47 protein-coding genes, 1 tRNA gene and 1 pseudogene (2 of these 49 only partly in view) are annotated in these 57,477 nt (G+C 71.1%); 27 read left to right on the top strand and 22 right to left on the bottom strand.

The genetic code is table 11. The features are described 5' to 3' along the window. Positions 1–348, top strand: partial view of a L,D-transpeptidase gene (locus tag FS770_RS05825; RefSeq protein WP_145010576.1) — the 3' portion only. 972 nt of this gene lie to the left of the window's left edge; 348 of the gene's 1,320 nt are visible here — the last part of the coding sequence; its start codon lies off the left edge, out of view; its stop codon occupies positions 346–348. Continuing rightward, positions 345–1,217, top strand: coding sequence for a TIGR01906 family membrane protein (locus FS770_RS05820; protein ID WP_244944776.1), 873 nt, complete (start codon positions 345–347; stop codon positions 1,215–1,217). The genes FS770_RS05825 and FS770_RS05820 overlap by 4 nt, the downstream gene beginning before the upstream one ends. On the opposite strand, the gene FS770_RS05815 is transcribed toward FS770_RS05820, so the two are convergent. Beyond that, entirely contained in the window at positions 1,201–2,835 is a 1,635-nt protein-coding gene (locus tag FS770_RS05815; protein WP_145010573.1) for a dolichyl-phosphate-mannose--protein mannosyltransferase, read from the bottom strand. The genes FS770_RS05820 and FS770_RS05815 overlap by 17 nt on opposite strands. Before the next feature lie 40 nt (positions 2,836–2,875). Here FS770_RS05815 and rsmI point away from each other — a divergent pair, with 40 nt between their 5' ends. Beyond that, positions 2,876–3,760 (top strand): 16S rRNA (cytidine(1402)-2'-O)-methyltransferase, encoded by an 885-nt coding sequence (gene rsmI, locus FS770_RS05810; protein ID WP_244944775.1) that lies wholly within the window; start codon positions 2,876–2,878, stop codon positions 3,758–3,760. A gap of 102 nt (positions 3,761–3,862) precedes the next feature. On the opposite strand, the gene FS770_RS05805 is transcribed toward rsmI, so the two are convergent. The 6 genes and pseudogenes from FS770_RS05805 to FS770_RS05780 all read right to left on the bottom strand — a co-directional run bounded on the left by FS770_RS05805 (position 3,863) and on the right by FS770_RS05780 (position 10,937). Continuing rightward, a complete protein-coding gene (locus FS770_RS05805; RefSeq protein WP_244944774.1) occupies positions 3,863–6,346 on the bottom strand; it encodes a transglutaminase TgpA family protein in 2,484 nt (827 codons plus the stop codon). Beyond that, a complete protein-coding gene (locus FS770_RS05800) occupies positions 6,343–7,908 on the bottom strand; it encodes a DUF58 domain-containing protein (RefSeq protein ID WP_145010570.1) in 1,566 nt (521 codons plus the stop codon). The genes FS770_RS05805 and FS770_RS05800 overlap by 4 nt, the downstream gene beginning before the upstream one ends. Continuing rightward, positions 7,905–8,855: an AAA family ATPase gene (locus FS770_RS05795; protein WP_145010567.1), complete on the bottom strand. Its 951-nt coding sequence runs from the start codon at positions 8,853–8,855 to the stop codon at positions 7,905–7,907. The genes FS770_RS05800 and FS770_RS05795 overlap by 4 nt, the downstream gene beginning before the upstream one ends. Before the next feature lie 128 nt (positions 8,856–8,983). Next, positions 8,984–9,661, bottom strand: a pseudogene (locus tag FS770_RS05790) (integrase core domain-containing protein); the annotation flags it as partial. A gap of 188 nt (positions 9,662–9,849) precedes the next feature. Further along, a complete protein-coding gene (locus FS770_RS05785) occupies positions 9,850–10,293 on the bottom strand; it encodes a nuclear transport factor 2 family protein (protein ID WP_144942364.1) in 444 nt (147 codons plus the stop codon). 32 nt (positions 10,294–10,325) lie between these two features. Continuing rightward, positions 10,326–10,937, bottom strand: a complete 612-nt coding sequence (locus FS770_RS05780) for a DJ-1/PfpI family protein (RefSeq protein ID WP_144942363.1) — start codon at positions 10,935–10,937, stop codon at positions 10,326–10,328. A gap of 82 nt (positions 10,938–11,019) precedes the next feature. Here FS770_RS05780 and FS770_RS05775 point away from each other — a divergent pair, with 82 nt between their 5' ends. Continuing rightward, a complete protein-coding gene (locus FS770_RS05775) occupies positions 11,020–11,952 on the top strand; it encodes a GlxA family transcriptional regulator (RefSeq protein WP_144942362.1) in 933 nt (310 codons plus the stop codon). Positions 11,953–12,007: 55 nt separating this feature from the next. After that, positions 12,008–13,012 carry a TatD family hydrolase gene (locus tag FS770_RS05770; protein ID WP_244944788.1) on the top strand — a complete coding sequence of 335 codons (1,005 nt, stop codon included), beginning with the start codon at positions 12,008–12,010 and terminating at the stop codon, positions 13,010–13,012. A gap of 126 nt (positions 13,013–13,138) precedes the next feature. Here FS770_RS05770 and FS770_RS05765 read toward each other — a convergent pair whose 3' ends face one another. After that, positions 13,139–13,333, bottom strand: a complete 195-nt coding sequence (locus FS770_RS05765) for a hypothetical protein (RefSeq protein WP_145010561.1) — start codon at positions 13,331–13,333, stop codon at positions 13,139–13,141. A 583-nt stretch (positions 13,334–13,916) separates the two neighbouring features. On the opposite strand from FS770_RS05765, the gene rsmA reads away from it, so the two are divergent. The 3 genes from rsmA to FS770_RS05750 all read left to right on the top strand — a co-directional run bounded on the left by rsmA (position 13,917) and on the right by FS770_RS05750 (position 17,582). Continuing rightward, positions 13,917–14,891, top strand: coding sequence for a 16S rRNA (adenine(1518)-N(6)/adenine(1519)-N(6))-dimethyltransferase RsmA (rsmA, locus tag FS770_RS05760; RefSeq protein ID WP_244944773.1), 975 nt, complete (start codon positions 13,917–13,919; stop codon positions 14,889–14,891). Next, positions 14,888–15,961, top strand: a complete 1,074-nt coding sequence (locus FS770_RS05755; RefSeq protein ID WP_145010558.1) for a 4-(cytidine 5'-diphospho)-2-C-methyl-D-erythritol kinase — start codon at positions 14,888–14,890, stop codon at positions 15,959–15,961. The genes rsmA and FS770_RS05755 overlap by 4 nt, the downstream gene beginning before the upstream one ends. A gap of 124 nt (positions 15,962–16,085) precedes the next feature. Continuing rightward, positions 16,086–17,582 (top strand): RNB domain-containing ribonuclease, encoded by a 1,497-nt coding sequence (locus FS770_RS05750; protein ID WP_145010555.1) that lies wholly within the window; start codon positions 16,086–16,088, stop codon positions 17,580–17,582. Here the strand turns inward: FS770_RS05750 and FS770_RS05745 are convergent. Next, positions 17,572–18,891 carry an APC family permease gene (locus tag FS770_RS05745; protein WP_244944772.1) on the bottom strand — a complete coding sequence of 440 codons (1,320 nt, stop codon included), beginning with the start codon at positions 18,889–18,891 and terminating at the stop codon, positions 17,572–17,574. The genes FS770_RS05750 and FS770_RS05745 overlap by 11 nt on opposite strands. Positions 18,892–19,122: 231 nt before the next feature. On the opposite strand from FS770_RS05745, the gene FS770_RS05740 reads away from it, so the two are divergent. The 5 genes from FS770_RS05740 (at position 19,123) to FS770_RS13725 (ending at position 22,935) form a co-directional block, all read left to right on the top strand. Then, entirely contained in the window at positions 19,123–19,794 is a 672-nt protein-coding gene (locus FS770_RS05740) for a TetR family transcriptional regulator C-terminal domain-containing protein (protein WP_126874784.1), read from the top strand. Positions 19,795–19,818: 24 nt separating this feature from the next. Further along, entirely contained in the window at positions 19,819–21,261 is a 1,443-nt protein-coding gene (locus FS770_RS05735; RefSeq protein WP_244944771.1) for a flavin monoamine oxidase family protein, read from the top strand. A gap of 96 nt (positions 21,262–21,357) precedes the next feature. Continuing rightward, the gene (locus FS770_RS05730) at positions 21,358–21,663 is read left to right on the top strand and encodes an antibiotic biosynthesis monooxygenase family protein (RefSeq protein ID WP_145010549.1); all 306 of its coding nucleotides are present in this window, start codon (positions 21,358–21,360) and stop codon (positions 21,661–21,663) included. A gap of 144 nt (positions 21,664–21,807) precedes the next feature. Continuing rightward, entirely contained in the window at positions 21,808–22,446 is a 639-nt protein-coding gene (locus tag FS770_RS05725) for an HD domain-containing protein (protein ID WP_145010546.1), read from the top strand. 147 nt (positions 22,447–22,593) lie between these two features. Continuing rightward, positions 22,594–22,935: a hypothetical protein gene (locus tag FS770_RS13725; RefSeq protein WP_055084317.1), complete on the top strand. Its 342-nt coding sequence runs from the start codon at positions 22,594–22,596 to the stop codon at positions 22,933–22,935. 85 nt (positions 22,936–23,020) lie between these two features. On the opposite strand, the gene FS770_RS05715 is transcribed toward FS770_RS13725, so the two are convergent. Then, the gene (locus FS770_RS05715) at positions 23,021–24,907 is read right to left on the bottom strand and encodes an ABC-F family ATP-binding cassette domain-containing protein (RefSeq protein ID WP_145010543.1); all 1,887 of its coding nucleotides are present in this window, start codon (positions 24,905–24,907) and stop codon (positions 23,021–23,023) included. Between the two features lie 151 nt (positions 24,908–25,058). Here FS770_RS05715 and FS770_RS05710 point away from each other — a divergent pair, with 151 nt between their 5' ends. The 4 genes from FS770_RS05710 (at position 25,059) to FS770_RS05695 (ending at position 28,513) form a co-directional block, all read left to right on the top strand. After that, positions 25,059–25,805, top strand: a complete 747-nt coding sequence (locus tag FS770_RS05710) for an apurinic/apyrimidinic endonuclease family protein (RefSeq protein ID WP_144942454.1) — start codon at positions 25,059–25,061, stop codon at positions 25,803–25,805. Positions 25,806–25,859: 54 nt separating this feature from the next. Beyond that, a tRNA-Gln gene (locus FS770_RS05705) sits at positions 25,860–25,931 on the top strand. Positions 25,932–25,996: 65 nt separating this feature from the next. Beyond that, the gene (glmU, locus tag FS770_RS05700) at positions 25,997–27,472 is read left to right on the top strand and encodes a bifunctional UDP-N-acetylglucosamine diphosphorylase/glucosamine-1-phosphate N-acetyltransferase GlmU (protein WP_145010541.1); all 1,476 of its coding nucleotides are present in this window, start codon (positions 25,997–25,999) and stop codon (positions 27,470–27,472) included. A gap of 60 nt (positions 27,473–27,532) precedes the next feature. Beyond that, the gene (locus FS770_RS05695; protein ID WP_144942352.1) at positions 27,533–28,513 is read left to right on the top strand and encodes a ribose-phosphate diphosphokinase; all 981 of its coding nucleotides are present in this window, start codon (positions 27,533–27,535) and stop codon (positions 28,511–28,513) included. A 95-nt stretch (positions 28,514–28,608) separates the two neighbouring features. Here the strand turns inward: FS770_RS05695 and FS770_RS05690 are convergent, their stop codons facing one another. Next, on the bottom strand, positions 28,609–30,303 hold the full coding sequence (locus FS770_RS05690; RefSeq protein ID WP_145010538.1) for a GH25 family lysozyme: 1,695 nt from the start codon (positions 30,301–30,303) through the stop codon (positions 28,609–28,611). A 338-nt stretch (positions 30,304–30,641) separates the two neighbouring features. Beyond that, the gene (locus FS770_RS05685) at positions 30,642–32,123 is read right to left on the bottom strand and encodes a sugar transferase (protein ID WP_144942350.1); all 1,482 of its coding nucleotides are present in this window, start codon (positions 32,121–32,123) and stop codon (positions 30,642–30,644) included. 645 nt (positions 32,124–32,768) lie between these two features. On the opposite strand from FS770_RS05685, the gene FS770_RS05680 reads away from it, so the two are divergent. Both FS770_RS05680 and pth read left to right on the top strand, forming a co-directional pair. Continuing rightward, the gene (locus FS770_RS05680) at positions 32,769–33,398 is read left to right on the top strand and encodes a 50S ribosomal protein L25/general stress protein Ctc (protein WP_144942349.1); all 630 of its coding nucleotides are present in this window, start codon (positions 32,769–32,771) and stop codon (positions 33,396–33,398) included. A 126-nt stretch (positions 33,399–33,524) separates the two neighbouring features. After that, entirely contained in the window at positions 33,525–34,112 is a 588-nt protein-coding gene (gene pth, locus FS770_RS05675; protein WP_144942348.1) for an aminoacyl-tRNA hydrolase, read from the top strand. A 261-nt stretch (positions 34,113–34,373) separates the two neighbouring features. Here pth and nhaA read toward each other — a convergent pair whose 3' ends face one another. Both nhaA and FS770_RS05665 read right to left on the bottom strand, forming a co-directional pair. Continuing rightward, on the bottom strand, positions 34,374–35,669 hold the full coding sequence (nhaA, locus tag FS770_RS05670; protein ID WP_144942347.1) for a Na+/H+ antiporter NhaA: 1,296 nt from the start codon (positions 35,667–35,669) through the stop codon (positions 34,374–34,376). A 112-nt stretch (positions 35,670–35,781) separates the two neighbouring features. Beyond that, a complete protein-coding gene (locus FS770_RS05665) occupies positions 35,782–36,282 on the bottom strand; it encodes a DUF2505 domain-containing protein (protein ID WP_094393597.1) in 501 nt (166 codons plus the stop codon). 369 nt (positions 36,283–36,651) lie between these two features. Here FS770_RS05665 and FS770_RS05660 point away from each other — a divergent pair, with 369 nt between their 5' ends. The 3 genes from FS770_RS05660 (at position 36,652) to FS770_RS05650 (ending at position 41,665) form a co-directional block, all read left to right on the top strand. Further along, the gene (locus FS770_RS05660; RefSeq protein ID WP_083482427.1) at positions 36,652–38,055 is read left to right on the top strand and encodes a glycosyltransferase; all 1,404 of its coding nucleotides are present in this window, start codon (positions 36,652–36,654) and stop codon (positions 38,053–38,055) included. A gap of 66 nt (positions 38,056–38,121) precedes the next feature. After that, the gene (locus FS770_RS05655; protein ID WP_244944770.1) at positions 38,122–40,107 is read left to right on the top strand and encodes an alpha/beta hydrolase family protein; all 1,986 of its coding nucleotides are present in this window, start codon (positions 38,122–38,124) and stop codon (positions 40,105–40,107) included. A 7-nt stretch (positions 40,108–40,114) separates the two neighbouring features. After that, the gene (locus tag FS770_RS05650; protein WP_144942346.1) at positions 40,115–41,665 is read left to right on the top strand and encodes a lipopolysaccharide biosynthesis protein; all 1,551 of its coding nucleotides are present in this window, start codon (positions 40,115–40,117) and stop codon (positions 41,663–41,665) included. Here FS770_RS05650 and FS770_RS05645 read toward each other — a convergent pair. The 4 genes from FS770_RS05645 to FS770_RS05630 form a co-directional block, all read right to left on the bottom strand. Continuing rightward, positions 41,638–42,723, bottom strand: a complete 1,086-nt coding sequence (locus FS770_RS05645) for a glycosyltransferase (RefSeq protein WP_055084345.1) — start codon at positions 42,721–42,723, stop codon at positions 41,638–41,640. The genes FS770_RS05650 and FS770_RS05645 overlap by 28 nt on opposite strands. 72 nt (positions 42,724–42,795) lie before the next feature. Beyond that, positions 42,796–44,202: a hypothetical protein gene (locus FS770_RS05640; RefSeq protein WP_244944769.1), complete on the bottom strand. Its 1,407-nt coding sequence runs from the start codon at positions 44,200–44,202 to the stop codon at positions 42,796–42,798. Beyond that, complete coding sequence (locus FS770_RS05635) at positions 44,199–45,404, bottom strand: glycosyltransferase family protein (RefSeq protein WP_144942345.1); 1,206 nt, start codon at positions 45,402–45,404, stop codon at positions 44,199–44,201. Before FS770_RS05635 ends, FS770_RS05640 begins: the two co-directional genes overlap by 4 nt. Continuing rightward, entirely contained in the window at positions 45,394–46,089 is a 696-nt protein-coding gene (locus FS770_RS05630) for a YveK family protein (RefSeq protein WP_144942344.1), read from the bottom strand. Before FS770_RS05630 ends, FS770_RS05635 begins: the two co-directional genes overlap by 11 nt. A 323-nt stretch (positions 46,090–46,412) precedes the next feature. On the opposite strand from FS770_RS05630, the gene FS770_RS05625 reads away from it, so the two are divergent. Beyond that, positions 46,413–47,450: a glycosyltransferase family 2 protein gene (locus FS770_RS05625; RefSeq protein ID WP_145010535.1), complete on the top strand. Its 1,038-nt coding sequence runs from the start codon at positions 46,413–46,415 to the stop codon at positions 47,448–47,450. Positions 47,451–47,480: 30 nt separating this feature from the next. Then, positions 47,481–48,413, top strand: a complete 933-nt coding sequence (locus FS770_RS05620; RefSeq protein WP_362860617.1) for a sirohydrochlorin chelatase — start codon at positions 47,481–47,483, stop codon at positions 48,411–48,413. Here the strand turns inward: FS770_RS05620 and FS770_RS05615 are convergent. Beyond that, the gene (locus tag FS770_RS05615) at positions 48,386–49,222 is read right to left on the bottom strand and encodes a uroporphyrinogen-III synthase (protein ID WP_144942341.1); all 837 of its coding nucleotides are present in this window, start codon (positions 49,220–49,222) and stop codon (positions 48,386–48,388) included. The genes FS770_RS05620 and FS770_RS05615 overlap by 28 nt on opposite strands. Before the next feature lie 249 nt (positions 49,223–49,471). On the opposite strand from FS770_RS05615, the gene mfd reads away from it, so the two are divergent. Continuing rightward, entirely contained in the window at positions 49,472–53,233 is a 3,762-nt protein-coding gene (gene mfd / locus FS770_RS05610) for a transcription-repair coupling factor (RefSeq protein WP_144942340.1), read from the top strand. A gap of 93 nt (positions 53,234–53,326) precedes the next feature. After that, positions 53,327–53,662: a dTDP-4-dehydrorhamnose 3,5-epimerase family protein gene (locus FS770_RS14275; RefSeq protein WP_144942339.1), complete on the top strand. Its 336-nt coding sequence runs from the start codon at positions 53,327–53,329 to the stop codon at positions 53,660–53,662. 316 nt (positions 53,663–53,978) lie between these two features. Here the strand turns inward: FS770_RS14275 and FS770_RS05600 are convergent, their stop codons facing one another. Both FS770_RS05600 and FS770_RS05595 read right to left on the bottom strand, forming a co-directional pair. After that, positions 53,979–54,434, bottom strand: a complete 456-nt coding sequence (locus FS770_RS05600; RefSeq protein ID WP_144942338.1) for a hypothetical protein — start codon at positions 54,432–54,434, stop codon at positions 53,979–53,981. 154 nt (positions 54,435–54,588) lie between these two features. After that, the gene (locus tag FS770_RS05595) at positions 54,589–55,404 is read right to left on the bottom strand and encodes a purine-nucleoside phosphorylase (RefSeq protein WP_144942337.1); all 816 of its coding nucleotides are present in this window, start codon (positions 55,402–55,404) and stop codon (positions 54,589–54,591) included. A gap of 74 nt (positions 55,405–55,478) precedes the next feature. On the opposite strand from FS770_RS05595, the gene FS770_RS05590 reads away from it, so the two are divergent. Continuing rightward, on the top strand, positions 55,479–56,903 hold the full coding sequence (locus tag FS770_RS05590; RefSeq protein ID WP_164497807.1) for an NAD(P)H-quinone dehydrogenase: 1,425 nt from the start codon (positions 55,479–55,481) through the stop codon (positions 56,901–56,903). A 154-nt stretch (positions 56,904–57,057) separates the two neighbouring features. Here the strand turns inward: FS770_RS05590 and FS770_RS05585 are convergent, their stop codons facing one another. Then, positions 57,058–57,477 carry the 3' portion of an MFS transporter gene (locus FS770_RS05585; RefSeq protein ID WP_144942336.1) on the bottom strand. It continues 984 nt past the right edge of the window, so only the last 420 of its 1,404 coding nucleotides appear in the window; its start codon lies beyond the right edge, outside the window — the gene reads right to left on this strand; it ends in the stop codon at positions 57,058–57,060.

Genomic DNA, 57,477 nt, shown 5'->3' with positions numbered 1-57,477 from the left:
GCCGCCTCGTACAAGTTCAACGCCGGCTCCCTGAACCTCAAGCCGGGGGACTCCCACTACTACCCGCCGTTCGACGCGTCCAACGTGTCCCGGCTGACGTGGAGCGGCGAGTTCGTGCACCAGGCTTTGCCCTCCGCGTACTCCGTTCTGGGCGTGGCCAACGTGTCCCACGGCTGCGTGGGCATGCCCCCGGAGGGCGCGAGCTACATCTACAACACGTTCCGCCCGGGCGACATGGTGGAAGTGGTCAACACGAACTACCCGCAGGCGGACCCGGACGACGGGCTCGGGGACTGGAACATTCCGTTCCAGAACTACCCGAACGAGAAGTGGCACGGCAACTGGTGAGCACTTCCGCGCCCGTGCCCGCGTCCTCCGAGCCGGCCGCTTCGGCCGAAGATCCCGGCGGCTGCCTGGCAGCCTCGAACCCGGGCTCCGCGGGGGACTCCCGCGGGGCCCGGGACCCCGGCGCCGAACCGGCGCGCTCGCTGCCCCGCCGCACCGTAGTGCAGCGGTTGCTCCAGGCAGTCCTGGCGCTGTCCCTGCCCGTGCTGCTGCTGGGGCTGGGGGCGCGTCTCGTGGCGACCCCGGTCTTCCTGCAGCTCGAGTACCACCGGCCCGGCTTCCCCGCGGACCACTGGGGGATGAGCACCGAGGAACGGATGACGTTCGGCTCCTACGGGATGGACTACATCATGAACCTGGCCCCGCCGGAGTACCTGGGCGGCCTGGTGAGCCCGGAGGGCGGCCTGGCGTTCACCCCGGCCGAGGTCTCCCACATGAGCGACGTGCAGCACGTGATGCACTGGGGGCTGATGAGCGCCTTGGTGCTGCTCGTGGTGAGCGTGCTCGTCGGCTGGTGGCTGCACCGCCGCGCACCGGGGGCGGCCTCCGCGGCATGGTTCGCGGGCGCGTGGCTCACGGTGGCGCTGCTCGTGGTGGCATGCGTGGCGGCCGTGTTGGGCTGGCAGAACTTCTTCGCCGCGTTCCACTCGCTGTTCTTCAGCTCGGGCACGTGGACGTTCAGCATCTCTGACACGCTGATCCGGCTCTACCCCACGCAGTTCTGGATCGACGCCGCCATCGCGGTTGCGCTGATCACGCTCGTGGGTGCGTTCGCAGTCATGCTCGTCACTACCCGACGACGACGCCGCGCGGCCACCCCGCGGACGGCCCCCTGGGCGGGCGGCCGGGGCCGGCTCAGATCCAGGACCTGAACCACATCCGCCACCGCCAGTGCTCGTACGGGATGGTCTGGGCGGTCCACACGGGCCAGAAGAACACGGCAAGTGCCACCACGAGCACCAGGAACACGAACGTCACGGTGCACCAGCGCCGGGCCCAGCGGGCAGACACCACCCGCTCATCCGTCGCGGCCTCTGGCGTGCCCGCCGTCGCCCCGCCCCGGGGCACCGCAAGACGCCCGGTGAGCACCCCTATGGCGCCGGTGATCAACAGCACCAGCGCGGGGAAGTAGGACAGCGCGTAGAAGAAGAACATGGTCCGCTCCGGGTACAGGAACCACGGCAGGTACCCCGCCGCGTAGATTCCCACCAGGGCCCCGAAGCGCCAGTCGCGGCGCACTGCCCACAGCCAGATCCCGAACGCCAGCGCCAGAACGCCCACCCACCAGATCGCGGGATTGCCCAGGTTGAGGATCGCCTGGCTGCACGAGTCCACGGTGCACCCGTCCGTGCCCGCGGAGGGTGACTCGTAGTAGTAGGACGTGGGCCGCTGCATGAACAGCCAGCTTGCGGGACCGGCCATGTAGGTGTGGTGGGAGTCCAGCCCCGTGTGGAACGAGTACGCGGCCACGTGGTACTCCCACAGGGAGCGCAGCGCCGAGGGCAGCCACTGGGGGCCCTGCCCGGGGTTCAGCTCTGCCCAGTTGCGGTCGTAGCCGGTGCTCGTGAGCAGCCACCGTGACCACGTGAGCACGTAGGTCACCAGCCCCACGCCGATCATCGTGAGGAACCCCCACGGACCGTCCTTGAGCAGCGTCCCGGTGAACCACCGGCGGACGCCCGCCACCCGGCGAGCGTTCATGTCCCACAGCACCGCCAGCACCCCGAGCGCCGCAATGCTGAACAGCGCGTTCCACTTCACTGCGGCGGCCGCACCGCACGCGACACCCGCCGCGACCCGCCACCACCGCACTCCCAGCCACGGTCCCAGGGCGGAGCGGTTGAACCGGGCGACGAGGCGGCGTCGTCCATCGTCCCGGTCCAGCAGCACGAAGACGAACGCGAGCAGCAGGAAGAACATCAGGAAGATGTCCAGCAGCGCGAGCCGCGACTCCACCAGGTGCAGCCCGTCCAGGGAGGTCAGCAGCCCGGCCACGGTGGCGAGGCTCACCGAGCGGAACAGCAGCCAGCCCGCGAACCAGATCAGCGCAATCGAGGCCGTGCCGAACAGCGCCGCGGAGAAGCGCCAGCCGAACGGGTCGTCCCCGCCGAAGAGCCACAGTCCGACCGCGATCAGCCACTTTCCCAGCGGCGGGTGCACCACGAAGGAGGGGTGGTCCTCGACGTCCGGGATGCTGCCGGAGACGAAGCCGGCGTCCGCGCCGGAGGGCCACTGCTGCTCCGTGCCGTGCAGCAGCAGCGAGTACGAGTCCTTGAGATAGTACGTCTCGTCGAAGACCACGGCGTGCGGCGAGGACAGGCTTGTGAAGCGCAGCACCCCGCCCAGCAGGGTCACGAGCGCGAGCGGGACCCACCAGTACCGGGGCAGGCGGGTGACGGCCGGGAGAAGGAGCTCGTCCAGCGGGCGTGCGGGGGACCCGGCGCTCGGCCGGGCGGCGGGGGAGGCAGCGGTCGAAGGCACGGACCCCATGGTAGGGCGCCGGACTGGACGGGGTTCGTACAGTGGTCCTGTGACTTCGCAAGCATCTGCCCCAGCCCAGGACTCCGCCCACGGTGCGCTGGTCATCGTGGGCACCCCCATCGGCAACCTCTCCGACGCCTCCCCTCGGCTGCGGGAGATCCTGCAGAGCGCGGACGTGCTCGCCGTGGAGGACACACGCACGCTGCACCGCCTGGCCTCCGGTCTGGGCGTGGGTGTGGCCGGGCGCGTGGTCACCCACCACGAGCACAACGAGTCCGCGCGCAGCGCCGAGCTGCTGGACGAGGTGCGCGCGGGGAAGACGGTGGCCGTGCTCTCCGACGCCGGGATGCCCACCGTCTCCGACCCCGGCTTCCCGCTCGTCCGCGCGGCGGCCGAGGCGGAGCTGCCGGTGACCGTGCTGCCCGGGCCCTCGGCCGTCCTCGCGGCGCTCGCGGTCTCCGGGCTGCCCACGGACCGGTTCACGTTCGAGGGGTTCCTGGCGCGCAAGAAGGGTGAGCGGGCCGCGCAGCTCACCGCCCTGGCCGCCGAACCCCGGACCATGGTGTTCTACGAGTCCCCGCACCGCCTGGCCGAGATGCTCGCCGCACTGCGGGACGCCATGGGCGGGGAGCGCCGCGCCGCGGTGTGCAGGGAGCTGACCAAGCTGCACGAGGAGGTGCTGCGCGACGACCTCGACGGTCTCGTCGCGTGGGCCGAGGGCAACCAGATCCGCGGAGAGATCGTGGTGGTCCTCCACGGGGCGGCCCCGGCGCAGGCGCCGGAGCCAGAGCAGCTGACCGCGGTGGTCGAGGAGCTCGTGGCCACCTCGGACATCAAGCTCAAGGCCGCCGCGCGGCAGGTCGCCACCGAGTACGGGGTCAGCACCCGCAGGCTCTACGACGCCGTGATCGCCGCCCGAGCCGAGCAGGGCTGAGCACGACGCCGCCCTCTCCCCGTGGTGCTGCGGGGAGCGGGCGGCGTCGTCGCACCGGGCTCAGTGGGTTCAGTGAGTCCGGTGGGCTCGTGCGCTTGGGTCTCAGCGGCGGGAGCCCCCGCGCAGCGAGGCCGGCCACCACGCGGCCCTCATACGCTTTCCCCGCGTGGCCCGGCGGCGGAACTCATTGCGGATCCGGGTCAGGTCCTCCGGGGTGGTCCGCGGCGTCCAGTCCGCGTGCGGTACCCCGTAGCCCGAGGTCTCAACGTCCTCGACCAGCCGCTCAACGGCCGACGCCGCCGCCGGGATCCCCGCGGAGAGTCTCCGTGCGGCCACGCGTGGCGTGTCCGAGGGCCGGGCGGTCACGCCGTGGTCCGCGGCGAGGGCCAGGAACTCGTCCCAGGCGGCGTTGGCGCGGCGCTGGGGCGGGAGGTTCTTGTCCTGCAGCGCGGCGATCCGCGCACGCCGGCGGCGTCGCCGCAGCCAGCGGGGCAGCGCGGCCAGGAGGAGCAGCACGACAACGACGACGCCTCCGGCCAGTGCCCACCAGGGAACGACCAGGGTGGCGGGCCGCTGATCCTCGGGCGCGCCCTCCTCCGACGGCTGGGCGTCCGGGGACTGCTGGTCGGCGCCCGGGGTACTGGGCTGCTGCGACGGCTCGTCCGCGGACTGTGAGCCCTGGGACTGCGAGTCGGAGGGCTGCGCGTCCGAGGACGTCCCACCCGCGGACTCGCCCGGTGAGGGGGAGGACCCGGCGGAGGCGTCCTGCCCGGAGTCCGGCGCGTAGTCCGGGGTGCTGGGCACGCCGGGAGTGGGTTCGAAGCGCACCCATCCCACGTTCTCGAAGTACAGCTCCGGCCAGGCGTGCGAATCCCCGGTGCCCACCGGGTAGGAGCTGCCGCCGTTCGCGTCCACCGTGGCGGCGGTGGGAAGATAGCCCACGGCCACGCGGGCAGGGATGCCCAGCTCTCGAGCCATCAGTGCCATGGCCGGGGCGAAGTGGCCCGAATAGCCCGTGCGCGTCTGCAGGAACTTCTCGAGCGAGCCCATCCCGCCGGCATCGTAGCCCTGGGCCAGCGGTGCGTTGACGTCGTAGTGGAAGTCGCGGCGCAGGTGGTTCTGGAGGGCCAGCGCGCGGTCGTAGTCGGTGCCCGCGCCCCGCGCGAAGTCGCGCGCCGCGTCCGCGAGGGCCTGCGGGCGGTCCCGGGGCAGCTTCAGGTAGTCCTTCATGGCGTCGTCGGACGAGGCCGACGGCGCGCGGCGCAGGGTCTCGGGCGTGGCCTGCGGCGTCGTCGACGTCACGGTGTAGCTCGCCCCGGACATGCCCGTCGACTCGCTGTGGACGGAGAGGTCCTGCGGGTTCCAGGCCCAGCCCTGCTCACCCAGTCCGGCGACGCCCACCGGGGCGTAGGGAGCGGGCAGCCAGTGCTCGTCGTACTGGTCGAAAGTGACCTTGCTGGTGACCTCGGTGCCGCGGGGCACCGGGTTGCGGGACGCGTCCGAGAGCCCGGAGAGGTCCCCGTCCAGGCCATCCGTCCTGGGGAACCACTCGTCCGAGGAGAAGTCCGAGAGGGTGAGCAGACGCATGTACTGCGCGCGGTCGTCCGAGGCGGTGTAGCTGAAGCGCTGCGTGCGCTCCTGCGAGCGCAGGTCCTGGCCCACAGCCCGAAGGGGTCCCACGCCGGCGGCCCGCTGGGAGGTGAGGGAGCTGCCCTGGGGGAACGCACCGTTGAAGAAGCCGGGCATCACCGAGGGCACGAACAGCACCACGGCCAGCACACCGGCGACCACCAGCAGCGCACGGGGCAGGCCGCCGGGCGTGGGGGCGATCCGGCGGGCACGTGTTGCACCCAGGCTGCGGGAACCGGCCAGCAGCGCGAGAGCGGCGAGCACCGCGGCGGCGAGCCCCAGGGGCGTGACGCTTCCGGGCAGGGTCAGCCCCGGGACCACCAGGAGGGCAACGATGCCCAGGCACGCGAGCCCCGCCATGCGCAGCCCCACGAGCACGGTCTCCATGAACACGGTGACGAGTCCCACTAGGGCGCACAGCACGAACGAGAAGCCGGGGTGGAACGGGTACGGCGCGGCCGTGCCGGCCACGAAATCACCGGAGGAGCCCCACAGCTCGGACGCGGCGCTCAGCGTGCCGGGAACGGGGATGAAGCCGAGCAGCGCCGAGGAGCTCAGGTGCACCACGGTCAGTGCCAGCAGCAGCGCGGCCAGGCCCAGCACGGTCACCACGGTGGAGGGAAGGCGCAGCCAGCGCGCGGCACCGGTGACCACGAGCACCGTGACTGCGGTCACCGCGACGGGGGCGATCCACCACCCGCCGTCGAGCGCGCCTCCCATTCCCACGCAGCCCAGGGCCACGGCCCCGAGCAGCAGCAGGCACAGCTCCATCACGCGGGGCCGGGGCGGACGGGACAGGGGGCCCGACGCCGCTGCGGGAGCGGAGGCGCCCCGAGCGGTGGGTGACGCAGAGGGGGAATCGGCCGCGGCGGCGTCGTCGTCCCAGGGTGTCGAGCTGGGTGTCGAACGGGGGGTCGATTGGGGCGTCGAGCGGTGGGAGGAGTCGGGGGACGTCATGCGGTGGTCCTGCCTCGGGTGCGCGCCATCATCTCGTCCATGCTCAGGCGCCGCTCACCCGGCGCAGGGGGAGGCGGTGCCATCAGGGAGCCGCCGCCCACCACGGCGAGCCACGCGGCGTCCACGTCTGTCCAGCGCGTCACCAGGACCACGGACCAGCCCGCGGCCTCGAACACGTCCGCGCTCTGCGGTCGGGCGATGGGCGGGTCCACGACCATGACCACGGAGTGTGAGGCACTGCCCGCGGCGGCCCGGACGAAGCGCTGCGCGCCCTCGGGGGAGAGCTTGCCGGTGAGCAGCAGCACCGGGTGGGTGAGGCCCTCGCGGTCCAGCCGCGCGGCCAGCTGGTCCTCCGCGGGCCTGGGCTCGGGGCGCTTCACGAGCGCCACCCGGGACAGCCCGTGGACCACCTCGGTGGCGGTGTCGTCCGTGACGGTGGTGTCCCGCAGCTCGGCGGTCTCGGACTCGCCCCGGGGCAGGGCACGGCCCTGGTCCTCCAGGGCGTACACCACCGTCTCGCGGCGCGTGAGGTGCTCAAGCACGGAGGCCGCCGCACCGACCGCCCACTCGAACTCCTCCGTGGACTCCAGCACGCCGGCCCACACGCGCTCGCCGGGCCAGTGCTGCTCCACGGTGTCCAGGACCAGCACGGTCCTGCGGGTGCTGCGAGGGTCCTCCTGGCGGACCATGAGCTGCCCGTGCTTCGCGGAGGCCGCCCAGTGCACCCGGCGCATGGGGTCCCCGTGGCGGTACTCGCGCGTGGTCACGTTGTCCGGTCCCGGCTGCGGCTGGGCGCGGCGGGACGGGTCGCTGCCGGACTCGTGCGCCAGCGTTGAGCGGTGCTCCGTGAGCTCCTCCGGGTCCGGTGCCACGTGCAGCGAGGTCCGCTCGGCCACGTCCAGCAGCTCGGCGACCACGCCGAACGGATCGCTCACGCGCACCGTGGCAGGTCCGAGCTCGTGGATCCCACGGCGCCGCGGGCGCACGGTGTACGCCACCGGCACCCCGGACACCGGGACCGAGAAGTCCTGGTCCCGGCCCAGCAGCGGGTCCACCGTCTCGTGGACGTCCACCGCCGCGCGGTCTGCGGATGCGGTGCGTCGCCACGACGCCGCGCGGGCACGGCCCGTGGCGCCCGCACCGTCGGCTGGGCCCCCGGCCGCGGACGTGCTGCCGGGTGCGTCGCCGTCCGTCGAGGTGCCGTTCGCGGAGGCGACGTTTGGGGAGGTGCCGGGGACGGCGGCGTCGCCGGCCGAGGTGCGGGAGCGGGAGGGGAACGTCGAGCGGCGTCGCACCCGCAGGGAGACCTGCGCCGCGTCCCCCAGAGTGACCAGGGGCGGCTCGACGGAACGCTTGAGCAGCACCCGCGGCTTCACGAGCCACATGGCCAGCGAGGACAGCAGCGGGACCATGCCGAGAAACAGGGACAGTGCGAGAACGTCCTTGCGCCCGAGCCACGTGGCCAGGGCCAGGCACACCACGGCGGCCGCCAGGAAGCACCAGCCGCGGACCGTGAACTTGGCGCGGGAGTCCACCCGCGCCTTCGAAGTGGCGGTCCTCATCGGGTGCGGGGCGCGTCTTCGGTGGGAATGCGGACGTCGTCGAGGATGGTGCGGACGATGTCCTGGGCGCTGTCCGCGCCGGAGCGGCGCTCGAGGATCAGCCGGTGGGAGAGCACGGCCACGGCGACGTCCTTGACGTCGTCCGGCAGCACGTGGGAGCGCCCGGCGAGCGCGGCCTGTGCGCGGGCTGCGGCCTGCAGCTGGAGTGCGGCGCGGGGGCTCGCGCCGAGACGCAGGTGCGGGTGCGAGCGGGTGGCCTGGCACAGCGCCACGATGTAGCGGCGCACCGCGGTGGAGACGTGCAGGGAGGCCACGTGCTGGACGAGAGCGCGAGCCTGGTCGATGTCCAGCACCGGTTCGAGCCCCTCCAGCGGGGAGCCGGAGCCGTGGTCGGTGAGCATGGCGACCTCTGCGTCAGCGTCCGGGTAGCCCATGGAGATCCGGGCGGTAAAGCGGTCGCGCTGCGCCTCCGGCAGCGGGAACGTGCCGTCCATCTCCACAGGGTTCTGCGTGGCGACCACCATGAACGGGGTGGCCAGGCGGTACGTCGTGCCGTCCGCGGTGACCTGGCCCTCCGCCATCGACTCCAGCAGCGCGGACTGCGTTTTCGCGGACGCCCGGTTGATCTCGTCCCCGATCACGATGTTCGCGAACACCGGGCCCGGCTTGAACTCGAACTCCCGGCGCACCTGGTCGTACACCGAGACACCCGTGATGTCCGTGGGCAGCAGGTCGGGGGTGAACTGGATGCGGCTGACCGTGCCGCCGATCGCCCCCGCCAGCGTCCGCGCCAGCATGGTCTTGCCCACACCCGGGACGTCCTCCACCAGCAGGTGGCCTCCGGCCAGCAGGACCGTGAGGGCCGTGCGGGTCTCTGCGGACTTGCCGTCGATGACCGCGTTCATGCGGTCCAGGACAGCCTTCGTGTGGGCGGCGAACTGCTCCATATTTCCTCGTCTCACGAGCACGGGGGTGCCAGGGGATGGCATTTCCACCATGTTCTCAGGAATTCATGGACTCGGCGGTATTGCCCGGGCACATGGCGTGCGGTGACGGCGCGGTGACGATGACTGCTGTACTGACCGGGGACGTTGGCCAACCGTGAGAACGGCGGCTGGTTGCCGCAAGCCGTGTGTGGCCGGTGGTGGTTGTCGTAGTCCAGCCGTCGAGCTCGTCCCGGCGTTCGGCTTCGGAGGCGTAGCAGCGGGCGTAGGCCCGACCGTCGGCCAGGGTTCGGTGGAAGCGTTCGATCCTGCCGTTGGTCTGCGGCCGATACGGACGGGTCCGCTTGTGCGTGACGCCGAGGTCGGCGTAGGCGACGCGGGAGTGGTCATCGGTGACGGTGTGAACCAAAGCCTTGCCCATCAACGGATGGGCGTACTTGTTGCGGGGCTTGCCCTGTGTGGCGGCCCGGTTCTTCTCGCCTTGACGGCGGCCGACGTAGCGCCAGCCTCCGCCGTCGGGGATGTTGCCGAGCTTCTTCACGTCGACGTGGATCATCGCCCCGGGGTGGTCGTGCTCGTAGCTGCGGACGGGTTCACCGGTGGAGCGGTCGACGTGCGAGAGCCGGCTCAGGCGGGCATCGACAAGGTTCCGGTGGACCGTCGATGGCGCGATCCCCAGCCGACTGGTCAACGGGACTGGTCCTTAGCGGAGACGCAGCCGGAGCTGGATGCAGCGCTTGGTCGTGGCCTGGCTGGTCTTGTTCGGTGACCGGCCAGCCCTCCTCAACCACGGGACGGCCGGCAATCAGGCAGTGGTGGGGTGTGAGAGCGGCGTTGGGGGCGGAACACGTAGAGCCATTCAGATGCGAAGTGGCCGGCGACCTTGCGGTCGCCGGCCAGCTGGCCGGTGCTGTCGCGCGGATGGTCCAGCCCCGAGACATGCACCCGCACGTCGTTTCGGCAGACTGGGGGCATCCGGGCGTGGGCCGGCGGGGCGTCACCAGGTGGGAAGCTCGCCCCGGCCTGGGGTGACGCGTCGCTCCTCCTGGCCGATGGGACGGTCGTTGATGCTGGCCTCGCGATGGGTCATGTAGCCCTGTGCGTCGAAGCGCCACAGTTCGTTGCCGTAGGAGCGCCACCACTGTCCGTCATGGCCGTGCCATTCGTACTGGAATCGCACGGCGATCTGGTCGTCGGTGAACGCCCACAGGTTCTTGCGGAGTTGGTAGTCGAGTTCCCGATCCCATTTGGCGGTGAGGAAGGCGATCACCTGGTTGCGGCCGGTGATCGTCTGGTCACGGTTTCGCCAGACGGTGTCGACGCTGTAGGCCTGCGCGACCTTCTCGGGCTCGCGCGTGTTCCACGCGTCCTCGGCGGCCTGTACCTTCCGGGCGGCGGTTTCGGCGGTGAACGGTGGGATGGGGTTACGGGTTTCGGTCATGTGAGTACTCCGTGATCTGGGAATGGGATGTGTCAGTGGTTTGTGGGCATTGGCGACGTGCGCGGCGCCGGGTGGTACTCGACACCGTCCTGTACTTGTCGGGCGCGTTCGGGGCTGGCGAGTCGTCCGACGAGGTGAAGGGCCATGTCGATGCCTGCCGAGACGCCGGCGGCGGTGACGATCTGCCCATCGTCAACCCAGCGCTGGTCAGGGCATGGCGTGATGGTCGGGTCGAGGGCGAGGAGTTCCTCGAACGCTGCGTGGTGGGTGGTGGCGGGGCGTCCGTGCAGGAGCCCTGCGGCGGCAAGTACCAGGGCGCCGGTGCAGACACTGCTCACCAGGGCACGGTTCTCGGCGGCATCTTGTAGCCACCGCAGGTGATCAGTGTCCGCGAGGCGTGCCCTGGCGCCGCGTCCTCCCGGCTCCACGATGAGGTCGGGGCGCGGCACGTCGGCCTTGGCTCCGGTGGGCACCACCTGGAGTCCCTTGGCGCACCGGCGGGTCTGGCCGTCATCGGTGACGAGGTCCACCCGCCAGCCATCCTCCGGATACGCCTGGGTCCAGTACGACAGCACTTCCCACGGGCCGACGGCGTCGAGTTCCTCCGCGCCGTCGAACAGGTCGATCACTATGCGCTTGCTCATGGCCTCAACCCTGCCGGGGCACCCCGTCCAGTGCGAGCAGCTGGAATGACGCAGTGCACGCAATTCCTGCCATGATCGCTGCATGCCACACCACGTCGTCGCCCTCGCCCTGCCCGGAGTGGTTGCCTTCGACCTGTCGACGGTTGCCCAGGTCTTCGGGCACCCCGCGGAGGAGGAGTACACCTTCGAGGTGGTGACGCCCGATGGTGACGACGTCATGACCTCCAGCGGATTCAGCATTGGTGCCGTCCATGGCCTGGATGCGCTGGACCACGCCCACACGATCATCATCCCCGGCTACCGACCTCACGAACGGCCACAGCTCGCGACACTCGAGGCAGTTCGCGATGCACACCGGAGGGGTGCGCGCATCGCGTCGGTGTGCACTGGCGCCTTCGCCCTCGCTGCAACCGGGCTCCTTGACGGGCTGACGGCCACCACGCACTGGCAGGACGCCGTGGAGTTGCAGCGGTTGTACCCCAACTTCACGGTGCAGCCCGATGTGCTCTACGTCGACCACGGACAGGTCGCCACCAGTGCCGGCGTGGCCGCCGGAATCGACCTGTGCCTGCACCTGGTGCGCGAGGACCTTGGGGCGCGGGTCGCCACCCGTATCGCCCGCCGCATGGTGGTACCGCCCCACCGGGCAGGTGGCCAGGCCCAATACATCGAGCCAGCGGCAGCTCCCACAACACATGGCTTCGCCGAACTCACCGACTGGATCGTGGACCACCTCGACCAGAGCCTCACCGTTGCCGACCTGGCCCGCCATGCGCACTTGTCCGAGCGGCAGCTCGCGCGACGCTTCGCTGCCGAGACGGGGCAGAGCCCCCTGCAATGGATCCTGCACCAGCGAGTCCTTGCCGCCCGACACCTGCTGGAGAACAGCCACCTGCCAGTCGACGTCATTGCCCAGCGCACCGGCCTGGGAACAGCCAGCACGCTACGGCGTCACCTGCGGCGAGAGATCGACGTGACTCCCACGAACTACCGGCGCACGTTCCGCGCTGGCTAAGGACGGGTCGATCAACCTCTCCGGTCAGGACATGGTCGCCTATCGTGGGAGGGTGATCGAGACGCCCCTGACCGAGACCGTGTTCCGAGCCGATGCACCCCGCGAGGCGGTGGTCGGCGAGACCCCGTGGGCCTACCGCCCGGAGCGCTACACGCTGGACGCCGGGGAGGATGTCGCCAGCGGCGAGGGCACCGAGCGGCGGGCGCACACCGACCCGCAGGGCCAGCGCCGCAACCTCGTGTTCCCGGCACTGCCGGCGCCGCTGCCGCACCCGGTGGTGGACAACCACACGCACCTGGACATGCAGGACGGACTCGTGCGGGTCTCCGTGGCGGACGCCGTGGGCACCGCGCGGGGCGCCTCCGTGGCCGGGGTGGTGCAGGCGGGGTGCGACGTCGAGTCCTCCCGCTTCGCCGTGGACGCCGCCCAGGCCGTGCCCGGTGTGCTCGCCGGGGTGGCAGTGCACCCGAACGAGACACCGGAGCTCGCGCTCGTGGGAACCCTCGAGGACGCGCTGCGGGAGATCGACGCGCTGGCCGCCGAAGACCGGGTGCGGGTGGTCGGGGAGACCGGCATGGACCGCGCCCAGACGTCCGAGCAGGGCATCCCCGCGCAGGAGGAGTCCTTCCGCGCGCACATCGAGATCGCCAAGCGCCACGGGCTGGCCATGCAGATCCACGACCGGGACGCCCACGCGGACGTGCTGCGCGTCCTGGGCGATGCCGGGGCACCCGAGCGCACGGTGTTCCACTGCTTCTCCGGGGACCCCGAGCTTGCGCGGGTGTGCAACGAGAACGGGTGGTACATGTCCTTCGCCGGGACCGTGACGTTCAAGAATGCGAAACCCCTGCAGGCGGCCCTGCGGGTGGCTGACCCGGCGCTGGTGCTGTGCGAGACGGACGCCCCCTTCCTCACTCCCCACCCGTTCCGCGGCCGCCCGAACGCCCCCTACATGGTCAACTACACGGTGCGGGGCATGGCCGAGCAGCTGGAGACGGACCTGGAGACTCTGTGCGGGCGGATCTGGGACAACTCGGAGCGGGTCTACGGGCAGTTCTAGAGGGGCTTCTGAGATCTGCGACAGCTGTGCCGCGTTCCACAGTGACGGGGTCCTCTGGGTAGCAAAGCGGCGTGTGGACAGGTGGCGGGCCAGCCACGTCAGCCACTCGTCACGAGGCGCGGTCCCTCAGGTCATCGTGGACCAGCATCCCCGCAAGGCCCACCTCTCGTCCCGCAGGACTTCCAGCCTGTGCATCTCGTCCCTGCAGGCGCCGTGGTCCTGGCCGTGGACCCGACCGTTGAACTCGAGAGCGGTCATGCTCTGCAGCCAGGCGAAGTCCAGGTGCCGGTCGCCGTAGCCGGTGGCCACTCTGTGGTCCATGATCGGTGGGGGAAACCCCGCGTGCACCGAGATCAGCCGCACGAGCGTCTTCATGGGCGACCACGTCCCGGCAGCGCTGCGCTGCAGTGCCGCACGGACCGCCACGACAGCTCGGGAGGCGGGCGGCAGCCGGAGGAGACGGTTCTCGATGAGGCAGACGGACCACGCCGGGGGTCACCACCAGAGCCTCCCCTGGATCGGTCAGCAGGGTTCCTTACGGGCCCCTCACCGGATCCAAGCCGTAGGACCTGGTGCTGCGGACCCCCTCGAGCCCGCAGTGGTGTCGGGTGCGCCATGCCAGGTGCACCCACCACTCCCGGGCCCGCCTGAGATCACTGCCCCGAGGAGGATGTCTCTCGCCAAGGAGTTCCATCACCCACCGGCCACCCCCTGCCGGTCGCTGCCGGAGTCCGACGGGGGTGCACCAGACCGGGCTGGATTCCGCAGTGCCCCCGCTGCGGAACATCTACGGCACGAAGTGCCCGCTGCATCGGACGCCTGCCGGGCGTTTCGCGCCTCGGGTGTTGCACGGGCCCCGGGCAACCCCACCGTGCCCCGCCCGCCCTGCCCGTAGGATTGTCCGGTGACCGAGCACAGCACAGACGGACCGCTCCTGGGGCCCGCGGAGATCAGGGAACTCGCCGAGCAGGCGGGCATCCGCCCCACCAAGACCCTGGGTCAGAACTTCGTGATCGACCCGAACACCATCCGGCGCATCGTGGCGGCCGCCCACCTGGGACCTGAGGAGCACGTCCTGGAGGTGGGGCCCGGGCTGGGGTCGCTGACGCTGGGGCTGCTGGCGGCGGCGTCGTCCGTGACCGCAGTGGAGATCGACCCGCCCCTGGCCCGGCAGCTGCCCGCGACCGTGGCCCGGTTCTTCCCGGAGGCCGCGGACCGTCTGACGGTGGTGGAGGCCGATGCCGCCCGCGTCCGGGACCTGGGGGACGGCCCGGAACCCACGGCGCTCGTCGCGAACCTGCCCTACAACGTGGCCGTGCCCGTGCTGCTGCACATCCTGGAGACGTTCCCCACGGTGCGCCACGGGCTGGTGATGGTCCAGGACGAGGTCGCGGACCGTCTGGCCGCCGGTCCCGGGTCCCGCGTGTACGGCGTGCCGTCCGTGAAGGCCTCCTGGTACGCGGACGTGCGCAAGGCCGGGGTAATCGGCAAGAACGTGTTCTGGCCCGCGCCCAAGATCGCGTCCGGGCTCGTGCGCCTCGACCGCCGGGAGCCTCCCGCCGACGAGAGCCTGCGCGTACCCACGTTCGCCGTGGTCGACGCCGCGTTCGCCCAGCGCCGCAAGACCCTTCGCGCGGCCCTGAGCGGCTGGGCGGGCTCCGGTGCGCGGGCCGAGCGGGTGCTGCGCGCAGCGGGGGTGGAGCCCACCGAGCGCGGAGAGAAGCTGGACGTCGCGGACTTCGCGCGCATCGCCGAGGCCGACGCCGCCGTCCCCGAAGATGCGCCGGAAGGCACCGCTGCACCGCTCGCCTCCACCGCGCCGCTGGACGCCCCCACCCCGTCGTTCACGTCCGACCAGCACCCAGAGGAAGGGGCATGACCGGGGCCGCCGCAACCGCCGCCGAGACCCACCCCACCGTCACGGCGAGCGCACCTGCCAAGACGAACCTCGTCCTCCACGTGGGCAGCCCCACCGCGGACGGCTACCACCCGCTGGAGACGCTGTTCGTGGCGGTGGACCTGCGGGAGACGGTGTCCGCGAGCCTGGACCCGGCTCTGGCGCGGCGCGGCAGCGGCGCCGTCGTCACGGTCGAACCGGCTCCGGACAGCGCGTACGAGCGGATGGTGGAGGAGGGAACGGCCCGCCTGGCTGACATTCCGCTGGACGAGAGCAACCTGGCGGTGCGTGCCGCGCTCGCGGTGTGTGCGGAGCTCGGGATTCCCGTGCCGGGGCTGCGCCTGCACCTGCGCAAGGCGGTGCCGGTCGCGGGAGGAATGGGCGGCGGGTCCGCGGACGCGGCCGCCGCTTTGGTCGCGGTCAACCAGCTGCTGGCCTCCCACCTGGGAACCCGGCCGCTGACGGCTGAGGAGCTGCACCGGCTCGGGGCGGCGCTCGGCGCGGACGTGCCCTTCATGCTCCTCGGGGGTGCGGCGATCGGCCGCGGCACGGGCACCGAACTTGAGCCCGTTGCGGCGCACGCCCGGTTGCACCTCGTCTTCGTCCCCCAGGACCAGGGGCTCTCGACGCCGGCGGTCTACCGGCAGTGGGACGCGGCGAACGGCGTTCCGGGACTGACCTCGGGAGACCGCACCGTCATGATCCCCCGCATCGTGGAGCAGCAACCCGCCGGCACCGCCCCGGACCCCGTCTCCGCCGAGGTCCTCGACGCGCTGGCCCACGGCAGCGCGCCCCGGTTGGCAGCTCTCGTCCGCAACGACCTCCAGGCCCCGGCAGTCCACCTCCTCCCCGAACTGGCGACCCTGCTGGAGCACGGGGTGGAACTGGGAGCTGTGGTGGGGTGGGTCTCCGGATCAGGGCCCACGGTGTGCTTCCTGGCCGCCACGGCCGAGGACGCGCAGGCGTTCGTCGGCGCGTTCGGGCGGGAAGGACGTCGTGCGCTCGCCGTGGTCGCCCCGGCACCGGGCGCGCGGGTCGAATCCGCCGGGTGACTGGTGGCCCGGCGCGGGCGGGGGCACAATCGGGACAGCACGGCCGCGTCACCACGGTGTCGGGTCCCGGGGCCTGACCCCGGTGCCCGGTGGGGCGCGGTTCCGCCGCCGGTGAGGAGTCAGCATGGCCATCCGTCCGCAGCAGGCCCGTCCCGTTCCGCCACCGCTCGTCGCCGCGCTGGACGCCCTGCGTCGTGAGCTGGGCATCCCTGACGACTTCTCGCCGGAGGTCCACGCCGCTGCCACCCGGGCCGCAGCCCCATTCCCACCGGGTGCTCCGGGCTCCCCGGTCCCGAAGGAGGAGCGGGCCGACCACACCGACCTCGCCCTGGTGACCATCGACCCCGAGGGATCTCGGGACCTCGACCAGGCGGTGTTCATCGAGCAGACGGAGGGCGGTTTCACGGTCTGGTACGCCATCGCGGACGTCGCGGCGTTCGTGACGGCGGGGGACCCCGTGGACCTCGAGGCGCACCGCCGCGGCCAGACCCTCTATGCGCCGCACCAGCGCACACCGCTGCACCCACCGGAGCTCTCGGAGGACACGGCGAGCCTGCTGCCCGGGCAGGACCGTCCCGCCGTGCTGTGGTGCCTGGGGCTGGATGCCCGCGGCGAGCTGGAGAGCACCTCCGTCACGCGTTCGCTGGTGCGCAGCCGTGTCCAGCTGACCTACCGCGAGGTGCAGGAGCAGCTGGACGCGGGGACCGCCCCGCAGGCGTGGCAGCTGCTGCGCACCGTGGGGCAGCTGCGGGAGCGGATCGAACGTGAGCGCGGCGGCGTGAGCCTGCGCATCCCGGAGCAGGAGGTGGTGGTGGAGCAGGAACAGTGGCACGTGGTGCACCGCAGCGCCCTGCCGGTGGAGGGCTGGAACGCCCAGATCTCCCTGCTCACGGGGATCGCCGCCGCACGTCTGATGCTCGACGCCCGCGTGGGCCTGCTGCGCACGCTGCCACCCGCCGCAGAGTCCTCCGTCCGCAAGCTGCGAACCACGGCCGAGGCCCTGAGCATCCCGTGGCCCGGGGACATGAGCTATCCGGACTTCGTGCACGGACTCGACCCCGAGATTGGGGCGCACGCCGCAATGCTGTACTCGTGCACCCTGCTGTTCCGGGGCGCCGGCTACGAGGCCTTCAACGGTGCGCTCCCCGAGCAGCGTGCCCACTCCGCACTGGCGACGCCGTACGCCCACGTGACCGCGCCCCTGCGCCGTCTCGTGGACCGCTACGGCAGCGAAATCTGCCTGGCGATCAGCGCGGGGCGTCCCGTTCCCGACTGGGTGCTCGCCGCCCTGCCGCAGCTTCCGGCGGAGATGGCCGCGTCCAGCCGCACGGCCTCTGCCTACGAGCGGGGCATCGTGAACATGGTCGAGGCCATGACCCTCGCACCCCATGCGGGGGAGGCCTTCACAGCCACGGTCGTAGACGTGAAGCCGGACGGCTCGCGTGGCACCATCGTGATCCGGGACCCCCCGGTGGAGGTCTCCCTGGCCGTCCCCGGCCTGCCGCTGGGCGGCGCCATCACCGTGCGGCTCGCCAACGTGGACGTCTCCGAGGGACGCAGCGAGTTCGAGCTCATCGCCGAGCAGGCACCGCTCCAGGAACCGGGCCCCGTCATTCGGTGAGGTGCATGCGAGGTACCGGTCTGGTGAACATCCGGGTGTGCCACAGCAACCGGATGATTCCGAGCGCGACCCAGCCGAGTCCGAGGAGCACGGTGTGCGGGGCAAGACTCGTCCACAACCAGGCGGTCAGTGCAAACCCCACGGTGGGCACCGCGCCGTACAACAGGTAGGTACTGACTGTGCGCCTCTCGGCCCGCACCAGGTAGGTCGAGATGACGCTGAGATTCACCATGCTGAAAGCGGTGAGGGCGCCAAAACTGACAATGGACGCCACGAAGTCCACGTCCGCGAAGACCGCGCTCACGGAGATCACCGCCACGAGCAGGATTGCGCCCGCAGGGGTCCTGAAACGGGGGGGGGAGAGGGTTCCGAAGAACTTGTGGGGCAGCAGATGGTCGCGGCCCATGGCGTAGAGGATTCGTGAGACGGAGGCCTGGGAGGCCAGAGCGGATCCCAGCGCCCCCGTCACGTACGCGGCCAGGAAGAACGCGGTCAGGAGGTTGCCTCCGATCTGGGAGAGAAGCGTGACAGCGGCGACGTCGGCGGCCGCACCCGTCTCAACCTCCGGGGCTGCCATGTGGGCGAACCACGCGACGGCCATGAAGAAGAGACCGCCGATCACGGTCGTGAGGATGACGGCGCGTGGGATCGAGTGCTTGGCGTCCTTGGCCTCCTCGCTCATGGTGGAGACCGCGTCGAAGCCGAGGAACGACAAGCACAGGACGGCCGCGCCCGCGGCAATGCCGCTGATGTCGAGGTCTGAGCGGATGAAAGGGTCCAGCGGGTGGACGGAAGGGTCGAAGGCCCTGGCTGCGTAGACGAAGAAGATGATGAAGAAGACCACTTGCAACAGCACCAGGACCACGTTCGCGCTCTTGACCGCAGCAACGCCCACGATGTTGAGGACGGTGACCAGGGCCAGGGCTGCAAGAGAGAATGCCCATGCCGGCACCGCAGGGAAACGCTCGGCGAGGTAGAGCCCGATCAGCAGGTAGTTGAGCATGGGCAGCAGGATGTAGTCGATCATCACCGTCCACCCGGTGACGAAGCCGACGGCGCTGCCCAGGCCCACGCGGGTGTAGGCATAGGCCGAACCTGCAGACTGCACTGCACGACCCATGAATGCATAGCTGCAAGCGGTGAAGAGCATCGCGAACAGGGTGAGCAGGTACGCCGTGGACAGGAATCCGCCGGTGATTTCGTTGACGATCCCATAGGTGGTGAACACCGTCATGGGCACCATGTAGGACAGGCCGAAGTACACGAGAGTGGGAACACCCATGGACTTGTGCAGTGAGGTTCGAGACACGGAAACATCCGGCCTCGCGGGGGTGGAGGGGGAAGACGGTGCCATGGACACGACTCCTTGCTCGTGGGCGTTGGCCCGGAATAGTGGGGGTGGGGTGCGCTGATGTTGGAGAACCCTGAGCCACCCGCCTCTTGACTTCGCGGTGTCGGCCCACCATATTGACCATGTGGTCAATACCACGTTCGTTGACAGTATTGGCGGGCCGAGAAGGGTGTCAAGGGATTGGGCAAGATGACCGGACAAGACGATGGGAACGGGAGCGGCGGCCCGGGCTCGCGCCGCCGACTGAACCGTGAAGAGCGCCTCGAGGAGATCCGTGCCGTGGCACAGGCCCAAGCCCTGAGCTCCGGACTGCAGCAGCTGACCCACCGCAGTATTGCCGCGGAACTGGGGGTGACCCACGCTCTCGTGGTGCACTACGAACCGGACATCGAGTCCCTGCGGGCGCGGACCTGCGAAGCCCTGCTGATGGGGGAGTTTGACGAGGTGGTGGGCACGCTGAACGGCGATGCGGACCCGGTGAGCAACCTCAGCCGGGTGATCGGTCTCATGAGTCGCCCAGGCCGGGAGGATTTCGCCGGAGTGTGGCTGGACGGCTGGAGCCTGGGGCGGCGGGATGCCGCTGCGGCTCGCGCAGTGCGGGCGATGATGGACAGATGGCAGGGCCTCGTGGCGAACATGCTCTCCCGGGGCACCGGGGCTGGGGTGTTCGCGGACGTGGACCCCCAGGAGTGCGCCTGGGAGATCATCGCGCTGCTCGACGGACTCAGCGCCCACACGCTTGTGGGTTACGGGGACCCGCAGCACTATTCCGCCCGGGTCGCGGCGCCGGTGGAGGCACGTCTCGGGTTGGCGCGCGGCACCCTCAACGCGACACTCGCACCGGTTCACGGCCCACACTGAATGCCAGTCACGCAGGAGGATCACATGCAGAAGAACACCGTCGCACAGGAGTCACCGGTGCTCGGCAGCCACGACGTGGTCGTAGTCGGCGCCGGCATCTCGGGGCTCACCGCCGCCGAGCTGCTCGTGCAGCGCGGCCTGGACGTGCTCGTCCTCGAGGCCCGGGACCGCGTGGGCGGGCGCACCGAGGGCGGGCGCTTCGCCTCCGGGACGCCGATCGAGCTCGGCGGCCAGTGGGTGGGCCCCACCCAGGACGAGGTCCTGGCGCTCGCCGCGCGCCTCGGGCTGCAGACCTTCACCGTGCACGACGACGGCGCCTCGCTGCTCTTCGCGGACGACGAGCGCCGCGAGGGCTCGGACGACACCTTCGGACTGGGTGAGGAGTCCGCGGCGGCCTTCCTGGAGGTGCTGCGCCTAATAGACACCACGGCCGCGGGCCTGGACCTCGAACGGCCCTGGCTCAGCCCGGACGCCGCAGCCCTGGACCGGATCACGGCGGCCCAGTGGCTGCGGGAGCACTGCGCGGACGACGGCGCCCGCGATTTCACGGACACTATGCTCGCCTCGATCTTCGCGGCGGAGTCGGACGAGTACTCGGCCCTGCACATGCTCTTCTACCTGGGCTCCGGCGGGGGTCTGCACCGCATGATGACCACCATCGGCGGTGCGCAGGAGTCCCGGATCCTCGGCGGCACGCACCAGCTCTCGGAGGGCCTGGCGCGCACGCTGGGGGATCGGGTGGTCCTCGGCACCGAGGTGCTGGGCGTGACCGGCTGGAACGCGGCGTCGTCGGCGGGGGGGGCGCACCACGCCGAGGAGGCGGGTGAGCCGGCCCGCCCCGTGCGGGTCCACACGTCGGCCGGAGACCACGAGGCCAGCGCCGTGGTGGTCGCGCTGCCCCCGGTCATGGCGTCGAGGCTGCACTACGAGCCGGCGCTGCCCGCCAACCGTGACATCGCGCTATCGCACATGACGGCGGGCAACGTCCTGAAGTTCCAGGTGGAGTACGAGGAGCCGTTCTGGCGCGCCGAGGGGCTGAGCGGGACCGTGCTGAGCCTGGACCACCACGTGTCCCTGGTCTACGACAACTGCGTGCCGGACTCGGAGCGCGGCATCCTGGTGGCGTTCGTGGAGGGTCGCCACGCGCGCGCGTTCAACGAGCTGGGTGAGGTCGAGCGCGCCCGCCTGGTGCTCGCGGACCTCGCACAGTTCTTCGGTGAGCGGGCGGGGTGGCCCACCGAGGTGCTGCAGCGCAACTGGTCCGAGGAGTCCTTCACCCGCGGCTGCTACGGCGGCCGGTTCGCCACGGGGCTGTGGACCACCGTGGGCAAGGATCTGGCGCGGCGCTCGGGGGCGATCTCCTGGGCGGGGGCGGAGACGGCGACCGTGTGGAACGGCTACATCGACGGCGCCATCCGCTCCGGCCAGCGCGCCGCCCGGGAGGTCTGCGACGCGCTGGGGCTGTGACGACGTCGCCCGGCCGGGCTGCCTGCCGCACGCCACGACAGCGCGTGGTCGCTGTGCCTACAGTGGACGGGTCGGCACCACCATGAGGAGGCACACATGTCCGTCGTGAAGATCAACGCCATCGAGGTTCCCGAGGGCTCCGGCCACGAGCTCGAGGCGCGCTTCGCCGCCCGCAGGCACGCCGTGGACGGCGAACGCGGCTTCGAGGGTTTCCAGCTGCTGCGTCCGGTGGCGGGGGAGAGGCGCTACTTCGTGGTGACCACGTGGGCCACCCAGGAGGACTTCGAGGCGTGGCGTGACGGCAACGCGAAGGCGGCCCACGCGGGCGGGGACAGCAGGCCCGTGGCCACCGGGGCCTCCCTGCTGGAGTTCGAGGTCGTGGACCTGGGGCGGGGGGACTGAGTCCCCGGCGTGGGCACGGCCCACGCCGTTGAACAGGGCGCAGATCCCGGCGAGCACGGCCAGCCGCCCCTGCGTCAGCGCGGGCGGCATGACCCGTCCTGGTCCGCGGAACAGAGCAGCACCATCGAACGAAGGAACACCACCATGACAGACACCGTTGCAGGAATCGCGGTGCCGGACACCGCACTGACCCGCGAGATCACCGAGTACATCCGTGACACCGAGGACGACCTGCTCTACCACCACTCCCGCCGGGTCTTCTTCTTCGGTGCGCTGGTGGGTCAGGCGCAGGAGCTCAGCGTCGACCATGAACTGCTCTACGCGGGTGCCATGTTCCACGACCGCGGTCTCACCCAGGACCACCAGGAGTCGATGCTGCGCTTCGAGGTGGACGGCGCGAACGACGTCTTCGACTTCCTCATGGAGCGCGGGGCGTCCCGGGACAGGGCGCACAGCGCGTGGCTCGGCATCGCCCTGCACACGACTCCCGGGATCCCGGAGTTCATGGCCCCGGAGGTCGCCCTCGTGAGCGCGGGCGTGGAGACGGACGTGCTGGGCATGCACTTCGACGAGGTGAGCGAGGATGCCCGCCGAGCCGTGGTGGAGCTGCACCCGCGCCCGGACTTCAAGAACCGCATCCTCTCCGCGTTCCACCACGGCATGGCGCACCGCCCGGGCTCCACGTTCGGCACCATGAACGCGGACGTCCTCGCACACTTCGAGCCCGGCTTCGAGCGGGACGACTTCGTGGAGATCATCAAGGGCAACGGCTGGAGCGAGTGAGTCTCCCTTCAGCCTTGCGCGGCCCCGCTCGGAACTCGCCGGGCAGGGGCCGCGATTTCTGGTGTCGCCCCTGGCAGGAATTGTGGGAATAACTATCAAGCACCGACCGGACTCGACCCGGTCGGTTCCGACAGCCAGAAGGCACCCATGGACCTTTTCGACGTCGTCGCCGTGGTGGGCGGCTGCGATTCGGGGCGCTGGCGGCACACGGCCCGCGCCCTGCTCAACGTGGAGGACGGCCCGTCCCTGACGGACCCCCGCGTGACAGCCCTGCGCTCGGAGAACGTGCGGCCCCTGCGCCCCGGACGGCTGAAGCGGCTGCTGGCCCGGCGCATCGAGGTCGGGGAGGTCGGCACGGTGGGTTCGCTCGGTGGGCTTCTGCCGCTGCGCCACTCGCTCGCGCGTCACCGCCCGCGGGAGCCACGTGGGCCGCCCGATCCCCTTCTCGCAACTCGCCACCGGTCCCGTGGCGCGGACCGAAGACCGTGATCCGTTTCCGGCGTGGTCGGTGGTGTCCGAGCGGCGCGACTGGGCGGGCGCCGCGCCCGCGCCCGCCTGTCGGGTAGGGGCTCCTCTACTCCAGTGCCTCGCCCAGTTCGAGCCAGCGCATCTCGAGCTCGTCGACCTGCTCCTGAAGCTCGGACTTCCGGGCCGCGAGCTTGCCGAGACCCTCGAAGTCGGAGGGGTCCGCCTCCGCCATGGTGGCGTCCAGCGACTCGGTCTCCTTCTGCAGCTTCTGCAGCCTGCGCTCCACGGCGCCGAGCTCCTTCTGGGCCGCACGCGCCTCGGCGCCGCCGAGCGCGGGACGCGACGGTGCGGCGTCGTCGCCGGACGAACCGGCACCCGAGGCCGCCGTGCCCGGGGCTGCGGAGCCCGCGGATGCAGAGCCGCCCGCCAGCGGGTTGGACGCGCCCTTCGACCCGGCCGCGGAGCCCGAGGCCGAGGACGCCGAGAGCTTGAGGTACTCCTCCACCCCGCCGGGCAGGTGGCGGAATCGGCCGTCGATCACCGCGTACTGCTGGTCCGTCACACGTTCGAGCAGGTAGCGGTCGTGGGAGACCACCAGCAGCGTGCCCGGCCAGGTGTCCAGAAGGTCCTCCATGGCAGCGAGCATGTCCGTGTCGAGGTCGTTGGACGGCTCGTCCAGGATCAGCACGTTGGGCTCGTCCAGCAGGATCAGCAGCAGCTGCAGGCGCCGCTTCTGCCCGCCGGAGAGGTCCTTGACCGGGGTCTTCAGCTGCGCGGAGGTGAACCCGAGGCGTTCCAGCAGCTGCGTGGGCGTCATCTCCTTGCCGCCGGTGAGGTAGGAGGTCTTCTTCTGCGCGACCACGTCGGAGACACGGTCCTGCGCCACGTCAGCGAGCTCGTCCAGCTGCTGCGTGAGCGTGGCGATCTTCACCGTCTTACCCCGCTTGACCCGCCCGGAGGTGGGCTCCACCTCTCCCGTGACGAGGCCCAGCAGCGTGGACTTGCCCGCCCCGTTGACGCCCAGGATGCCGGTGCGCTCGCCGGGGGCGATCAGCCACGTGACGTCACGCAGCACCCGGGTCTCGCCGGAGCCGTCCTCGGCAGGGAAGGCGACCGAGACGTCCTCGATGTCCACCACGTCCTTGCCGAGCCGGGAGACGGCCATGCGGGACAGGGACACGGTGTCCCGGGGCGGGGGGACGTCCTCGATCAGGGTGTTGGCCGCCTCGATGCGGAACTTCGGCTTGGAGGTGCGCGCCGGGGCGCCGCGGCGCAGCCACGCGAGCTCCTTGCGCATCAGGTTCTGCCGCTTCTGCTCCACCACGGCGACCTGGCGGTCACGCTCTACGCGCTGCAGCACGTACGCCGCGTACCCGCCCTCGAAGGGCTCCACGAGGCGGTCGTGGACCTCCCACGTGTCCGTGCACACGGCGTCGAGGAACCAGCGGTCGTGGGTCACCACGGCCAGCGCGCCCGAGGTCCTCGACCAGCGCGAGTTCAGATGCCTGGCGAGCCACGTGATGCCGTCCACGTCCAGGTGGTTGGTGGGCTCGTCCAGGAAGATCACGTCCCAGTCCCCGGTCAGCAGGCTCGCGAGCGCCACGCGGCGCCGCTGCCCGCCGGAGAGCCGGCCCACGGGGGTGTCCCAGTCCACGTCCGCGACGAGGCCCTCGACCACGTCCCGCACCTTGGCGTCCGCGGCCCACACGTAGTCGGGGACGTCGCCGACGACGGCGTGGCCCACCGTCTGCTCCGGGTCCAGGGTGTCCGCCTGGTCCAGCATTCCCACGGTGGTGCCCGAGCGCACGGTCACCCTCCCGGAGTCCGGCTGGATCCGCCCCGCCAGCAGGCGCATCAGGGTGGACTTGCCGTCCCCGTTGCGCCCGACGATGCCGATCCGGTCACCCTCGTTCACCCCCACGGTGACCGCGTCGAACACGGTCTTGGTGGGGTACTCGAGGTGCAGGTTTTCTCCGCCGATCAGATGAGCCACCCGCCAAGGATACAAGCGCGGGGGGAGAGCGGTCCGTGCCGCGGTTGCCCGCCCTGGCACCCGGGGGGAGCGTCGGTGCGCGCCCGTGGGCTCAGGGGCACGGCGGGGCCCCGGCGCCGCGCCCCGTGCGTGTCGTGGGACACTGGGTGCCATGCAGGAGACAGGTGCGGGCGCCGGACCCGCGGGAACAGTCTTGGACGAGGCCCAGGACCTCGCGGGGGCACTCGCCGCTGTGGCGGGGCGCCCGGGGCCGGTGGAGATCACGATCGGCGGCGACCGCCCGGTGGGCCCGCAGATGGGCTCCGTGGTGCGCCGCCAGGCCGGGGAGCGGCTGCGGGCGGCCGGGGCCGATCCGCTGCTGCTGCGCGCCCCCGTTGCCGTGGACGACGACATCCCGGACGAGGGCGTGATCGCCGCCGTGGACGACGCCCTGGACCTGTGCCGCGGCGTCGGCGCGGGCATGCTCGTCCTTGCGCTGGGAGGTGTGGCCCACCGCGGCCGCCAGCGCCAGCGCCTCTACTCCATGCTCGCCGCGCTCGCTGAGGCCGCCTCGGACCGCGGCGTGCGGCTCATGGTGCAGAACAGCGCCGAGGTGGACGAGGTGGGGATGCTGCTGGCCCTGTTGGACCGCGAGCACGACCAGGGCACCCTGGACGTCAGCGCTCGGGGCACCACCTCCCTGGCGTGGGACCTCTCGCGCTCGCGGGCCGCCGGACAGCCAGACGACGACTCCTGGGCCGTGGTGCGCCGGGCCGCCTCCCGCGCTCCGGTCCTGGTGCGTGGACTGCGCGCACAGGACGACGCCGAGCTGCTGCGCACCCTGCCCGGATACCGGGAGTGCCGGGCCCTGGGGAGTGTGATCACCGTGCTGACGGCGGATGACCGGATGATAAAGTGACCTCTCGTGTGCCCGCGGGCACACACGTGTGTTGCACCCCGCGGGGCGCAATGCTCCGCCATGGTGTAATTGGCAGCACACCGGCCTTTGGAGCCGTGAGTCTAGGTTCGAGTCCTAGTGGCGGAACGCACGACACATCGAGGCGCAGATGGCCCCCCACCGCCTCACGAGCAACCAGAGGAGTCTGCTCCGTGAGCACCGTTGACACCGTGGAAGGTGGGGAGACCCCCGCCGCAATCATCGTCCTGGCCGCGGGAAAGGGCACCCGCATGAAGTCCAAGGTCCCCAAGATCCTGCACCCCATCGGCGGCCGGTCCATGGTGGGCCACGCACTGAAAACGGCGCGGGAGCTCTCGCCGCAGCGCGTCGTCGCCGTGGTGCGTCACCAGCGGGACCTCGTGGCGGAGCACATCGGCGAGCTGGACGCGGACGTGCTGATCGCGGACCAGTCGGACGTCCCCGGCACCGGCTCCGCCGTGGATGCCGGGCTCGACGTCCTGGACGCCGAGATCCCCGTGACCGGCACCGTGCTGGTGACCTACGGGGACGTCCCCCTGCTTACCGCGCAGACGCTGCGCGAGTTCACCTCCCACCACGTGGCCCACGGCAACGCCGTGACCGTGCTGAGCGCGGACCACCCGGAACCCGGCAAGTACGGCCGGATCCTGCGGGACACGGACGGGCAGTTCACCGGGATCAAGGAGTTCAAGGACGCAACGGACGCCGAGCGTGCCGTGAGCGAGGTCAACTCCGGGATCTTCGCGTTCGACGCCGCTGTGCTGCGCGACGCGCTGTCCCGCGTGGACACGGACAATGCCCAGGCGGAGAAGTACCTCACGGACGTCCCCCGCCTGGCGCGCGAGGCCGGCCACCGCGTGGACGCCCTGAAGATGGCGGACTACATGGAGCTCGAGGGCGCCAACGATCGCGTCCAGCTCGCCGCCCTCGGCCGCTACCTGAACCAGCGCACGCTCGAGCGGCACATGCGCAACGGGGTGTCCATCGTGGACCCCGCCACCACGTGGATCGACGACACCGTGGAGCTCGAGGCGGACAGCACCGTGCTGCCCGGCACCCAGCTCCACGGGCGCACCGTGGTGGGGGAGGACGCCGTCGTGGGCCCGGACACCACCCTCACGGACGTCACCGTGGGTCGTGGCGCCACCGTGGTGCGCACCCACGGCAGCGATGCGCAGCTCGCCGCCGGCTCCATCGTGGGGCCCTTTGCCTACCTGCGCCCGGGCACGGTCCTGGGCGAGGACGCGAAGATCGGAACGTTCGTGGAGACGAAGAAGGCCGAGATCGGCCGCGGCTCCAAGGTCCCGCACCTGTCCTACGTGGGGGACGCCACCATCGGGGAGAACTCGAACATCGGCGCCGCCTCCGTCTTCGTCAACTACGACGGCGTGGCCAAGCACCACACCACCGTGGGCAACGACGTCCGCATGGGCTCGGACAACATGTACGTGGCACCCGTGACCGTGGGGGACGGCGCCTACTCCGGCGCTGGGACCACGGTGCGCAAGGACGTCCCCGCGGGCGCCCTGGTGCTGACCGAGGGCAAGCAGGTCATTGTGGAGGGCTGGGTGCAGAGGCACCGTCCCGGCACGGCGGCCGCCCGCGCGGCGGAGGCCGCCACCCAGTCCGACCGCAACGACCACGCCTGAGCCCGGGCGCACGCTGCGCGAGCAAGTGATCCAGCAGGAATCCTAGGAAAGCGAGTCCACATGACCGGCATCACCAACACGGGTTCGAACCGCATGGTTCTGCTCTCGGGTCGGGCGCACCCCGAACTCGCGCAGAGCATCGCGAGCGAGCTGGGGACGGAACTGGTTCCCACGGACGCGTACGACTTCGCCAACGGCGAGACCTACGTGCGCTTCGGCGAGTCGGTGCGCGGTGCGGACGCGTTCCTCATCCAGTCCCATCCCGCACCCATCAACCAGTGGCTGATGGAGCAGCTCATCATGCTGGACTCCCTCAAGCGGGCCTCCGCCAAGTCCATCACCGTGGTCAGCCCCTTCTACCCCTACGCCCGCCAGGACAAGAAGCACCGCGGCCGCGAGCCCATCTCTGCCCGCCTGATCGCGGACCTCTACAAGACCGCCGGAGCGGACCGTCTGATGTCCGTGGACCTGCACACGGCGCAGATCCAGGGCTTCTTCGACGGCCCCGTGGACCACCTCATGGCCATCCCGCTGCTCAGCGACTACGTGCGCTCTGCGGTGGACGTGGACAACGTCACCGTGGTCTCCCCAGACACCGGCCGCGTGCGCGTGGCCGAGCAGTGGGCTGAGCGCCTGGGCGGTGCACCGTTGGCGTTCGTGCACAAGACCCGTGACATCACCGTGCCCAACCAGGCGGTCTCCAAGGAGGTCGTGGGCAACATCAAGGGCCGCACGTGCGTGCTCATCGACGACATGATCGACACCGGCGGAACCATCACCGGCGCGGTGCAGGTCCTCAAGGACCAGGGCGCCACCAACGTGATCATCGCCGCCACCCATGCCGTGTTCTCCGGGCCGGCCGTGGAGCGCCTCGCCAACTGCGGGGCGGACGAGGTCGTGGTCACCGACACCCTGCCGGTGCCCGAGGAGAACACCTTCGAGAACCTCACGGTGCTCTCCATTGCGCCCCTGATCGCCCGGGCCATCCAGGAGGTTTTCGAGGACGGCTCGGTCACGAGCCTGTTCAACGGCAACTCCTGAGCGGGCCCGCCCAGCGGGTGCACGAGAACGGCGGGCGGTCCCCGGACCAGGGGACCGCCCGCCGTCATCGTTGGCGCGGTGGGATCAGCCGCGTGTCACAGCCTGACCACCCGCGTGACACCGGTCGCGGTGTCGTAGCCGATCATGTAGCCGTTGGAGAACTGCTGGCGGACCTCGGTGCCCGCCCGGTACTCGTCCGTGGTGGGGAAGCCGTAGCCGCGCTCCATGCCGGCCTTGGCCCAGCGCTGTCCGATCGCGCCGAACTCCTTGACGGCGTGGGACCCGGTGCGGCTGCTCCACATCACCTTGGTGTTCTTGCCCGCGGTGGTTCGGAAGACCTGGTAGGCGCCGCCACTCGTGCTGCGCTCCTGGTTCAGGGGGAAGCCGTAACCGCGCTCTCGGCCCGCGGAGATGAACTTCTTGCCGATGCTCGTGGTGTTGCGCAGCATGTGCCCCCCGGTGCGGCTGTGCCAGTACCCGGTGGACTTCACACCGTTGCGGGAGAACTCCTGGTAGCGCCCTCCGTACGCGGCGTTGCCCTCGCCCGTCACCGGGGAGCCCCACGTGGCGGCGCCGCCCGTCGAGTTGTACACGGCCCCGATGCCGCCGCTCACGCTGTACCCGGAGGCGCGGCCACCCAGGGGCTTGTAGGAGCTGGAGGATGCCAGGGAGGCGAACCGCGCCCAGGACCCGCCATAGACGTTGGAGTCGCCGGAGAACGGCCCGTTGTCCGTGAACTGCCAGATGTCGTGGGTGGACCAGCCGTTGGGCATCCGCCCCGGGCTGGCCACGCCGTAGGACGCGAGGTGCAGGGGGTGGTTGTTGAACTGGGACGTGTTGCCCGTGCAGGTCTGCCACCAGTCCGTGGTGGTGTAGATGGCGGGCAGGCGCCCGGTGCGCTGCTTGTAGCGGTCCGAGAAGGACTTGATCCACGTGTTCATCTGCGCGGCGGACATGTTGTAGCACGTGTTGCCCAGGGCCGAGTACGGGTTGTACTCGATGTCCAGCAGCCCGGGCAGGGTGCGCCCGTCCGCGGACCAGCCTCCGCCGTTGTTCACGAAGAAGTCCGCCTGCGCCGCTCCGGAGGACTGGGACGGCAGCGCGAAGTGGTAGCCGCCGCGGTTCATGCCCACCGCGTAGGAACCGGTGTACTGGTCGTTGAACGCCTCGGAGCGGTAGTTGATGCCCTCCGTGGTCTTCACGTACGCGAAGCGCGCGCCCGCGTTGTACTCGGCGCTCCAGTTGATGGCGGGCTGCCAGCCGGAGACGTCCATGCCCGCGATGCCCGCGGGGCGCCAGGTGCTGGCCCGGATCACCAGCGACATCGCGCCCGCCGGGCCCACGGCCGTGGGCCCGGCCGCCTGGGCGGAGGAGGACGACGTCGCGTCCGTGGTGGGCTCCGCCGAGGCCTTTCCGGTGGCCTTGTCGGACGCCTTGCCCGACGGCGTGGCGCTGGGGGAGGCGGCGTCGGAGCCGAGCACCGTGGCCGCCACCTTCTCCACCTCCTTCTCGGAGGCGCCGGAGAGCTTGGTGGTGTCCGCCATGGACTTCAGTTTCTGGCCCATGGTGGCGCCGGGGTTCTTGTCACCGGTCTTGGGGGGAGTGGCCGGGAGCTTGGGGTCCTCGACCACCGTCGCGAGCTCCTTGGTCTCCACGGAAACCACGTCGCCCTTGGCGGGGTTGAGGTTCTCGTGCGGGTCGTCCGCCGCTGCGGCGGGCATGAGGGTGGACAGTGTCAGCACGGCGGCCGTGACGGCGGCGGGCAGGACGGATCGTCTGGGGGAGATCATGCGTGATGCCTTTACTGCGTGGGGGGAAAGCCACTCGATGGGGGAAGAGGAGTGACCTGGGGGGACGCACTAGAAAGTGTAAATGTTCACCATGAAAATCGATGTATCTTGCGTCCCCTGATTGATAACGGAGTCATTTCGGGACGGAAAAGTTTCGATTTCCGAGGCCCCGCGGCCCAAGCAGGCCCTCATGGCACTGCCGATGGCCTCGGGCGCCCTGGATGCCGTCGCGGTGCTCCGGGCGCCGTTGCGGCGGCTCGGGCGGGCCCACGACGGAGGACGCCGCCCTCCCCGTGGTGGGAGAGCGGCGTCCTCTACGGGCGGGGTGCGGGTGACGCTCAGTAGGCGCCGTCCGAGGCGAAGACCGCGCGGACGGTGCGCAGCATGATGACCAGGTCCTGGACCGGGGACCAGTTCTCCACGTAGTACAGGTCCAGGCGCACGCTCTGGTTCCAGTCCAGGTCCGAACGGCCCGAGACCTGCCACAGGCCGGTGATTCCGGGGCGGACCCGCAGCCGGCGGTAGACGTGCTGCTCGTACTTGTCCACCTCGCTGGCCAGGGGCGGGCGTGGGCCCACCAGCGACATGGTGCCGTTGAGGACGTTGATGAACTGGGGCAGCTCGTCCAGGCTGTAGCGGCGCATCCACGTTCCCGGCTTCGTCACGCGGGGGTCGTCCTTCATCTTGAAGAGCACCCCGCCCTCGGACTCGTTGGTGGCCAGCAGGGCAGCCTTGCGCTCCTCTGCGTCCACGTACATGGACCGGAACTTGAGCATGCGGAACCGGGTGCCGTCGATGCCCACGCGCTCTTGGGCGAAGAGGGCGGGCCCGCCGTCGTGCGCCCTGACCAGAACGGCCAGCCCGATCATGACCGGCGAGAGCAGCACCAGTGCGGTCAGTGAGCCCACGATGTCGATCAGGCGCTTGACGGTCTTCTTGGCGCGGGTGAACCGGGGCGTGGCCACGTGGATCAGCGGCAGACCAGCAAGCTGCTGCGTGTGGATGCGCGGCCCGGCAATGTCCGTGAGGCCGGTGTTCATGACCAGGCGGATCCGCTCGTCCGCGAGCGCCCACCCCAGGTGCCGGATCTCCGTGGTGCTCAGGGGGACGGCGGCGGCCATCACCAGGGTCTCGACGTCGTGCTCACGGCACGCCTGCACGATGCCCGAGACACTGGGGCGGTCCTGCGCCGCGAGGGCGTTTTGCGGCAGCCGCACCGAGGAGAGCGAAGCGGGGAGGCGGTGGTGGGACGTGGGCATGTAGACGGCCACGGGGTCGAAACCGGCGTCCGGACGCTCCTGCAGCTCGCCCACGAGCTCCACGGCACCGGGGAAGCGGCCCACGACCATGGTGCGGGACATGTTCTGGCCCTTGGCGCGGCGCAGGATCAGCTGGCGCCGAGCCGTCATCCGACCCGCCAGCAGCACGACGGTGCCGACCGGCAGGGCGATCAGGATGTAGCCGCGGGCCGTGGGCACGTCCAGCGCGTAGGAGGCGATCGCAATGGCCGCGAAGAGCGTGAGCGAGGCGGTGACCACCTGCTTGGCCTCCTCGGCGCCGTTGCCGATCAGCCGGACCTCGCGCGTGCCCCGCAGCTCGAGCCAGCCCCACCACACCACCGCGAGCACGAGGCCCACGAACCAGTACGGCACGGGCAGCAGCGTGTCCACGTGCAGCAGGCCCTGGAGCCAGCCGAACCGCAGCGCCTGGGCGAGACTCACCGCCAGGAGCAGCGCCACGGCGTCGTAGAGCCGCAGCTTCTGCTGGTAGCTGTGCCGCCACGAGACGTGCCTGTGCTTGTGCTGTGCTTTTTGGAACACGGTCGACGAACCTTCCCCCAGAACCGTTCGACGGCGAGACACCCCACGCGCTCGCTCGGATGCGGTGACCGAGTCAGAGGCGGCCCCCGCACCACGGTGTTCATCTCCCCCGAGATTTACGCCCGCTAAGCACCGAATATACCCTCCCACGTGGGCGAATACTGCCGAAATGCATGATTCGGTACGCAATTGTGGACATCCGACAGGCCGGGATCGCGGGGTTCGTGGCCCGGTTGGGGGTCACGTGCCTCCGAGTTGTGGACACCGCCGCGCCGGGTGCCTGCGCCCCCAGTGGAGCCCACGCCCCGCTGTTTCCGCGGCTCATGGGCGGCGCACGTGTGCCGGCCCTGCGGAGGGCGACGACGGCGCTCCCCACGGCGGCGGGGAGGGTCCCGTGGGCGGCGGGCGCGCGGCGTCGTCGTGGTACCGTGGGCGGGTTGCCAAGGCGAGGGGGCAGGACTCTGCCCCGTTATCGACGACGGCCTGTGGATCCCGATCCGCCACCCCGGTGAACACGCCCCGGGGAGCGTGAGTGGGGTGCCGCACCACGTCGATCGGAAGTCGTTCGGACACGCGGTGCGAGAGCACCGGAGCTCCGAACGGTCCGAGGTGACCATCCGGACCCACGATCGAAGGAGACCCACCATGGTGGACGTCATCACCATTCCCGCCACCCTGCGCACCGAGTTCGGCAAGGGCTACGCCCGCCGCGTGCGCGCCAACGACCAGATCCCCGCCGTGATCTACGGCCACGGCGCCGAGCCGCTGCACGTGATCCTGCCGGGCCACGACATGATGCTCGCGTCCCGCAACCCCAACGCCGTGCTCGAGATCAACGTGGACGGCGAGGGCCACCTGGCCATGATCAAGGAGGTGCAGCGCCACGCGGTGCGCCCCGAGATCCTGCACATCGACCTGCTGACCGTGCGCCGCGGCGAGCGCGTCGAGGTCGAGGTTCCCCTGTCCGTCGCGGGCGAGGTCGCCCCGACCGCCGTCCACAACCTCGAGGAGAACGTGCTCCTGATCGAGGCGGACGCCCTGAAGGTGCCCGAGCACTTCGAGATCGACATCGAGGGCCGCGAGCCCGGCGAGCACATCTACGCCGCGGACGTCACCCTGCCCTCCGGCGTCACGCTCGTCTCCGACCCGGAGCTGCTGGTCGTCAACGTCTCCGAGCCCGTCGAGCAGGACCTCGGCGAGGAGCCGGAGACCGACGAGGAGTCCGAGGGCGAGGGCTCCGAGGAGGCCGCCGAGCAGTCCGAGGACAACGAGTAGGAACCACTCGTTCGTCGCGCCCGCCAGGGTGCGGCGCGGCCCGTGCGGCGGCAGGCACCCTGGTGTGTCTGCCGCCGTTCGGCGTTGCGGGGGCTTCACAGAGGGCTCGAGGAGAGGGAGAACGAGATGACGGACCGCACCCTGGTGGTGGGACTGGGCAATCCCGGCGACGCGTACGCCGGAACGCGCCACAACGTTGGAGCAATGGTCGTGGCCGAGCTCGCGCGGCGGGCGGGGGAGAAACTCTCCGCACACAGGGCCCGGGCCGCCGTTGCCGAGACGCGGATGCGCCCCGGGTCGCCGCGCCTCGTGCTCGCTCAGCCGTTGAGCTACATGAACGTCTCCGGGGGGCCGGTGAGTGCGCTGGCGAAGTACTACTCCCTGGGACTGGAGGACCTCGTGGTGGTGCACGACGACGTCGACCTCCCGTTCGGTGCGGTCAAGCTCAAGCGCGGCGGCGGCGAGGGCGGGCACAACGGCCTGCGCGACATCACCAAGGCCATGGGTGGCCGGGACTACGTGCGGGTGCGTGTGGGGGTGGGGCGGCCCCCGGGGCGGATGGACACCGCAGACTATGTGCTCAAGCGCTTCTCCGGGGCACAGGCGAAGGAGCTGCCTCTGCTGGTCTCCGATGCCGCGGATGCCGTGGAGATGCTGACCGAACAGGGCCTCACCGAGGCGCAGCAGCACTTCCACGCGCGCGACCCGGCCTGAACGGGCGCCGGAGGCGGCACCCGGGCGGCACTCGGTGCCTGGGGTCGCCCGGGCGCAACTTTGGCCCTGCCAACACTGAGCATGTGCACTCCGGGGCTTCCCAACGTGCACTTGCTCAGTTCTTGCAGGGGTGCCGAGGTGGCAGGGGGCGCGCTGAACATGAAAATCGACGGATCCTGGGATGGATCCGTCGATTTTCATGTGCGGCGGAGGACTGCTGCCGCGCTCGCACGTGGTGGGCGGGGACGCCCCACCTGGCAGTCAGTCGAGGGTGTCGGGGTCGTTGCCCGCCGCGCGCATCGCCTTGTACTTGGCGTTGCGCGGTGCCATGAACGCCGCACCGATCGCGGCCGCCAGGAGGGAGCCGCACAGGATGCCCACCTTGGCGTGGTCGCTGTGGGGGCTGCCCTCGCCGAAGCTGAGCTCCGCGACCAGCAGGGACACGGTGAAGCCGATGCCGGCGACGAACGTCATGCCGAGCATGTCGAGCCAGGTGTAGTCCTTGTCCTTCTCCGCGGACGTGAACCGGTCCATCAGCCACGCGGCCCCGAAGATGCCCAGGGGCTTGCCGAGCACCAGACCGGCCACGATGCCCAGGGCCACAGGGTCCATGGCGGCGTCCTTGATGCCGCTGAGACCGCCCACGGCCACGCCGGCCGAGAAGAACGCGAAGACCGGGATGATCACGCCGTTGGACAGCGGACGGAAGCGGTGCTCCAGGGTGGGGGCCAGGCCCAGCCGGGGGTCCTCCTCGCGGATGATGCGCGGTTTCTCCTTGAGCACGGGGACCATGAAGCCCAGCAGCACACCCGCGATCGTGGCGTGGATGCCGGACTCGTACACGAGCCACCAGGTGACCAGACCGATGGGCAGGAGGATGACCCACGCCGCCCAGTGCTTGTCCATGAACCAGGTCATGTACTTGTGGGTGAGGAACCAGAACAGGGCGAGCAGCACGGCCGCGCCGATCAGGAACGGGAACTTGACGCTCTCGGTGTACACGAACGCGATGATCGCGATGGCAATGAGGTCGTCCACGACCGCCAGCGTGAGCAGGAACGTGCGCATGGCCACGGGGAGGGACGAGCCCACCACGGCCAGGACGGAGACGGCGAACGCGATGTCCGTGGCGGTGGGGATCGCCCAGCCGTGCAGTGCCGTGGGCTCGCCGCCGGAGGCGAGGTTGACCCCCAGGAAGATCAGCGCGGGCACCAGCACACCGCCGGCGGCCGCCACCACCGGCAGGATCGCCTTGCGGATGTTGTGCAGCTCGCCGTCCACGAACTCGGCCTTGAGCTCCAGGCCGGTCAGGAAGAAGAACACCGCGAGCAGCCCGTCCGCGGCCCAGTGCCCCACGGTGTGCTGCAGTCCGGCCACCTCGCCGGGGCCCACCTCGGCGTCGCGCAGCCCGAAGTAGAAGTCACTCCAGGGAGAGTTGGCCAGCACCAGGGCGAGCACCATGGCGATCAGCAGGAAGAGGCCACCGGTGGTGTCCTTGCGGAGGAAATCCATGACGGATCCACCGGATTCGGAGGACGTCTGCGTGTCCGTACTCACAACAAAAAGCTCCCGTCGCGTGGTTCGGTCGTGAACCGCGATCGTCGTGTCGAATGGAAATGGGTCGGGCTGCGCCGTGTGCGCAGCCCGACCGTCCTGTCAGCGGTGGGTCTCAGCCCTTGGAGATCCACGCCTCGGCCTCGCGGGCCTGCAGGGTGAGCGCCTTGCCGATGTAGGGCTCTGCGGCGGCGGCGATCTTCTTGCCGACCAGCGGGATGTTGGCCTGGACCTCGCCGGTGACGTCCACCGAGGTCTCGTTCTCGCCGAGCGGCTTGATGCTCTGCTGGGCGGTGGCGCCCACGGGCAGCCCGCCGGCCTTGATCTCGGTGCGCACGGTGCGCGAGCCGTCCGCCGCGGGGGCGTCGTAGGTGTCCACCTGGGTCAGCTTCACGCCGCCCTTCACGAACTTCTGCACGACGTCCGGCAGCTTGTCCGCGCCCATGCTGCGCACCGTGGTGGCCGTGAACGCGGTGGAGGTGTCCCCGTTGACCTCGAAGGACTCGAGCTCGGTGCCGGCACGGTCGCTGACGTGGCGGACGAAGGCCTCGTCCACGAACGTCTTCAGGACGGTGTCCACGGGGGCCTTGATGGTGGTGGATGCGTTGACGGACATGGTGCTCCTTCTGGGTCGGTTCAGGGGCGTGGGTCCCCGTGCGGGCGTGCACCCGTACGGGCTACTGCCCTCATCCTAATCGCGTGAGTCGCATGGGGCCCCGCCGCACGGGCGGAGCAGGCGCTGCCGGGCCCCACTCGGAGGTGCAGGCGGGCCCGGTCTACTGTCCGCCAAAGAAGGGGCAGTGATGATGCACTCGAACGCAGGATAGCCCGGCTTCCGCTCCCTAGACTGGGTATCGGCCCCCGCAGAGTCTTCGCGGAGGAGCCGGTCCCGGCGGGATGGGGATCCCGCCGCAGGCGCAAGGTTGCGCTTTTCTCAGGGGCGCGCCGCAATTTTTCCGGCGGGCGTGAAGTCATCGGGGGACTCATGTATCTGCAAGAACCGACGTCGGCCGGGCAGGCACCGGACCGCGCTCCGACGTGCGTGGACGACATCGCCACCACGGCCGGGGGCGGCAGCCCCGGCCACCCGCCGGTGGTGCTGCACGTGGTCGAGGCGTTTGGCGGGGGAGTCGCCGCGGCCGTGCGGGACTACGCCCGTGCCACGCCCGAGTGCGAACACCACCTGTTGTGTAACCTGCGCCCCGAGGCCGTAAACCTCGAGACCAACTGGGACGATGACTTCTCATCGGTGCGCTCCCTGCCTGGGGGACACCTGGCGAACATCACCGCCACGCGCTGGGCCATCAGGGAGGTCAAGCCGGATGTCATCCACTCCCACTCCAGCTACGCCGGGGTCTACGCGCGCCTCGCCGTCGGGCACCTGCCGCGGCGTCGCAACGACACCCTCTCCCCGCTCAATGCACCGGGAGCGCCCACGACGCGCGCCGAGCGCCAGGGGTACCTGCTGAGCGGTACGGGCCTGGAGCCTGCGGCAGGCGGGGGAGGCGGCGGCGTCGCGTCCGGCACGGGGAGCCCCGCTCGGCGCGGCTCGGGCGCCGCGCGGTGGTCCCGCGCCGTCCACGAGCTGACCAATAACAGGTACGTGGACCTGTCTCTGTCCCGGATCAAGCAGGTGTACACGCCGCACGCGTGGTCCTTCTCGCGCCTGGACCGCTCGCGTGCCACCCGGCTTGGGTACTGGTTGCTGGAGGGGGCGCTCGCGGCCCGCACGGACGTCCTTGCGGGCTGCTCGAAGGCAGAGAACAATGTGGCCCACTGGGGGCCGATCGCCCCGCACACCGTCTACGTGCCGAACATCGCCCCCTCCTACGGGGCCCGCAAGCCGCGCCCCGGTGTCGGTGAGCCGCTCGTGCTCGCTGGCGCGGGCCGGCTCGCCGCGCAGAAGGACCCTGTGTTCTTCGCACAGGCGGTGGACGCCATCCGTGCGGCCGGCCACGACGTCCGGCCCCTGTGGATCGGCGGCGGGGACGAGGACGTCGAGCGGATGCTGCGCGAGCACGGCGTGGAGGTCACGGGGTGGGTGGGCCACGAGGACGTGCGCCGGCACCTGCAGCGCGCGGACGTCTACCTGCACACGGCGCGCTGGGAGGGCTTCCCGATCACGGTGCTGGAGGCGGCTCTGAACGACATTCCGGTGATCGTGCGCAGGATCCGGGTCTTCGACGACGCCGGACTGCCTGTTGTCGTGGACACGCCGGAGGAGGTCGCGGCGCGCTGGGAGGAGATCACGGACGAGCGCGCGCGCAACGAGGTCACGCGCTGGGCCGGGCAGGCGCTGTGGGAGAACTGCCGTGCGGTGCAGCGTCGCCGGCTGGGAGAGATCTACGGGCTGCGGGTGCCGCTCGTGGAAGGCGCCACGACGCGGTGACCACCCGGGGCAGCCAGACTGCCCGGGGGAGCACGGAACGCTCGTGGAGCACACAAGGGGAGAGACATGACGGAGACATTGGAGCAACGACAAGCGGCCACGGCTGGGACCGCGGACTCCGCGCCGGCGGGTGTGCTGGGCACGGGGATGTGGACCGGGACGGGGCGAGGCGCCACCTTCACATGGGTGCACACGCCCGAGAACGGCAGGACGCGGGGCCTGGTGGTGCTTGCGCCGCCCGCCGGCCGGGAGGCTGTGCAGGGTTACCGCGCGCTGCGCCAGCTGGCCATGCTGCTGGCCGGGGCGGGGTACTGCGTGGCCCGGGTCAGCTACCGGGGCACGGGGGACTCGCACGAACTGCAGCCGCAGGACGACGTGCTGCGCGTGTGGGAGCGCAACATCCTGGACGCCACCGCGCAGGCGCGGCGGGTATGCGGTGTGGAGCAGCTGCCGGTGTACGGCATCGGCTACCGCGTGGGCGGCGGACTGCTGGCACGGGTGGCGGAGCGCTTCGACCGCGTGATCGCGTGGGAGCCCGTGAGCGGACGGACGTTCGTGAACCAGTGGTCCCGCCTGCGCCGGGCCACCCTGCCCGAGATCCCCGTGACGGACGGGGTGGACCTGATGGGGCTGTGGCTCACGGACGAGCAGGCCCGCGAGCTCTCCTCTCTCCCGGACCCCCGCACCATGGGCGCCCGGCCGGAGAACCTCGAGGTCCACCGCGAGAAGGATCAGCCGCGCGCCAAGATCATGTACGGCGTGGATTCCCTGGACGTGCGCGTGCACTACGACGTTCTCGAGGACCTGCTGCGGCAGCTGCCGCGCGAGGAGCTCGTACCGCTCACGGGCACAGGTCGCGGTCCGCGGCGCAACGAGTTCCGTGCCGCGGACGGCACCGCCTGCGCGGAGGAGATCGTGGCGGTGACGCCCAGGGGCTACCCCGGGATCCTCACGGGTCCCCTGACAGGTGAGGGTTCGCTGACGGACGGCGGCCGAGCTGCACATGACGGCGCGCACGCCGCGATCGCGCCCCGGCCGGGCATGCCCACCACATTCTTCGCCCCCGGTGCGTCCGAGCCCCGGGACGGCTCCGCGCTGTGGTCCGAGACCGCACGTCGGCTCGCGGGGCTGGGCGTGGCGAGCCTGCGGGCGGACCGTGACGGCGCGGGCGACCGCGCTCTGCTGTGGTCCGACCGGGACCCGAACCCGTACCGCGACCTCAACGCCGAGGCGCTTCGGGAGCAGGCTGCGTGGCTCGCGGAACGATTCGACGCTGACGTCGTGTCCACCGTCCTGTGCTCCGGTGCCTGGGCCGCGCTGCGTGCCGCCCGGGAGCCGGCCGGTCTGCCGGTGAAGGGCATGGTCCTCGTGAGCCAGAACGAGTGGCGCATGAACCAGGCATTCTTCGACCAGCAGCGCACCGCCTACGACGGGGACGCCAAGCTGCGGGCCAAGGCAAATGCCACGACAAGTGCGACGGTGGGCGCCACGGCCGAGCGTGCGGCGTCGACGTCGGCACGCTCCGCGCGCCCTGCGGGCGGTGCAGCTGACGGCAGCGGGGCCGGCAACAACGCGGTGGCCAACGGGATGGTGGCCAACGGCGTGGGGGGCGACGACGGCGCCCGCCCGGGTGCCGCGTGCCGGCTGGCGACCACGGGCAGAGCTGCAGCGCGCCGGGCACTCGCCGGGGCGACGTCGTGGGGCAGGGAGCTGCTGACGAAGGGCAAGCGGGCCGGATCGCGGGCGCTACGCCGGCACGCGCCCGAGAGCGTGTGGAACCTCATGGGACGCAACCCAGCGGCGTCGATCCCGGACCACGTCCTGGACCGTGCGAGCCAGGACCGCTGCGTCGTGCTCATCGTGGGCCCGCAGGACGAACCCCGGTACCGGGAGACCACCGCGGACCGCGCCGTCGCCCGGCTGCAGCGCCGCGGGCGCAGCATCGACGAGCGCTTCTCCCCGGGCGTGGACCACTCCGTGCTCTCCCGCACCGCCCGCAACGAGCTCGCGGGTCACCTCGACGAGCTCTTCGCCCATTGGAAGGCCCAGTAGCAACCCCATGACAGACACCCGCTCCAGCCCCGTACCCGCCGCCGAAACGCAGACGTCCCGGGTGGGGACCAACATCCTGTGGAACTACATCTCGGGTTTCACCAGCGTGTTCGGACTCCTGCTGCTCTACCCCTTCGCGATCGCCATCGTGGGGGCCGAGTCCTACGGCCTGTGGGTCATCACGTTCAGCGCCATCCAGCTGCTGACCATGTCGGACTTCGGGCTGGGTACAGGGATCGTGCGCACCCTCGCGGACATCCCCGACGACGATCCGGGCGCCCACGCCAAACGCCGCAGCTTCGTGGGCGTGGCCCTGCTGGTCTTCCTGGTGCTCGCCGTGGTGCTCACGGCGCTGTACTTCGCGGTTTTCCCGCTGTACCTCACGACGGTGGCCGTCCCCGAGCGGGACCGGCACGCGGTGACGCTGCTGCTGCTGGCTGCGGGGGTCACGCTGTTCTTCTCCGTGCTCGGACGCGCGTGCAACTCTCTGCTGTGGGGCCTCAACCGCCCGGACATCGAGCGCAAGGCCGCCGTGGTGGCGATCCTGGGCCGTGCGGCCGGCTACGCCCTGCTCATCCCGCTGCACGGCGGGCTGATCGCGCTCGTCCTTGTGGAGTGCGCGTCCCTGCTGCTGCCGCCCATCGTGTGCTTCTGGGCCGTGTACCGCCGCTTCGGGCTGGCGCGGCCGCTGCCCGGTGCCTGGAAGGAACAGGGCCGACCGCTGCTGCGGATGTCCTCGGTGCTCTCCATCGGGTCCCTCTCGCTGCTGGGCGTGTACCAGCTGCCGCTGTTCATCGTGGGCCCCACCCTCGGGCTGCAGGCCGCCACGGCGTTCGGTGCACTGATGCGGGTGAACCAGAGCGCACGGCTGGTCGTGAGCTGGATCTCGATGCCCTTCGCCTACCCCATCAAGAAGTCGCGAGGTGCCGAGGCTGCGGAGCACATCCGGGTGGCGACGACGGTCGCCCTGCTGGTGGGCCTCATGCTCAGCATCCCGCTGCTCGCCATCCCCACGGAGCTGCTGACCGTGTGGCTGGGCGCGGGCATGGCCTTCGCAGCACCCGCCCTCGCCATGGTGGTGCTGGGTGTGCTGGGGGAGTCCCTGGGCCAGGTCCCCAACCTGGTGATGACACTGCGGGGCAACCCCCTGGTGGCGTCCCTCATCAGCCTGGGCGTCCTGGTGGTTACGCTGCCCGCTGTGTGGCTCGCCGCCGGCACCGACAGCCTGGAGCTCGTCATGGCTGCTTCCGTGGCACCCCTGCTGCTCGCGGTTCCGGTGCAGCTCTACTTCAGCGAGCGTGCCGAGCCCTCGGGGGTCACTGGGGCGAATCTGCGCACGTGGGCGCTGATGGCCCTCGGGTCGGCCGGGGCCGTGGGGGTCTTCATGCTCGTGGGCCGTGTGCTGCCGGACGTGGTGACGATCGGTGTGTGCGCGGCCGCGCTCGGCGCCGTCTTCGTCATGGCCTTCCGCCGGATCCGCCGCCGCGACCGGGAGATCAACGAACGCGCAACGCAGGAGCACGGCGGGCGTCAGGAACCGTCCGTCAGCTCCTCGTAGAGCTCACGGTAGCGCCGGGCGGTGCCGCGGCTGTCGAACTCGGTGCGTCCGAGCTCCCAGCTGCGACGCCGCCACTCGCCACGCTCCGCGGCCGGGAGGTCCACGAAGCGGTTCATGGCACGGCCCAGGGCTTCCGGATCGCGGACGGGCACCACGGCCTGCGGGTCCACGGCCAGCAGCTTCGCGTCGCCGGTGTCCGTGGTGATCACCGGCACGCCCTCGCTCAGCGCCTCCAGACCCGCCATGGGCAGGGCCTCGTGGTTGCTCGCGAAGACCACGGCGTGGGCGGTGCGGATCAGCGCGTGGACGTCCGAGACCGAGCCCAGCAGAGTCACGGCCTGACCGATGCCCAGCGTCTCCAGCTCGATGGTGAGTGCCTCGTTCCCGGGGTCCACCAGGTGGCCCGCGCAGAACAGCCGCGCGTCGGGGTGCTCGGCGAGCACGCGCGCGAAGGCGCGGAAGAGGGTGGGGTGGTCCTTCTGCTCCACGCAGCGGCCCAGGTGCACGAACACCGGGGGACCGGAGGGCTCAGGGGCGGGAACCGGCGAGATTCGCGTGCCGTTGTGCACGACGCGGATGTGCTCCGTGCCGAAACGGTAGTGCGACTCCGCCGCGAAGCCGAGGGCAGAGTTGGAGCACGCGACCACGGCGTCGAGCCGGGCGGAGGCCTGCGCCGCAAGCCACCAGGTGACCCGGGTGACGGGCTTCTGCGCCAGGTGCAGGCTGTTGTGCAGGGTGGCCACGCGCCTGGCCCCGTGCGGGGTGACCTCGTTGACCAGGTCTGACTGCTGCAGGTGGGAGTGCACCACCTGGATGCCGTGCTCCGCGACGAGCCTTCGCAGCGCGCGCATCGCCCTCAGGGGCACCACGTCGCGGCGGGTCATGCCCACGTAGGCGGTGCTCGTGGCGGCGGCCTCCAGCCGTGGCGAGAGCGCTCCCTGGCCCATGAGGACCAGGAGGTGGGCGTCGTCGCCCTCGGGGCGCGCGAGCATCAGCTGCTCGATGAGGGTCTGCGCACCACCGGTCTCGGCGTCGTTGACAATGTGGAGAACGCGCACGGGGCGGGCCTTTCTGGGGAGAACGGAAGAGTTCGGGTGCCGTGGGGGAGATGCCGCCGAGGCGTGCGGGGATCACAAGTGGGGTGACGGGCCCGCTGGGCCGGTCGGCACGGCGGTGGGAGCGCCGATCGACTCGGCGCCCTCCGGAGCCCACGGGGCTGCGGTCTCCCGGGTGTCCTCGGAGCGGGTGATCTCCAGCCCCAGGCACACGCCGGCGGTGCCCCACACCCAGAAGGCGGAGTCGTAGCTCGTGGTTCCGCCGGCGACCACGATCCACACCACCAGCGTGCACAGCCCGAGCCACAGCGGGTTGCGCCCGCCGGACCTCAGGCACATCACGGCCATGAACAGGACGAGGGCCAGTCCGAAGACCATGCCGTCCTCGAGCACCACGCGCCCGATCACGGAGTAGATGTCCGGGAGAGGGTTGTAGTGCTGCAGGTCGCCCAGGGGCATCCGGCCCGCCAGGAACAGCTCGTTGGACCGGCCCCTGCCCACACCCAGGAGGAAGACGAGGGGGTCGGAGAAGAGGTAGCGGACGGATGCCGTGATGGAGGAGCCTCGGTCCGCCCAGGACCAGTTGAAGGACTCCTGCCGGTCCTGCAGCACGCCCACGCCCACCCACACGGCGCCGGCGAGCCCGGTGGGCACCAGCAGCACCGCGGCCCACGCATGGCGCACGGCGTAGGGGGCGATCGCGGCCACGAGCACCACGCCCAGCACCACCACGGCGGCACCGGAGCCGGAGATTGCCACGGCCCACAGCACCAGGGCGAGGGCGACGACGTCCCGCGCCGTCATCCGTCGCCGGTAGTGGCGCGCGAGGAGCACCAGGGCCATGGCCATGAGCGAGAGGGTGCCCACCATGAAGGAGGTCTCCGGGAAGAGCCCGAAGGGCCGGCGCACGTACTGCATGAACGTCTCGCTGAAGTCGGAGACGTTCGCGTAGCCGGGGAGGTCGTAGAGGCCCTCAAAGGGAATGGTGTCCAGCACGTCGAAGAACACGTACTTCTGCACGAGCGTGAAACCGGCGCTGAGGAGCATGGCCCAGCTGAGCCAGGGGATGGTGCGCGCTCCCAGGAACACGGTGGCTGCCGCGGTCCCGGCCAGGGGGAGGGTAAACACGAGCCAGGTGATGGACCCCGGGATCTGCAGCGGCTGGGACGTGAAGAACATCCGCAGGAACGAGGCCGCGAAGGGCACCGCCCCCACCAGCAGGGCGGTCCACATCACGGGCATGTGGCGCCCGCAGCGCACGATCAGGACCACCGCCACGAGGCTGGACAGTGGCAGGTTGGTGTTCGAGCCCAGGGGGACCGCCGCGTAGGGCAGCACCGAGAGCACGATCAGCACCGCGGCCAGTGCGCGGTCCAGCCGGGTGCCCCGTGCGCCGGTCACGGGCGGGTCCCGACGCGCGGCGGCGCGGGCGGCACGCCGGGTGCGGGACCGGTCCGTGGGGGGCACGGCGGTGGGGCTCATGCGACCTGCACTCCCAGGACGGCGGCCACGGAGGGCTCCCAGTCTGTGTGGTCGACCGGGGCAGGCCCGGTGCCGTGGGAGGGGGCGACGCCGCTCGCTCCGGCACCCGCGCGCGGTCCAGACGCCACGGCGTTGTCGAACGCCGCGCGCAGGGCGCGCCCGAAGGCGGCCGGGTCGCGGATGTCCGCGGCGGTGAACCCGGGGTAGTCCCCGGCTTGCTCGCGCAGCGAGGCGAGGTCCGAGGCCACCACGCGGGTGCCCGTGCCGATGGCCTTGGCGAGGACGCCGGAGTGGGCGTCGAAGTGGGTGTAGGGCAGCACGATGACCGCGGCGTCGCGCACGTGCCCGGCGAACTCTTCGCGGCTCAGGAAGCGGTCCTCGAAGTCCACGGCGGGGTAGCGGGTGGCCAGGCGGGTGAGCTCCGCGCCCAGCTCCGGGCTCTCGGCCGCGCCGCGCACGAGCAGCGGCACCCCGGCCTCACCGGCGGCGACGACGGCGTGCTCGATGCCCTTGTTGGCGCGGACCTCACCGATGCACAGGGCGTGCGGCCCCGCGTCCGTGCCGGTGGTCGCGGTGGGCACCTGCGGATCGAGCCGCGAGGACACCGGCAGCGCCACGGCGCTCACAGGGCGGTCCGTATAGCCCCGAACGATCTCGGCCTGCTCGGCGCCGTGCGTGATGACGCGGTCCGCCCGGCGCGCGCAGGCCCGGTCCAGCCACAGCAGCACCTTCTCGCGGACGGAGGCGCTGGCGAGGTCGAAGTGCGGCTGGGCGTTGTGCACGAACACGGCCGTGCGCTGGGTGCGCCGAGCGCGCAGAGCCCCGGGGACCGGGTACTTGGTGGAATCCAGGGCGAGAACGGCGTCCGCGCCCGCGCGCCGGGCCGCGGCGCGCACCGCTAGGTGCTCGCGCAGCAGGTCCGCCACCTGCAGGCCGGCGCGCAGCACCTTGCCCGGGGACGAGGCCGGAACGGTGGTGCGGCGCGGCGGAACGGTCTCCACTACGCGCACGGGGTGCCCCGGACCCCAGCCCAGGTACTCCCGGGCCCCCGGGCGGGAGACGAGCGCCACGGCGGCGACGTCCGAAGACGCCTCCAGTGCCAGCGCAAGGTCTGCGGCGTGCTCGAGCTGTCCGCCGTACTCGGTGGGGCACACGACGACGACGTCGCGCGGGTGCCCGGGGCGGGAGCGCTCAGTGCTCATGCGAGTCGTCCACCGCGGCACGGGCACGGCGGGTGGCGCGGTGCTCCGCTCCGGCGCGTTCGCGGGCGCGCAGGGACCGGCCGCCGCGCAGGAGCACCAGGAGCAGACCCGCGATCAGACCCACGAGAGCGCCGAGGGCCGCGTTGACGGCGGCGGAGGGGCCCGAGGACTTCTGCGGCACCGCGGCCTTCTGGACCACGTTCAGCTTCACGTTGGCGGGCTGCTGGCCGTCCTGCGCCTGCGGAATGGTCTCGAGCGAGCGGCTGACCTCCACGAGGCTGTCCGCGGTGGCCTGGGCGATGTCCGCGGCCTGCTGAGCGGAGGTTCCGGTGGCGGTGAGCGTGATCATCGCGGTGTTGGGCTGGTTGGTGGCGACGACGCCGGACTCCGCAAGCTCCTCGGGCGTCTCGTCGAGGTGGACGGTGTCCACCACGGGCTGGAGCACCGAGTTGGTGGTGGCCACCCGTGCGTAGGACGCGGCGCGGGCCACGGCGAACTGCTCGCCCATCTGCAGGTCCGTGACGGAGCGGGGATTCGCGACATTCACGAAGACCTGTGCCTGGGACTCGTAGGACTTGGGCATCAGCAGGCCCGCCGCGGTCCCGAGGAGCACCCCCACCACCGTGGTGAGCACCACGAGCAACCACATGTCCTTCAGACAACGGACGTACTGACTAAGATTCACGCTTCTCCCCCTTGACCGATGAGCACACTGCCTCGGTCCTTGCGAGCCCACGGCTCTCCCCTTGGACGTGGCCAACTGCAGAAAAATCCTACCGAGGGGCTACGGCAGGGAGCCCCGAAAACACGTCGTTCGGGGCAAACGTGCCCCTATGTGTGGACGGATCCCAGCGGGGGCGGCTCTGCGCGATTCCTAGACTTGGACGGGTGCCAGGTCAGGAGACCGGCGCCGCACTTCGGGGGCGGGCAGCACGCCGAGCTCCACGGTGAGCCACGGGCCGCACGGTGTGGCAGCGAGCCACGACCGTGAGCAACGACAGGGGAGAAATGGCACACGAGAGCACGCCCGGTACCGAGGGCGAGGTCCCGCTCGTCAGCGTGGTCATCGCCGTCTACAACGGCCAGGACCTGGTGGGGCAGGCGATCAGCAGCGTGCTGCGCCAGACGCACCCGCGTGTGGAGGTCTTCGTGGTGGACGACGGGTCCACGGACAACACCGCGCATGTGCTCAGGGGCTACGAGGCCGTGAACCGCCCCGGCAGGACGGTCCGGGTCATGCGCCAGGACAACGCGGGATGCGGTGCAGCCCGCAACCGGGCGCTTGGACTCGTCGCGGGGGACTTCGTCACGTTCCTGGACGCGGACGACCAGCTGCTGCCGCACCACCTCGAGACACTGCTGGCCCGGTACCGGGAGCTGCAGCGCGAACCCGGACGCGAGCGCACCGTGGTCTACGCCAACGGCTGGCAGTGCACGCCTTCGGGGATCAACGCGGAGCGGGTGCAGTACCGCGAGCGGATGCCCGAGCCGCAGCAGCAGCGCAGCGTGGTGCTTGAGTACAACATCGGCAGCCTCTACGGCCTGTTCCCGCGCCGCTTCTTCGAGGAGGTGGGCGTCTTCGACCCGGAGCAGGTCTTCGTGGAGGACTGGGAGCTGTGGCTGCGGGCCGTCTACTCGGGGTGGCGCTTCGACCGGGTGGACGATGTCACCTCGATCATCGCGTGGTCGGGCGGCTCCATGCAGTCCCAGCGGGACCGGATGGCCGCGGGGGAGGAGATGGCGCTGCGCAAGACGCTCACCCGCTTCGAGCGGGAGCTGAGCGAGGAGGAGCGCCAGAAGCTGCTCACCCGGTTGCGCAAGGGCTCCCCGCTCGCCGCCGTTTCGGACGCCGAGCAGGCCCTGCGGGAGGGGCGCGCGGCGGATGCGCGTCGGTATCTTGAGCTCGCGGCCCGGATGATGCCGAGCCAGCGCCGCGTCACGGTCAAATCCCGCCTGGCTCGCCTGCCGGGCGGGACGGCGTGGCTCGTGCGGCGCCAGCGCGCCGTGGACCGCAGCGTGGGGTACACGGACGCCATGCGGCGCTGAACCAGGCCGGTCGGCGGCACAATGGACCGGGTGAGCACCTCCACTGAACCAGCCCCCGTCCTCCTCGCGTGCGCGCACGGTACCCGTGACCCCGCAGGCCAGAGCGCTGTCGCCGCGCTCGTCGCCGAGGTGCGCACCGCACTTCCAGACGTCCCCGTGGTGGACACCTGGGTGGACGTCCAGGAGCCGGACCTCGTGGCCCGCACGGCGCAGCTCGCCGGGGACGACGCCGTGGTGGTCCCGCTGCTGCTCTCCGCCGGCTACCACGTGTTCGTGGACATGGCCCGCGCGGTGCGGGGCACCCCGCGCCACCGGGTGGCGGCGGCGCTCGGTCCGGACCGCGGGCTCGCCCGCATCATGGCCCGCCGGCTCGCGGAGGCGGTGCGCGTGAGCGGCGGGCCCGACGTCGGCCCGGGAGACAGGATCGTGATGGTGGCCGCCGGCTCCTCGGACCCCCGCGCGGGCGAGGACTGTGAGCGCACCGCGCGGCTGCTCACCGAAGAGGTGGGCCTCCCGGTCACCCCCGCCTACCTCTCCGCGGCGCGCCCCACGCTGCCGGAGGCCGTCGCGGAGGCCAGGCGCGAGCTGGGCACCCCGCCGGAGGACCGGGCGGGGGACGACGCCGCGGCGGAGCGACGTGGCGACCCCGGCTGCCCCGAGGCGCCGACCGAGTCAGAGATTCGCGCGGCCGCCGCGGGTGATGCCGCCGTGCCGCCGCCGTGCCCCGTGTCACCTGCACACCAACCCACCACGTCCGCGACGCCGCGGTCCGGGCACGGCGGGGCCGCGGGTCGGGTTCTCGTGGTGCCGTACCTGCTGGCCCCCGGGTTCTTCCACGGCCGCGCACTTGCCGCGGGCGCGGACGTGACCGCCGAGCCGCTGCTCGTGGCCGGGGGCGAGGTGCCCCAGGAGCTCGTGGCGCTCGTCGTCGAGCACTACCGGGAGGCGGCCGCCCTCGCGTGATCGCACACGGCCTTGACCATGGCCCCGAGGCGGAAGCGCTCGGGGACCACGGCGTTCGTGATGCCGGCCTCCTCGAGCGGCTGCACGCAGACGGGGCCGATTGCCACGGCGGTGCAGCGGCCCTCCCGCAGCGAGGCCACGACGCCGTCGCGGCAGCCCGCGGCAGTGGCGGCATCGAGCACCGCGTCCACCGCGGGGGCTGCCGTGAAGGTCACATAGTCCAGGTCCCCGGCCGCGATCTCGCGAACGAGCCGGGACAGCCGTGAGCCCTCGTCCGCAGACTCCCAGCGGTAGGGGGCGAACACGCGCACGTCCAGTCCGGCGGATCGCAGCCGACCGAGCTGCTGCTCGTCCGCCGTGCCGTGCAGCTGGAGCGTGACGGTGCCCGGGGAGGGCATCTCGAGCACCCGGTCCACGAGCTCGGCGGTGCGCCCGGAGGAGCCCGTGTACGCGCACGGGATCTCGAGTGCCTGCAGCTGGCCCTTCGCCTTGGCGCCGCGCGCGTACACGGTGCTCTCGCGCAGAGCCGCGAGCAGCTCCTCGCGCAGGCCGTGCTCCTCGGCGACGGACAGCCAGCGCTTGACCCCGTAGCCGGTCGTGACCAGCACGGTGCCCGGCGCGGAGGCGACGGTCTCGCGGACGGCGGCCACCACGTCGTCGTCCTCGTCCGTGGGCGTGATCTTCAGCGCGGGTGCGTACTGGACGCGCGCGCCGTGGCGCTCGAACGCACCGCCCTGTTCTTGGGCGCGGCGGTGCGCCGTGATGGCCACGGTGAGGCCGGTCAGGGCGTGGGGCTGGGACGTCGTCATGGACTCCAGGGTACGAGCCGACGACGGGTGGCTGCACCGGTGTGCGTGTCGGGACTCGCGGGTAGGCTGAAACGCGATCAGGGGGGCGGCGTCGGCGGGAGCACCACGGCTCGGCGCGCCGTCCCGCCCACGATCCCCGTCACTATTCCTCATCACGATTTCTCGGCACGGACCCGGTGACGGCGCCGCTCACCGCCCCTGCCCATTCCGTCCGCTCATCCCGTCGACTCACCCAGGAGCCACCCACCCATGTCCCTGACCGGTCTGCTCACCGCCCTCTGCGAGGACCGCGGTTTCGCCAACATCCGCTCGCAGGCGTCACGCCCCCTCGCGGAGCGCTCGGCGGAGACGATCATCAGTGCCACGGACGGACTGCGCGCGCCAGTGCTCGCGCAGATCGCGAGCGGCCTGGAGCAGGCGCACGGGGCTGTCTCCAGCGGGGCGGCGGCGAACGGTGTCGCGAGGCCGGTGCTGCTCGCCGTGACCGCCACCGGGCGGGAGGCTGAGCAGGTGCAGGCCGCGCTCGAGTCCTACCTGCCGGCCGGGGGCATCGCGAACTTCCCGTCCTGGGAGACCCTGCCGCACGAGCGGCTCTCCCCCCGTTCGGACACCGTGGGCCAGCGCCTGGGCGTGCTGCGCCGGCTCGCGCACCCGGACGCCACCGCTGAGCCCCTGCGCGTGGTCGTGGCCCCGGTGCGCTCGGTGCTGCAGCCGGTGGTCGCCGGGCTCGGTGAGATGGAGCCCGTGACGCTGCGCACGGGGCAGGACTACGACTTCCAGGGGCTCGTCAAGGACCTCGCGGCCGCCGCGTACGCGCGCGTGGACATGGTCACCAAGCGCGGCGAGTTCGCGGTGCGCGGCGGGATCGTGGACGTCTTCCCGCCCACCGAGGACCACCCCGTGCGCCTCGAGTTCTTCGGGGACGAGCTGGACGAGATGCGCTGGTTCGCCGTCGCGGACCAGCGCACGCTCGCGGACGCGGCCCACCCGAGCGTCGTCGTCGCCCCGCCGTGCCGCGAGCTGCTCGTGACGCCGTCCGTGCAGTCGCGCGCCGCCAAGCTCAAGGAGCAGCTGCCCGGGGGCCGGGAGATGCTGGAGCGCATCGCCGGGGGACAGTACGTGGAGGGCATGGAGTCCCTCGCGCCGCTTCTCGCGGACGACATGGTCCAGGTGCTGTCCCTGCTGCCGGAGGGCTCCATGACCGTGGTGCTGGAACCGGAGAAGGTCCGGGCCCGCGCACACGACCTCGTGGCCACCAACGAGGAGTTCCTCATGGCGGCGTGGGAGTCCGCGTCCGGCGGCAACGACGCGCCCCTGGACCTGAACACCGCGCTGGACACGGACGACGGCGCCACCCGTTCGCTGGCCTCAGGCTCCTTCCACACGATTGCCGAGGTGCGCGAGCTCGCCCTCGACCGCTCGGTGGGCTGGTGGTCCGTCACGGGCCTCAACGTCAACGCCGTGACCGCCTCCCAGATCGACGCCGACACCTCAGAGGAAGAGGTGCACCTCGCGGACACGGACGCGGACACCCTCACCGTGGGTGGACGCGAGCCCACCCGGTTCGCCGGGGACGTGGAGGCCATGCTGAGTTTCCTTGCCCAGCGCGTGCGCGAGGAGTGGCGCGTGGTGCTCGTGACGGACGGGCCCGGGCCCCTGCAGCGGCTGAGCGAGCTGCTGCACGGCGCGGAGATCCCCGCGGCACGCTACGAGACCCTCACCGAGAGCCCGCAGCCGGGGCTCGTGGAGCTGACGACGGCGCGCGCGGGTCGAGGCTTCGTGCTCGAGGCCACGCGTACCGCCCTCCTGACGGAGGCGGACGTGCTCGGCCGGGCGAGCACCTACGACACCCGCGCGGAGCGCAGGCTTCCGCAGCGGCGCAAGCGCAACCAGGTGGATCCCCTGGCCCTGCAGAAGGGCGACTACGTGGTGCACGAGCAGCACGGCATCGGCCAGTTCGTGGAGCTCGTCCAGCGCCCGATCGCCGGTGCAATGACCGTCCCGGGCCAGCCCAAGCCCGTGCGCGAGTACCTGGTGCTGGACTACGCGCCGTCCAAGCGCAACGGTCCGAGGGACCGGCTGTTCGTGCCCACGGACCAGCTCGACCAGGTGAGCAGCTACGTGGGCGGTGAGGCACCGTCGCTGTCCAAGATGGGCGGTGCGGACTGGAGCAAGACCAAGCGCAGCGCCAAGAAGGCCGTCAAGGAGATCGCGAACGAGCTGATCCGGCTCTACTCGGCGCGCATGGCCTCCAAGGGCCACGCGTTCGGCCCGGACACCCCCTGGCAGCGCGAGCTGGAGCAGGCGTTCCCGTACGTGGAGACACCGGACCAGTTGACCACCATCGACGAGGTCAAGGCGGACATGGAGCGGCCTATCCCCATGGACCGGCTGATCTCCGGAGACGTGGGCTATGGCAAGACCGAGGTGGCGGTGCGCGCGGCGTTCAAGGCCGTGCAGGACGGCAAGCAGGTGGCGGTGCTTGTGCCCACCACGCTGCTCGCCCAGCAGCACACCGAGACCTTTGCTGAGCGCTTCTCGGGCTTCCCCGTGCGCCTGGCAACCCTCTCCCGGTTCCAGAGCGCCAAGGAGTCCAAGGCCACCATGGAGGGGCTGCGCAGCGGCGCGGTGGACGTGGTGATCGGCACCCACCGGCTGCTGAGCAAGGAGATGCAGTTCAAAAACCTGGGGCTGGTGATCATCGACGAGGAGCAGCGCTTCGGCGTGGAGCACAAGGAGAAGCTCAAGGCCATGCGCACGGACGTGGACGTGCTGGCGATGTCCGCCACGCCCATCCCGCGCACGCTGGAGATGTCCATGACGGGCATCCGCGAGACCTCCACGCTGGCCACCCCGCCGGAGGAGCGCCACCCCGTTCTCACGTACGTGGGTCCCTACACGAACAAGCAGGTCTCGGCCGCGGTGCGCCGCGAGCTCATGCGTGAGGGGCAGGTGTTCTTCATCCACAACCGGGTGTCCACCATCGAGGCGCGGGCCAAGGAGCTCGCGGAGCTCGTCCCGGAGGCGCGGATCGCTGTCGCCCACGGGCAGATGAGCGAGTCCCGCCTGGAGCAGATCATCGTGGACTTCTGGGAGAAGAAGTTCGACGTGCTGATCTGCACCACCATCGTGGAGACCGGCCTGGACATCGCCAACGCGAACACGCTGATCGTGGACCACGCGGACCGCTACGGCCTCTCGCAGCTGCACCAGCTGCGCGGTCGCGTGGGGCGCGGGCGCGAGCGGGCGTACGCCTACTTCCTGTACCCGGTGGAGAAGCCGCTGAGCGAGACCGCGCTGGAGCGTCTCAAGGCCGTGGCCGCGCACAACGAGCTCGGCTCCGGCATGCAGCTGGCCATGAAGGACCTCGAGATCCGCGGCGCCGGAAACCTGCTGGGCGGCGAGCAGTCCGGGCACATCGCCGGCGTGGGCTTCGACATGTACCTGCGTCTCGTGGGCGAAGCCGTGGCCGAGCACCGCGGGGACCAGGACACCGGGCCCGCGGAGATGAAGATCGAGCTGCCCGTCAACGCGCACCTCCCGCACGACTACGTGCCGGGGGAGCGGCTACGCCTGGAGGCCTACCGCACCCTGGCCAACGCCGCCACGGAGCAGGCCGTTGTTGAGGCCGCGGAGGAGCTCGAGGACCGCTATGGACCCGTGCCCACCCCCGTCGCCAATCTCCTTGAGGTCGCGCGGCTGCGGATCCGCGCCCGCGCCGCGGGCCTCACGGACGTGGCCACGCAGGGAAACATGATCCGCTTCTCGCCCGCGGACCTCACCGAGTCCCGCGAGATGCGCCTGCAGCGCCTCTACCCGGGATCCCAGGTCCGTCCCGTGCCGGGCACAGACGCGCGCATGGTGCTGATCCCCAAGCCCAAGACCGCGCGGATCGGCGGCAAGGATCTCGTGGACGGGGACATCCTCGCGTGGGCCGGCGAGGTGCTGGACGCGATCTTCCCGGTGCTCGAGACGGCCGGGTCTGGCTCCGAGGCCGGGTCCGCTTCCTAGGGACGCAGGGGGACGACGACGCAGCTCGGCAGGGGTCGGGGACGCCGCACCTCCCGCGGTGTCCACCTCTCAGCCGCTCCGTGACGAACAGTCATGGGACATCTGCTCGTGACCGGTGGCGCCGGCTCCATCGGCGCCACCTTTGCGCAGCAGAACATGTCCTTCAACGGCACCCGGGGCACCACGCGCTGCATCCACGCCGAGCCGTGGGACACGGACGACTCGGTCGTGACCGGCCGGGTCTTCGGCGTGTGGGTGGACCTGCGCGAGGGGCCCGGCTTCGGCGCCGTCGTCGCACGGGAGATCACTCCCGCCACTGCGGTGCCCGCGCCCCGCTACCGCGCGGTGGTCAACGCGGCCGCGTTCACCGCCGTCGACGCCGCCGAGACGGACGAGGGTTGCGGGGAAGCGTGGGTGGTCAGCGCCTAGGGTGCCGCCGCGCCGGCGCCTGCGGCCGGGCGGTGCACCAGGCCGACGCGCGGGGTCCGAGCTCCGAGTCTGACTTCCAAGTTCCCGGCGGCTGCCGGTGCGGCGTCTGAGGTGTAGAAGTGCCCGGCTTCCCTGAGGGTTTCGTGGTTTGTCCACACCTCAGATTCCTCCACGGGGGTGCGCCCCGGGCAACGGCCAGGTGGGGCCGACCGGCCGTGGACTGAGAGACGGCGGGGCGAAGCGGGGGCACCCCCGACAACGCGAGAGCCCCGCTCGTCCGTGGACGGGGCGGGGCTCCTACAGGTGCGCGGTGCGCTCAGCTGGTGACGCGGTCCTGGCGCTGGCCCACGGGACCGGTGCGCTGCGCCATCTCGGAGGCGTCGCGGGGAAGGTCCAGGGTGAGCTCGGTGCCGCCCGTGGAGTGCTTGGCGGTGCTGCCGTTGAGGAACAGGGTGGGGACCATCAACGCCAGGCCGTAGACCAGGATGCCCACCAGGAAAAGCACCCAGCTGTCCGGGTAGGTGCTGAAGAGGTACAGGCTCAGCACAACGGTGATGAAGCCGCCCACGAAGAGGATCGCGTTCTTCACGACGTCCCCCTGGCCGGAGTACTCATGACGGTTGCGGGTGTTGGCCCCCCGGTGCGAGTGGGCGGTGCGGGCGTCCGCGTCCGCGTCCACGGCGTGGCTACCGTCCTCCACGGTGCGCCCCGCAGCGTGCCCGGAGGAGTGCGCAGCACTCGTGGGAACGTCGGCTTCCGATCTTCTGACCATGACTTCACCCTTTCGGACCGCCACTGCGGGCGCATTGCTGTCTTGCGGTCAGTCTAGTGCCTGGGACCCGCACTTGGTGACATTCTGTCTGTGGCCCGCGCGGGGGACGTCGGGGGACGACGCTGCGGGTCCGTGACGGGGCGCGGAACCTGCCTCAGAGCTGGGCGACGACGTCCGCGAGCAGCCGGGAGATGCGCGGACCCGCCGCGCGCCCGGCCTCAAGCACCTCCTCGTGGGAGAGGGGCTCGGGGCTGATCCCGGCCGCGAGGTTCGTGACGAGGGACATCCCGAGCACCTCGAGACCGGCCTGGCGGGCGGCAATGGCCTCGAGCGCCGTCGACATGCCCACGAGGTCCGCGCCGAGCACCTTGGCCATCTGGACTTCGGCCGGGGTCTCGTAGTGCGGGCCTGGGAACTGGGCGTAGACGCCCTCGTCCAGTTCCGGGTCCACACGGTGGGCGATCTCCCGCAGCCGGGAGGAGTAGAGGTCCGTGAGGTCCACGAACGTGGCGCCTTCCAGCGGGGACCGGGCGGTGAGGTTCAGGTGGTCGCTGATCAGCACGGGTGTCCCGGGGCCCCACGCGGGGTTCAGCCCGCCGCAGCCGTTGGTCAGGATCATGACCTGCGCACCCGCGGCTGCAGCCGTGCGCACCCCGTGGGCGACGGCGCGCACTCCCTTGCCCTCGTAGAAGTGGGTGCGGGCACCGATCACCAGGGCGTGCTCGTCGTCCGGCAGTCGAATGGAGCGCAGCGTGCCGCCGTGACCTTCCAGTGCGGGCTTGGAGAAGCCGGGGATCTCGTGGGCGGGAACCTCGGCCACGGTCTCACCGAGCAGGTCCGCGGCGCCGCCCCACCCGGAGCCCAGCGTCAGCGCGATCCGGTGGCTCTGCACACCCGTGCGCTCGCGCAACGCCTCGGCCGCCTGCCGGGCCAGGTCGAAGGGGTCCGTGGTCTCTGTGGTGGTGGTCATGGGCCCACTGTAGGACAGCCATCGCGCGGCGTCAGCGTGTGGGAGCCCCCGGTAGGCTGGGGCCCATGGCAGACATGACTGTGCAGAGGGAATTCGCGGACCAGAAGCTCGTGATCATCGGCGGTGGCCCGGGCGGCTACGAGGCGGCGCTCGTGGCGGCGTCGCTGGGGGCGGACGTCACCGTGGTGGAGGAGCAGGGCATGGGTGGTGCCGCCGTGCTCACGGACGTGGTGCCGTCCAAGACGCTCATCGCCTCCGCGGACACCATGAACCGCTTTGCGTCCGCCAGGGACCTGGGCGTGCACGTGGGGGACGACCTCGATGCCACGGAGGAGCTCAACAACCTCCGCGTGGACCTGGACAAGGTCAACGTGCGCCTGCTGCGTCTGGCTGCCACGCAGTCTCGTGACATCAAGCGCGGCCTGGAGCGGGTGGGTGTGCGCGTGGTGCAGGGCCGCGGGCGCATCGTGGACCGCCACACCGTGGTGGTGGAGCCCAGTGACGACGAGCCCTACGAACTGAGGGCGGACGTTGTACTGGTCTCCGTCGGCGCGCACCCCCGCGAGCTGGAGACCGCCAAGCCGGACGGCGAGCGGATCTTCAACTGGAAGCAGATCTACCAGCTCACCGAGATCCCTGAGAAGCTCATCGTCGTGGGCTCAGGTGTCACCGGCGCCGAGTTCGCCTCGGCCTACAACGGCCTGGGATCGGACGTCACGCTGATCTCTTCGCGCGAGCAGGTGCTCCCCGGTTCGGACAAGGATGCCGCCCAGGTGCTGGAGAACGTCTTCGAGCGCCGCGGGCTGCGCGTGCTATCCCGTTCCCGTGCGGATGCGGTGGAGAATACCGGCGACGGCGTCCGGGTCACCCTCTCAGACGGCCGCAAGATCCGTGGCTCGCACTGCCTCCTGGCGGTGGGGTCGATCCCGAACACCGCGGACCTGGGCCTCGAGGGGGCGGGCGTGGCGCTGACGGACAGCGGCCACATCCGGGTGGACACCGTCTCCCGCACCACGGCCCCCGGCATCTACGCGGCCGGTGACTGCACCGGTGTGATGCCGCTGGCGTCCGTGGCCGCCATGCAGGGACGCATTGCGATCGCGCACATCCTGGGCGACACGGTGCACCCGCTGCGCACGGACGAGGTGGCCTCCAACATCTTCACCTCGCCCGAGATCGCCTCGGTGGGCATCACCCAGCAGGATGTTGAGGACGATCCCGCCATGTTCGTGGGGATGTCCATGAACCTGGCCACCAATCCCCGCGCCAAGATGATGGCGGTGGATGACGGCTTCGTGAAGATCTTTGCCCGCCGCGGCAGCGGCACCGTGATGGGTGGCGTGGTGGTGGGCCCGCGCGCCTCCGAGCTGATCTTCCCGATCGCCCTCGCCGTCACGCACCGCCTGGGTGTTGACGACCTCTCGGACACCTTCGCGGTCTACCCGTCCCTGTCCGGCACGATCGCCGAGGCCGCCCGCCGCCTGCACGTGCACCGCTGACGCAGCGGCCCCGGTCCTTCCCCGACGGGGCTGACCGCCCGGGCTTCCCGTGACGCCTCGGCCGGGGCGAGTACCGCGTGCTCGGCTACGACGACGCCGCGGTGACCTTCAGGAGAAGGTCACCGCGGCGTCGTCGTAGCGAGGGAAAGCGGCCCTACGGCGTGGGGGTGCCCACGGCGTACATGTCCACGTGGCGGGTCTCCGGGGAGAACCACAGGGCCACGAGCGTGATGACCGCCGCGAAGGACAGGTACAGGCCCACCGAGCCCACCCCGTACGAGGAGTTGAGCATCACCGCGATGTACGGGGTGATGGCCGCGCCCAGGATGGAGGCCACGTTGTACGCGATGCCAGAACCGGTGTAGCGCACGTTGGTGGGGAACAGCTCCGGCAGGATCGCGGACATCGAGCCGAAGGTCAGGCCCATCAGCGTCATGCCGAGTGTGAGGAAGAACAGGATGCGCGGCAGGGACGCGTCCGTGCCCGTGCCCACGTGCGCCGGGTCCATGATCAGCCCGAAGCTCAGGCCGAAGAGCAGGATGGCGGAGGTGATCACCAGCTGGGAGGAACGGCG

Origin of the sequence: Kocuria salsicia, from assembly GCF_007681555.1 — a bacterium.
Lineage (GTDB): Bacteria > Actinomycetota > Actinomycetes > Actinomycetales > Micrococcaceae > Kocuria > Kocuria salsicia.
This window is presented reverse-complemented; position numbering and strand designations above follow the sequence as displayed.

Coding starts and splice junctions, on each gene's coding strand:
- FS770_RS05815 (WP_145010573.1), bottom strand. CDS start 2,835: ATGGGGTCCGTGCCTTCGACCGCTGCCTCCCCCGCCGCCCGGCCGAGC.
- FS770_RS05805 (WP_244944774.1), bottom strand. CDS start 6,346: ATGACGTCCCCCGACTCCTCCCACCGCTCGACGCCCCAATCGACCCCC.
- FS770_RS05800 (WP_145010570.1), bottom strand. CDS start 7,908: ATGAGGACCGCCACTTCGAAGGCGCGGGTGGACTCCCGCGCCAAGTTC.
- FS770_RS05795 (WP_145010567.1), bottom strand. CDS start 8,855: ATGGAGCAGTTCGCCGCCCACACGAAGGCTGTCCTGGACCGCATGAAC.
- FS770_RS05785 (WP_144942364.1), bottom strand. CDS start 10,293: ATGACCGAAACCCGTAACCCCATCCCACCGTTCACCGCCGAAACCGCC.
- FS770_RS05780 (WP_144942363.1), bottom strand. CDS start 10,937: ATGAGCAAGCGCATAGTGATCGACCTGTTCGACGGCGCGGAGGAACTC.
- FS770_RS05775 (WP_144942362.1), top strand. CDS start 11,020: ATGCCACACCACGTCGTCGCCCTCGCCCTGCCCGGAGTGGTTGCCTTC.
- FS770_RS05765 (WP_145010561.1), bottom strand. CDS start 13,333: ATGGACCACAGAGTGGCCACCGGCTACGGCGACCGGCACCTGGACTTC.
- FS770_RS05755 (WP_145010558.1), top strand. CDS start 14,888: ATGACCGGGGCCGCCGCAACCGCCGCCGAGACCCACCCCACCGTCACG.
- FS770_RS05750 (WP_145010555.1), top strand. CDS start 16,086: ATGGCCATCCGTCCGCAGCAGGCCCGTCCCGTTCCGCCACCGCTCGTC.
- FS770_RS05740 (WP_126874784.1), top strand. CDS start 19,123: ATGACCGGACAAGACGATGGGAACGGGAGCGGCGGCCCGGGCTCGCGC.
- FS770_RS05735 (WP_244944771.1), top strand. CDS start 19,819: ATGCAGAAGAACACCGTCGCACAGGAGTCACCGGTGCTCGGCAGCCAC.
- FS770_RS05730 (WP_145010549.1), top strand. CDS start 21,358: ATGTCCGTCGTGAAGATCAACGCCATCGAGGTTCCCGAGGGCTCCGGC.
- FS770_RS05725 (WP_145010546.1), top strand. CDS start 21,808: ATGACAGACACCGTTGCAGGAATCGCGGTGCCGGACACCGCACTGACC.
- FS770_RS13725 (WP_055084317.1), top strand. CDS start 22,594: ATGGACCTTTTCGACGTCGTCGCCGTGGTGGGCGGCTGCGATTCGGGG.
- FS770_RS05710 (WP_144942454.1), top strand. CDS start 25,059: ATGCAGGAGACAGGTGCGGGCGCCGGACCCGCGGGAACAGTCTTGGAC.
- FS770_RS05695 (WP_144942352.1), top strand. CDS start 27,533: ATGACCGGCATCACCAACACGGGTTCGAACCGCATGGTTCTGCTCTCG.
- FS770_RS05690 (WP_145010538.1), bottom strand. CDS start 30,303: ATGATCTCCCCCAGACGATCCGTCCTGCCCGCCGCCGTCACGGCCGCC.
- FS770_RS05680 (WP_144942349.1), top strand. CDS start 32,769: ATGGTGGACGTCATCACCATTCCCGCCACCCTGCGCACCGAGTTCGGC.
- pth (WP_144942348.1), top strand. CDS start 33,525: ATGACGGACCGCACCCTGGTGGTGGGACTGGGCAATCCCGGCGACGCG.
- FS770_RS05665 (WP_094393597.1), bottom strand. CDS start 36,282: ATGTCCGTCAACGCATCCACCACCATCAAGGCCCCCGTGGACACCGTC.
- FS770_RS05660 (WP_083482427.1), top strand. CDS start 36,652: ATGTATCTGCAAGAACCGACGTCGGCCGGGCAGGCACCGGACCGCGCT.
- FS770_RS05655 (WP_244944770.1), top strand. CDS start 38,122: ATGACGGAGACATTGGAGCAACGACAAGCGGCCACGGCTGGGACCGCG.
- FS770_RS05650 (WP_144942346.1), top strand. CDS start 40,115: ATGACAGACACCCGCTCCAGCCCCGTACCCGCCGCCGAAACGCAGACG.
- FS770_RS05640 (WP_244944769.1), bottom strand. CDS start 44,202: ATGAGCCCCACCGCCGTGCCCCCCACGGACCGGTCCCGCACCCGGCGT.
- FS770_RS05635 (WP_144942345.1), bottom strand. CDS start 45,404: ATGAGCACTGAGCGCTCCCGCCCCGGGCACCCGCGCGACGTCGTCGTC.
- FS770_RS05625 (WP_145010535.1), top strand. CDS start 46,413: ATGGCACACGAGAGCACGCCCGGTACCGAGGGCGAGGTCCCGCTCGTC.
- FS770_RS05615 (WP_144942341.1), bottom strand. CDS start 49,222: ATGACGACGTCCCAGCCCCACGCCCTGACCGGCCTCACCGTGGCCATC.
- mfd (WP_144942340.1), top strand. CDS start 49,472: ATGTCCCTGACCGGTCTGCTCACCGCCCTCTGCGAGGACCGCGGTTTC.
- FS770_RS14275 (WP_144942339.1), top strand. CDS start 53,327: ATGGGACATCTGCTCGTGACCGGTGGCGCCGGCTCCATCGGCGCCACC.
- FS770_RS05600 (WP_144942338.1), bottom strand. CDS start 54,434: ATGGTCAGAAGATCGGAAGCCGACGTTCCCACGAGTGCTGCGCACTCC.
- FS770_RS05595 (WP_144942337.1), bottom strand. CDS start 55,404: ATGACCACCACCACAGAGACCACGGACCCCTTCGACCTGGCCCGGCAG.
- FS770_RS05590 (WP_164497807.1), top strand. CDS start 55,479: ATGACTGTGCAGAGGGAATTCGCGGACCAGAAGCTCGTGATCATCGGC.